The organism is Pseudoalteromonas sp. T1lg75, assembly GCF_002964705.1.
Classification (GTDB): Bacteria; Pseudomonadota; Gammaproteobacteria; order Enterobacterales; family Alteromonadaceae; genus Pseudoalteromonas.
Genome location: NZ_PQCD01000033.1, coordinates 465,785 through 523,455, shown reverse-complemented (window position 1 = coordinate 523,455; position 57,671 = coordinate 465,785). Strand labels below are relative to the sequence as shown.

58 protein-coding genes (2 of these 58 running past the window's edge) are annotated in these 57,671 nt (G+C 50.3%); 27 read left to right on the top strand and 31 right to left on the bottom strand.

Annotated elements, in window-relative coordinates; translation table 11 throughout:
• The 13 genes from C2M36_RS08950 to dapA all read right to left on the bottom strand — a co-directional run.
• Positions 1–104, bottom strand: the 5' end (the start) of a protein-coding gene (locus C2M36_RS08950; protein ID WP_105254607.1) for a LolA family protein. Its footprint begins 487 nt before the window's first position; the window shows 104 of its 591 coding nt (coding positions 1–104); it begins with the start codon at positions 102–104; its stop codon lies off the left edge, out of view.
• Positions 104–529, bottom strand: coding sequence for an acyl-CoA thioesterase (locus C2M36_RS08945; RefSeq protein ID WP_105254606.1), 426 nt, complete (start codon positions 527–529; stop codon positions 104–106). Before C2M36_RS08945 ends, C2M36_RS08950 begins: the two co-directional genes overlap by 1 nt.
• On the bottom strand, positions 522–2,066 hold the full coding sequence (locus C2M36_RS08940; RefSeq protein ID WP_105254605.1) for an HAL/PAL/TAL family ammonia-lyase: 1,545 nt from the start codon (positions 2,064–2,066) through the stop codon (positions 522–524). The genes C2M36_RS08945 and C2M36_RS08940 overlap by 8 nt, the downstream gene beginning before the upstream one ends.
• 3 nt (positions 2,067–2,069) lie before the next feature.
• Positions 2,070–3,017 (bottom strand): LpxL/LpxP family acyltransferase, encoded by a 948-nt coding sequence (locus tag C2M36_RS08935; RefSeq protein ID WP_105254722.1) that lies wholly within the window; start codon positions 3,015–3,017, stop codon positions 2,070–2,072.
• Between the two features lie 10 nt (positions 3,018–3,027).
• The gene (locus C2M36_RS08930) at positions 3,028–3,768 is read right to left on the bottom strand and encodes a glycosyltransferase family 2 protein (protein ID WP_105254604.1); all 741 of its coding nucleotides are present in this window, start codon (positions 3,766–3,768) and stop codon (positions 3,028–3,030) included.
• Between the two features lie 3 nt (positions 3,769–3,771).
• Positions 3,772–4,125: an ApeI family dehydratase gene (locus C2M36_RS08925; RefSeq protein ID WP_105254603.1), complete on the bottom strand. Its 354-nt coding sequence runs from the start codon at positions 4,123–4,125 to the stop codon at positions 3,772–3,774.
• Positions 4,118–5,422 carry an AMP-binding protein gene (locus tag C2M36_RS08920; RefSeq protein ID WP_158678904.1) on the bottom strand — a complete coding sequence of 435 codons (1,305 nt, stop codon included), beginning with the start codon at positions 5,420–5,422 and terminating at the stop codon, positions 4,118–4,120. The genes C2M36_RS08925 and C2M36_RS08920 overlap by 8 nt, the downstream gene beginning before the upstream one ends.
• Positions 5,423–5,447: 25 nt before the next feature.
• Positions 5,448–6,020 (bottom strand): hypothetical protein, encoded by a 573-nt coding sequence (locus C2M36_RS08915; RefSeq protein ID WP_105254601.1) that lies wholly within the window; start codon positions 6,018–6,020, stop codon positions 5,448–5,450.
• Complete coding sequence (locus C2M36_RS08910; protein WP_105189044.1) at positions 6,020–6,265, bottom strand: acyl carrier protein; 246 nt, start codon at positions 6,263–6,265, stop codon at positions 6,020–6,022. Before C2M36_RS08910 ends, C2M36_RS08915 begins: the two co-directional genes overlap by 1 nt.
• A 14-nt stretch (positions 6,266–6,279) precedes the next feature.
• Positions 6,280–6,543, bottom strand: coding sequence for a phosphopantetheine-binding protein (locus tag C2M36_RS08905; RefSeq protein WP_105189045.1), 264 nt, complete (start codon positions 6,541–6,543; stop codon positions 6,280–6,282).
• Positions 6,540–7,325: a lysophospholipid acyltransferase family protein gene (locus C2M36_RS08900; protein WP_105254600.1), complete on the bottom strand. Its 786-nt coding sequence runs from the start codon at positions 7,323–7,325 to the stop codon at positions 6,540–6,542. The genes C2M36_RS08905 and C2M36_RS08900 overlap by 4 nt, the downstream gene beginning before the upstream one ends.
• Entirely contained in the window at positions 7,318–8,028 is a 711-nt protein-coding gene (locus C2M36_RS08895) for a beta-ketoacyl synthase chain length factor (RefSeq protein ID WP_105189047.1), read from the bottom strand. The genes C2M36_RS08900 and C2M36_RS08895 overlap by 8 nt, the downstream gene beginning before the upstream one ends.
• Positions 8,029–8,143: 115 nt before the next feature.
• On the bottom strand, positions 8,144–9,061 hold the full coding sequence (dapA, locus tag C2M36_RS08890) for a 4-hydroxy-tetrahydrodipicolinate synthase (protein WP_105254599.1): 918 nt from the start codon (positions 9,059–9,061) through the stop codon (positions 8,144–8,146).
• A gap of 167 nt (positions 9,062–9,228) precedes the next feature.
• Here dapA and C2M36_RS08885 point away from each other — a divergent pair, with 167 nt between their 5' ends.
• The 3 genes from C2M36_RS08885 (at position 9,229) to C2M36_RS08875 (ending at position 11,800) form a co-directional block, all read left to right on the top strand.
• Positions 9,229–9,882 carry a DUF6058 family natural product biosynthesis protein gene (locus tag C2M36_RS08885; protein WP_105254598.1) on the top strand — a complete coding sequence of 218 codons (654 nt, stop codon included), beginning with the start codon at positions 9,229–9,231 and terminating at the stop codon, positions 9,880–9,882.
• Between the two features lie 84 nt (positions 9,883–9,966).
• Positions 9,967–11,049 carry an ABC transporter substrate-binding protein gene (locus C2M36_RS08880; protein WP_105254597.1) on the top strand — a complete coding sequence of 361 codons (1,083 nt, stop codon included), beginning with the start codon at positions 9,967–9,969 and terminating at the stop codon, positions 11,047–11,049.
• A gap of 79 nt (positions 11,050–11,128) precedes the next feature.
• Complete coding sequence (locus tag C2M36_RS08875; RefSeq protein ID WP_199883030.1) at positions 11,129–11,800, top strand: glycine-rich domain-containing protein; 672 nt, start codon at positions 11,129–11,131, stop codon at positions 11,798–11,800.
• Positions 11,801–11,826: 26 nt separating this feature from the next.
• Here C2M36_RS08875 and C2M36_RS08870 read toward each other — a convergent pair whose 3' ends face one another.
• The 6 genes from C2M36_RS08870 to ybaK form a co-directional block, all read right to left on the bottom strand.
• Positions 11,827–12,228, bottom strand: a complete 402-nt coding sequence (locus C2M36_RS08870) for a cytochrome b562 (protein ID WP_233998372.1) — start codon at positions 12,226–12,228, stop codon at positions 11,827–11,829.
• A gap of 81 nt (positions 12,229–12,309) precedes the next feature.
• Complete coding sequence (locus C2M36_RS08865) at positions 12,310–12,945, bottom strand: flavin reductase family protein (RefSeq protein ID WP_105189052.1); 636 nt, start codon at positions 12,943–12,945, stop codon at positions 12,310–12,312.
• Between the two features lie 21 nt (positions 12,946–12,966).
• Positions 12,967–13,680, bottom strand: coding sequence for an SDR family NAD(P)-dependent oxidoreductase (locus tag C2M36_RS08860; RefSeq protein WP_105254595.1), 714 nt, complete (start codon positions 13,678–13,680; stop codon positions 12,967–12,969).
• Positions 13,658–14,050: a thiol-disulfide oxidoreductase DCC family protein gene (locus tag C2M36_RS08855; protein ID WP_105254594.1), complete on the bottom strand. Its 393-nt coding sequence runs from the start codon at positions 14,048–14,050 to the stop codon at positions 13,658–13,660. Before C2M36_RS08855 ends, C2M36_RS08860 begins: the two co-directional genes overlap by 23 nt.
• A 111-nt stretch (positions 14,051–14,161) precedes the next feature.
• Entirely contained in the window at positions 14,162–16,423 is a 2,262-nt protein-coding gene (locus C2M36_RS08850; RefSeq protein ID WP_105254593.1) for an acyl-CoA dehydrogenase, read from the bottom strand.
• Between the two features lie 312 nt (positions 16,424–16,735).
• Positions 16,736–17,197: a Cys-tRNA(Pro) deacylase gene (gene ybaK, locus C2M36_RS08845; protein ID WP_105254592.1), complete on the bottom strand. Its 462-nt coding sequence runs from the start codon at positions 17,195–17,197 to the stop codon at positions 16,736–16,738.
• Positions 17,198–17,411: 214 nt separating this feature from the next.
• On the opposite strand from ybaK, the gene C2M36_RS08840 reads away from it, so the two are divergent.
• The 7 genes from C2M36_RS08840 (at position 17,412) to C2M36_RS08810 (ending at position 23,879) form a co-directional block, all read left to right on the top strand.
• Positions 17,412–18,224 carry a hypothetical protein gene (locus C2M36_RS08840; RefSeq protein ID WP_105254591.1) on the top strand — a complete coding sequence of 271 codons (813 nt, stop codon included), beginning with the start codon at positions 17,412–17,414 and terminating at the stop codon, positions 18,222–18,224.
• Positions 18,225–19,265 (top strand): extracellular solute-binding protein, encoded by a 1,041-nt coding sequence (locus C2M36_RS08835; RefSeq protein WP_105254590.1) that lies wholly within the window; start codon positions 18,225–18,227, stop codon positions 19,263–19,265.
• The gene (locus C2M36_RS08830; protein ID WP_105254589.1) at positions 19,265–20,755 is read left to right on the top strand and encodes an ABC transporter permease; all 1,491 of its coding nucleotides are present in this window, start codon (positions 19,265–19,267) and stop codon (positions 20,753–20,755) included. Before C2M36_RS08835 ends, C2M36_RS08830 begins: the two co-directional genes overlap by 1 nt.
• A gap of 13 nt (positions 20,756–20,768) precedes the next feature.
• Positions 20,769–21,785 carry an ABC transporter ATP-binding protein gene (locus tag C2M36_RS08825; RefSeq protein ID WP_105254588.1) on the top strand — a complete coding sequence of 339 codons (1,017 nt, stop codon included), beginning with the start codon at positions 20,769–20,771 and terminating at the stop codon, positions 21,783–21,785.
• Positions 21,786–21,973: 188 nt separating this feature from the next.
• A complete protein-coding gene (locus tag C2M36_RS08820; RefSeq protein ID WP_105254587.1) occupies positions 21,974–22,948 on the top strand; it encodes a hypothetical protein in 975 nt (324 codons plus the stop codon).
• A 13-nt stretch (positions 22,949–22,961) separates the two neighbouring features.
• A complete protein-coding gene (locus C2M36_RS08815; protein ID WP_105254586.1) occupies positions 22,962–23,327 on the top strand; it encodes a hypothetical protein in 366 nt (121 codons plus the stop codon).
• 117 nt (positions 23,328–23,444) lie between these two features.
• Complete coding sequence (locus C2M36_RS08810; protein WP_105254585.1) at positions 23,445–23,879, top strand: hypothetical protein; 435 nt, start codon at positions 23,445–23,447, stop codon at positions 23,877–23,879.
• Positions 23,880–23,917: 38 nt separating this feature from the next.
• On the opposite strand, the gene C2M36_RS08805 is transcribed toward C2M36_RS08810, so the two are convergent.
• Positions 23,918–26,164, bottom strand: coding sequence for a tetratricopeptide repeat protein (locus tag C2M36_RS08805; protein ID WP_105254584.1), 2,247 nt, complete (start codon positions 26,162–26,164; stop codon positions 23,918–23,920).
• A 590-nt stretch (positions 26,165–26,754) separates the two neighbouring features.
• On the opposite strand from C2M36_RS08805, the gene C2M36_RS08800 reads away from it, so the two are divergent.
• The 3 genes from C2M36_RS08800 (at position 26,755) to C2M36_RS08790 (ending at position 28,066) form a co-directional block, all read left to right on the top strand.
• Positions 26,755–27,153, top strand: a complete 399-nt coding sequence (locus C2M36_RS08800) for a hypothetical protein (RefSeq protein WP_158678901.1) — start codon at positions 26,755–26,757, stop codon at positions 27,151–27,153.
• A 236-nt stretch (positions 27,154–27,389) separates the two neighbouring features.
• Positions 27,390–27,677, top strand: coding sequence for a hypothetical protein (locus C2M36_RS08795; RefSeq protein WP_105254582.1), 288 nt, complete (start codon positions 27,390–27,392; stop codon positions 27,675–27,677).
• A gap of 164 nt (positions 27,678–27,841) precedes the next feature.
• Complete coding sequence (locus C2M36_RS08790; protein ID WP_158678900.1) at positions 27,842–28,066, top strand: hypothetical protein; 225 nt, start codon at positions 27,842–27,844, stop codon at positions 28,064–28,066.
• 217 nt (positions 28,067–28,283) lie between these two features.
• On the opposite strand, the gene dnaJ is transcribed toward C2M36_RS08790, so the two are convergent.
• A complete protein-coding gene (gene dnaJ, locus C2M36_RS08785; protein ID WP_105254580.1) occupies positions 28,284–29,414 on the bottom strand; it encodes a molecular chaperone DnaJ in 1,131 nt (376 codons plus the stop codon).
• Positions 29,415–29,498: 84 nt separating this feature from the next.
• Positions 29,499–31,415 carry a molecular chaperone DnaK gene (gene dnaK / locus C2M36_RS08780; protein WP_105189067.1) on the bottom strand — a complete coding sequence of 639 codons (1,917 nt, stop codon included), beginning with the start codon at positions 31,413–31,415 and terminating at the stop codon, positions 29,499–29,501.
• A gap of 185 nt (positions 31,416–31,600) precedes the next feature.
• Here dnaK and C2M36_RS08775 point away from each other — a divergent pair, with 185 nt between their 5' ends.
• The 5 genes from C2M36_RS08775 (at position 31,601) to C2M36_RS08755 (ending at position 36,144) form a co-directional block, all read left to right on the top strand.
• Complete coding sequence (locus tag C2M36_RS08775) at positions 31,601–32,092, top strand: acyl-CoA thioesterase (RefSeq protein ID WP_105254579.1); 492 nt, start codon at positions 31,601–31,603, stop codon at positions 32,090–32,092.
• Positions 32,093–32,100: 8 nt separating this feature from the next.
• Entirely contained in the window at positions 32,101–32,391 is a 291-nt protein-coding gene (locus C2M36_RS08770) for an acyl-CoA thioesterase domain-containing protein (protein ID WP_234399129.1), read from the top strand.
• Positions 32,392–32,631: 240 nt separating this feature from the next.
• The gene (locus C2M36_RS08765) at positions 32,632–33,858 is read left to right on the top strand and encodes a paraquat-inducible protein A (RefSeq protein WP_105254577.1); all 1,227 of its coding nucleotides are present in this window, start codon (positions 32,632–32,634) and stop codon (positions 33,856–33,858) included.
• Complete coding sequence (gene pqiB / locus C2M36_RS08760) at positions 33,851–35,509, top strand: intermembrane transport protein PqiB (protein WP_105254576.1); 1,659 nt, start codon at positions 33,851–33,853, stop codon at positions 35,507–35,509. The genes C2M36_RS08765 and pqiB overlap by 8 nt, the downstream gene beginning before the upstream one ends.
• Positions 35,509–36,144 (top strand): PqiC family protein, encoded by a 636-nt coding sequence (locus C2M36_RS08755; RefSeq protein ID WP_105254575.1) that lies wholly within the window; start codon positions 35,509–35,511, stop codon positions 36,142–36,144. The genes pqiB and C2M36_RS08755 overlap by 1 nt, the downstream gene beginning before the upstream one ends.
• A 110-nt stretch (positions 36,145–36,254) precedes the next feature.
• On the opposite strand, the gene C2M36_RS08750 is transcribed toward C2M36_RS08755, so the two are convergent.
• Positions 36,255–39,131 carry an insulinase family protein gene (locus tag C2M36_RS08750; protein WP_105254574.1) on the bottom strand — a complete coding sequence of 959 codons (2,877 nt, stop codon included), beginning with the start codon at positions 39,129–39,131 and terminating at the stop codon, positions 36,255–36,257.
• A gap of 186 nt (positions 39,132–39,317) precedes the next feature.
• On the opposite strand from C2M36_RS08750, the gene C2M36_RS08745 reads away from it, so the two are divergent.
• Positions 39,318–39,731, top strand: coding sequence for an MAPEG family protein (locus C2M36_RS08745; protein ID WP_105254573.1), 414 nt, complete (start codon positions 39,318–39,320; stop codon positions 39,729–39,731).
• On the opposite strand, the gene C2M36_RS08740 is transcribed toward C2M36_RS08745, so the two are convergent.
• A complete protein-coding gene (locus tag C2M36_RS08740) occupies positions 39,728–40,483 on the bottom strand; it encodes a peptidylprolyl isomerase (RefSeq protein ID WP_105254572.1) in 756 nt (251 codons plus the stop codon). The two genes, C2M36_RS08745 and C2M36_RS08740, sit on opposite strands and share 4 nt — an antisense overlap.
• Positions 40,484–40,718: 235 nt before the next feature.
• On the opposite strand from C2M36_RS08740, the gene C2M36_RS08735 reads away from it, so the two are divergent.
• Together C2M36_RS08735 and ushA are read left to right on the top strand one after the other, a co-directional pair.
• Entirely contained in the window at positions 40,719–40,904 is a 186-nt protein-coding gene (locus C2M36_RS08735; RefSeq protein WP_105254571.1) for a hypothetical protein, read from the top strand.
• Between the two features lie 133 nt (positions 40,905–41,037).
• Positions 41,038–42,657 carry a bifunctional UDP-sugar hydrolase/5'-nucleotidase UshA gene (gene ushA, locus C2M36_RS08730; RefSeq protein ID WP_105254570.1) on the top strand — a complete coding sequence of 540 codons (1,620 nt, stop codon included), beginning with the start codon at positions 41,038–41,040 and terminating at the stop codon, positions 42,655–42,657.
• On the opposite strand, the gene C2M36_RS08725 is transcribed toward ushA, so the two are convergent.
• Together C2M36_RS08725 and C2M36_RS08720 are read right to left on the bottom strand one after the other, a co-directional pair.
• A complete protein-coding gene (locus C2M36_RS08725) occupies positions 42,644–43,633 on the bottom strand; it encodes a hypothetical protein (RefSeq protein WP_105254569.1) in 990 nt (329 codons plus the stop codon). The two genes, ushA and C2M36_RS08725, sit on opposite strands and share 14 nt — an antisense overlap.
• Complete coding sequence (locus C2M36_RS08720) at positions 43,630–44,520, bottom strand: hypothetical protein (protein WP_105254568.1); 891 nt, start codon at positions 44,518–44,520, stop codon at positions 43,630–43,632. The genes C2M36_RS08725 and C2M36_RS08720 overlap by 4 nt, the downstream gene beginning before the upstream one ends.
• Positions 44,521–44,728: 208 nt before the next feature.
• On the opposite strand from C2M36_RS08720, the gene C2M36_RS08715 reads away from it, so the two are divergent.
• Entirely contained in the window at positions 44,729–45,571 is an 843-nt protein-coding gene (locus C2M36_RS08715; protein WP_105254567.1) for a S1/P1 nuclease, read from the top strand.
• Between the two features lie 91 nt (positions 45,572–45,662).
• Positions 45,663–48,842 (top strand): TonB-dependent receptor, encoded by a 3,180-nt coding sequence (locus C2M36_RS08710; RefSeq protein ID WP_105254566.1) that lies wholly within the window; start codon positions 45,663–45,665, stop codon positions 48,840–48,842.
• Between the two features lie 52 nt (positions 48,843–48,894).
• Here the strand turns inward: C2M36_RS08710 and C2M36_RS08705 are convergent, their stop codons facing one another.
• A complete protein-coding gene (locus C2M36_RS08705) occupies positions 48,895–49,341 on the bottom strand; it encodes a MarR family winged helix-turn-helix transcriptional regulator (protein WP_105189079.1) in 447 nt (148 codons plus the stop codon).
• Positions 49,342–49,455: 114 nt separating this feature from the next.
• Between C2M36_RS08705 and hmgA the strand changes: the two genes are divergently transcribed.
• From hmgA to C2M36_RS08690, 3 genes are read left to right on the top strand one after another with little or no spacing between them, the layout of a single operon-like run.
• Positions 49,456–50,757 carry a homogentisate 1,2-dioxygenase gene (gene hmgA, locus C2M36_RS08700; protein ID WP_105254565.1) on the top strand — a complete coding sequence of 434 codons (1,302 nt, stop codon included), beginning with the start codon at positions 49,456–49,458 and terminating at the stop codon, positions 50,755–50,757.
• Positions 50,757–51,383, top strand: a complete 627-nt coding sequence (gene maiA / locus C2M36_RS08695; protein WP_105254564.1) for a maleylacetoacetate isomerase — start codon at positions 50,757–50,759, stop codon at positions 51,381–51,383. The genes hmgA and maiA overlap by 1 nt, the downstream gene beginning before the upstream one ends.
• Positions 51,384–51,412: 29 nt before the next feature.
• A complete protein-coding gene (locus C2M36_RS08690) occupies positions 51,413–51,739 on the top strand; it encodes a DUF1496 domain-containing protein (RefSeq protein ID WP_158678899.1) in 327 nt (108 codons plus the stop codon).
• A gap of 36 nt (positions 51,740–51,775) precedes the next feature.
• Here C2M36_RS08690 and C2M36_RS08685 read toward each other — a convergent pair whose 3' ends face one another.
• The 4 genes from C2M36_RS08685 to C2M36_RS08670 all read right to left on the bottom strand — a co-directional run bounded on the left by C2M36_RS08685 (position 51,776) and on the right by C2M36_RS08670 (position 57,493).
• A complete protein-coding gene (locus tag C2M36_RS08685; protein WP_105254562.1) occupies positions 51,776–53,398 on the bottom strand; it encodes a diacylglycerol kinase family protein in 1,623 nt (540 codons plus the stop codon).
• Positions 53,399–53,542: 144 nt separating this feature from the next.
• A complete protein-coding gene (locus tag C2M36_RS08680; RefSeq protein WP_105254561.1) occupies positions 53,543–55,204 on the bottom strand; it encodes a hypothetical protein in 1,662 nt (553 codons plus the stop codon).
• Positions 55,205–55,323: 119 nt separating this feature from the next.
• On the bottom strand, positions 55,324–56,433 hold the full coding sequence (locus tag C2M36_RS08675; RefSeq protein ID WP_105254560.1) for an arginase family protein: 1,110 nt from the start codon (positions 56,431–56,433) through the stop codon (positions 55,324–55,326).
• A 280-nt stretch (positions 56,434–56,713) separates the two neighbouring features.
• Positions 56,714–57,493 carry a DUF2189 domain-containing protein gene (locus C2M36_RS08670; RefSeq protein ID WP_105254559.1) on the bottom strand — a complete coding sequence of 260 codons (780 nt, stop codon included), beginning with the start codon at positions 57,491–57,493 and terminating at the stop codon, positions 56,714–56,716.
• Between the two features lie 164 nt (positions 57,494–57,657).
• On the opposite strand from C2M36_RS08670, the gene udp reads away from it, so the two are divergent.
• Positions 57,658–57,671, top strand: partial view of a uridine phosphorylase gene (gene udp, locus C2M36_RS08665; RefSeq protein ID WP_105254558.1) — the 5' portion only. The gene runs 745 nt beyond the window's last position; only the first 14 of its 759 coding nucleotides appear in the window; it begins with the start codon at positions 57,658–57,660; its stop codon lies off the right edge, out of view.

The following is a 57,671-nucleotide window of genomic DNA, read 5'->3' as shown; positions in this document are numbered from 1 at the left end:
GCCTTTTCCACACTTTCACTTGCAGTCGCACCTGCAGACGCGGCTACATAAGCGCTTACCAGGGCTGCAAGGCTCAAGCAAAGGCCGACTATCAATTTCTTCATCACAATACCTTGGCCAGTTTTTGCATTAAAATCGGCGGCGACACATATTGCATTTCACCACTTTCTTGCTCAACAGCGACCTGCACCGTATAGGCTTTAGTCAAGCGCTTATTGGTGGCAGCGTCGAAGATCACATAGTCGATTTTTAAGCGTTGCTCGTATTCCTTAAGATAGGCCTCGACACGTATACGCTGGGTGAACAGCGCCGAGTCTATGTATTTGATGCGCATATCGACGATGGGCCAGGCATAGCCCGACTCACGCATTTGCAAATAGTCATAATCGAATTGACGCAACAGCTCGCAGCGCGCCACTTCGAGGTAGCGGGCATAGTTTCCATGCCAAACGATATTCATAGGATCGCAATCGTGAAATGGGATCTCTATTTCAACTGAGCTAACCAGCAAGGCATTTTTATTATTCATACAGGTCCCAACGTTGCTGCACTATGTAATCCACCGTGGTGCGCAGGGTCTGCTCCAGTGGTCTGTCCTCTGTTAGGTTATCAAAATAGCTACAAACATCGCTATACATGGTGCGAATATTTGTGCTTAAACCTTGTTCGTCGACTTCACCACGAGCAATACGAATACGCAGCCCCTGTACTGCGGCCAACAGAGTACAGGCCAACACCTGCTCGGTCAGTTGCAGCACCCGCATGCAATCGCGGGCGGCGATAGTACCCATGCTTACCTTGTCCTGGTTATGGCATTCGGTAGAGCGCGAAAACACACTGGCGGGCATGGTCAGTTTCAAGGCTTCGGCGGTAAAGGACGAAGCCCCAATCTGCACCGCTTTAAAGCCATGGTTGATGTACTTACGGTCGTCATGGGCATCGCTGAGGTTACTTGGCAGGCCATTGTTGTACTTGGTGTCCACCAAGGAGGCGATTTGCCTGTCGGCTAGGTCGGCCAAATTCGCCACCGCGGTTTTCATGCTGTCCATGGCCATGGCGATATGGCCGCCATAGAAGTGACCACCATGCAATACATGCTCTCCCTGCCCATCAATAATGGGGTTGTCGTTGGCGGAGTTGAGCTCGTTCTCGATAAACTGACGCAACCAGGGCAAGGAGTCCGCTAACACACCAATGACATGGGGCGCACAACGAATCGAATAACGGTCCTGCAAGCGCTCGGCATTGCGCGGGTGACTATGATGATTTAGGTCATCACGGATCCAGGCCGCCACCTGCTGCTGTCCAGTATGCGGTTTCACCGAGAATAAGATTTCATCGAAGTGATGGCTGTTGCCCTTCAGCGCCAATGAACTTAAGGCGGTAATGCGGGTCGCCAGCTTATGCAGGTAATTGGCGCGGTCAAAGGCCAAACAGGCAATGGCGGTCATCACCGCGGTGCCATTCATGATTGCCAGGCCTTCTTTTGGGCGCAATGTGATGGGTTTCAGGCCCACCTTGGCAAAGGCGTCTTTGGCGGCCATCACCTCCCCCTGAAAATACACATCGCGCTCACCTACTAATGCACCGGCCACATAAGAAAGCGGCGTGAGGTCGCCACTGGCGCCCACCGACCCCTCTTGCGGGATCAAGGGCAGGATTTTCTGATTCAGCATATCGCGCAACAGGTACAGCAATTCCCAGCTTACGCCAGAATAGCCCTGAGTCAGCGAGGTCAATCGGGTTGCCAAAATGGCACGCGACTCGGCATGAGAGAAATGTGCGCCCATACCACAGCCGTGAAAACGGGTGAGATGCAAAGGCAGCTCGTGCACTAACTCAAGGGGAATGCCCACGGTCACCGAGTCGCCGTAGCCTGTGGTAACACCGTAAATCACCCCTTCTTTTTCAAGCAGTTCATCTAAAAAGGCCACCGCCGAGTCAATTTTGCGCGCCAAGGCCTCGTCATTACTAATGTGCGCTACCGCATCTAGGCGGGCAAAGGCAACGATATCTTCAATGCGCAGCGGCGCAGCGCCAAACTCGATGGATTGAATACTAGACACGAACTACTTCTCCTTGTGGCGCACGCTGTCTTCGTCGCGTTGCCAAAAATCGTAAAAATTAAACCATTGATAAGGGTATTGCAGCGCCACGCGCTGCAACTGCTGTGCGTAATCATCTATTACCTGAGCCAGGGCCTGCTGCCGGGTTTTACGCGGCAAGGATAAGGCCTCGCTATAATGACTGAAATGGACGTCAAACCCATCACCACTTCGGGTACAGAACAGCCAGTATATTGGGCACTCCAGCAGCGCCGCAAGAATAAAAGGCCCCTGAGCGAAAGGCGCCTGCTCCCCAAGGAAGGACGCATAGTGCACCCGGCCTACCGCACTAGTGCTGGTGCGATCGCCCACAATCACCACGAACTCACCCTGCTCGACCTTGCTTTTAAGTAAAATCGCCAGATCCGGGCCCATATCACTGACCTGGATAAGGTTGACGCTGACATTGGGATTAATGCGCTGTAAGGTGCGATTAAACTCCACCGCGTGCTCGGTAAACACCAGCACATTGATCACACAGTTTTGATGACGCATGCCCAAGGCCCGGCATACTTCCAGGTTACCCAAGTGCGAGCCGATAAAAATGGCGCCCTGGCGACGGGCCACCAGATCATCAAAAAGATGTTGATTTTGATAACGCAATTGCGCCGGGGTAATGCGTCCAAGCCAGGCATCAATCTTATCAAAGGCGCTGTCGGCAAAGGTACAAAAATGTTTTAACCCGGTGCCAAAACTAGGCTTAGGTTGACTGGAGTCAAACTTGTGGAGACGGTGCCAGTACTCAAGGGACGCACGGCGTGCTTTTCTGCCGCTGACATAAAAATAAAACACCACCACAAACATAAACAGCCAAAGCACCCGGCGACCAAAGAGCTTATACACGCCAAGTAAAAACTGCATGCCAAGATAGCTGCCGCGCTCTTTGGTTTTTGACCAATGTTGCTCGCTCATATCGCGCCGCTTACCTTTGGCCACTGAACTTACGCCACAGCAATTTAGGCAGGCGCACTAACATGCCGAAAAACAACCGGGTGTGCAGCCAGCTTATTTTGACGTTATCGGCCAGGGGCTGAAAATGCGACACCCCGTCTTCGGGGTAAATCACTTGGGTGTCGACAAAGCGTGAGGGGGTGCCGCGCCAATACATGCGCACCATGATTTCGATATCAAAGTCCATGCGTTTACCCAGCTCACAACGTTCAAAGAGCGCCATACAAGGCGCCAAGGGGTAAACGCGAAAGCCGCACATGGAGTCTTTAATCGACAGGCTCAGGGTTTCTATCCACACCCATACATGGGTGATATAGCGACTCAAATATCTGTGCTTGGGCACCGAGTCGTCATACACGGGGCGACCACTGATAATGGCCTCGGGGTTGTTGCGAGCGCATTCCACCAGACGGTCGATGTCGGCGAGGCAGTGTTGGCCATCGGCATCAACCTGCAGGGCATGGCTGTAACCGTTTTCATATGCCCAGCGCAGACCGGTTTGCACCGCCCCACCCTTGCCTTGGTTAACCTGGTGACGCAGCAACGTGAGCTGCGGATATCGGGGTGCCAACTTATCAAAATAGCGTTGCGCTTCGTCGTGACTGCCATCATCGACCATCACTATCTTGTAACCGGCGCCACACAATTGGGCCAGAACCTGATCAATGGCATGGGTATGGTTGTAATTGGGGATGACGATACACAGGTTCATGGATCAACTCGCAAACACCAGGCGGCCACTGGCATGCTGGCCTTTTTCGGAATGATAACTAAAAAGCACCTTATCGTTATTTTTCTTCACCAATTGCAGGGTCACTTCCAGCTCGGGAGTCATCACCACTTGAAATTTCAGCACTTCGATATCGGCTATGTCCCCGGTCATACCCAGATAACGACGAGCGTATTGTACCGCCCAATCAAGCTGCACAACACCGGCTAGGATAGGTGCACCGGGGAAATGGCCACGAAAATAATCCAGCTCCGGCTGTAAATACAAGGTCAGCGAAACCTGATCGTCCGCTTGCTCAATGGCACGGATCTGCGGTTCGGTTATCACTAGATCAGACAAAATATTGCTCCAATTGCGAATAAATCAGCTTGCCCTGACTGTTGTACGGCAGCTGCTCAAAATAACGCCATTTACGAGGCACACACACGGCTTTAAACTCCTGCCCCAGCCAGGCCTTTAACTGCACCGTGACTTCCTTCGAGGGCACTTGCTCCTTGGCGTCAGTGCTGAGCGCCACCAGGGCACCTAAACGCCCCGTTGGCAGTTGCAGCAGCGCACAGGCGCGCACTAGGGGATGCTGGCGTAAGCGCGCTTCCATACCAACCAGATCGACTCGCTTTTCCGCTACCTTCACGGTTCTGTCGGCGCGCCCAAGTAATAAGAACTGTCCGTCACTCAATACCTGCCCCTTGTCATCCAACAGCCGGGTTGGTTCGTCAATCAAGGGAGACTGTAGCACCAAGCGGCCCTGCTCTTCACTTAGGCTTACCGAGTTAAAAGGCTGCCAGGGCGTTGCTGCCGTTGAAAGCACCCTGCGATAGCCTATGCCGCCGGTTTCGGTGCTGCCGTAAACTTGCACGATCCCCTGGTGGAGCTGCTCGGCCAGGATAATGGCGTCTGAGTCCGCCAAGGGTCCGCCGGAGGAAAAAAGGCAGGTTATCTGAGCACGCTTCGGCACCAGAACATTATCATCCACAAGCCGGGATAACTGTGCCGGCGAGGCCACCACCAGCCAACGCTGATGAGCACCAAGTCGTTTGGCCAAATGCTCCGGGTATTGGTAACTGCTGGCTTCAAAAAAGTGCCCATAACGCAGCGGCCACAGCAGTTTAAATAACAGCCCATAAATATGCTGGTGCGAGACCATGGCAATAAATGACAGCGACTGCTGCTCGGTACCGTTAAAAGTCTGCTCTAGGGTCTGCAGCTCAAGGTTAATGGCATCCCAGCGTTTATAAATGGCCTTGGCGGGGCCGCTGGAACCCGAGGTGAAAAACACCAGCCTGCCGGCGCCCTGAGCGCTGCCGGGCCAGTGTAAATCGCCGGCCAATGAGAGATCTGGATCAAAGGCGTCCACACAGCTAAAGCCAGGCGGGCTATCCGCCTCCAACTCACCGGCATAGAAACTGGTGATCTTTTGCAAATCACACAAGGTTTGTGGCTGAGCGTTAGGAGGTAAAACAATATCCAGCGGCAATTGCGCCAACGCCAACAAACGCGCTGCAAACTCTATGCTATCGCTGTGATACAGCAACACCGAGGAGCCGGCTTCAAGGGACGAATAACGGCGATAAAAACCCTCGACTAAAGCAAGAAATTGCGCGCTGCTAAAAGCACAGCCGTCACGGCTAGCCATGTGTTCGCCGAGGAGATGTTTTAATTTATACAAGCTTGCCCTGCCTTTTTAACCACAGGCGATATGTCCACTCGCTGGCGGCCAAGATACCGATAAGCACATAGGCGATAAATCCGTTATACCAGGTCCACAAAGCCACATCACCAAGCCAAACCGTGTAAGACGCGGCGAGCCCGTTGAGCACAAAAAAGGCGCACCAGATCATGGTGACCTTGCGGGTATAACGGACGCCTTGCGCACTGAGTTGCGGCTCTTGCAAACGGGCAAAACGCTCCACCATGCTCTGCTTTTGCAGCAAACTCAGGGCAAAGGTGGTGGCCATGATCAGGTTTACCATCACCGGGTAGAGTTGCAACCACAGGGATGAGCCACGCATCAGCGCCATCAACACCAGCAGTAAGCCGACGGCAGAGATAGGTAATAACCAGTTGCCGATTGCCTTGTGGCGCAGCGCCAGCAGCGCTCGCCCTCCTAACAACAGGGCCAATAGCCAGGCCACCTGTTGCTCATACCCCTGGCTTAACCCCAGGTATACCAATACCGGATAGGCCAAGAGGCACAGGGAGATCAGCGCATTCACTATGCCTTTAAGCATCATTAATTAACGAGTTGTTCTACTTCTTTTACTACGTCGGATACGGTACGCACCTGTTTAAAGGCCTCAGGCTCGATTTTCTTACCGGTGATTTCTCTTAGTTTCACAACCAAATCAACGGCGTCGATACTGTCTAAATCCAGCTCTTCGTATAGGTTGGCATCCATACTGATATCGTCGGCGTCAATTTCAAAGTCGTTCTCTAAAATGCCACGTAATACGTCATAAATTTCAGCAGCAGTTTTCATCTTCTATTCCACTATTAAGCGTTGTTGCGCGATTGTTCAATAAACTCAGCCAATGCATTGATAGATGCAAAATGGGCTTTCGTTTGTTCTGAGTTGGCATCGATTTTTACATCGAATGCCTTTTTAATGGCCAGACCCAATTCCAGCGCATCGATACTATCTAGGCCTAAGCCGTCAATGAACAAGGGCTCACTGTCGTCTATGTCTGCTACTTCGATGTCTTCCAGATCCAAGCTGGTAATAATCAGTTGTTTTAGTTCTAGTTTTAAATCACTCATAAATTCGCTACTTGATTATGAAAATAAGTTTCTAAGTGTTTGGTCAAGCCCCGCGATTGCATGCTCATGGGTTCATGGTCATGGCCCTGCCAGGGCTGCGGTTGCTCAGCGGCAATATGCATTGAAAAATGCGCTTTCTTTGGTGCCACCCTATACCAGGGCGTGCCCTTGGTCAGGGTACTGGGCTTCATGGTGATCAGCACCGAGGTGATCACCGAGGCCGCTGGCAGACCACAGCGCAGGGCGATATTGGCAGCCCCGCGTTTAAACTTTTGCAGTGAGCCCCGATCCGAGCGGGTCCCCTCGGGAAAAATAATCAAATTGTTACCGGCAGCCAAAGAGCGACAACAATCTACCAACAGGCCCTCTGGATCGTCATTGCTGATATAACCCGTGCTCTGGATCACGCCGCGCATAAAAGGGTTTTTAAACAAATGTGCCTTAACCACACAGTCTGCTCTGGGCACAGCGGCAATCAGCACCACCACATCAATTAAGCTTGGATGATTGGCGAGGATCAGTTGCCCACGCAAATTTTTGAAGGCATCGCGGTTATGTACATGAAAACCTATCACCCCTAAGGTATCCATCACGGCAACAAAAAAACGAAAGGTGTAGTGCACCAGTTTTCGTGCCTTACGCTGACGCACCTCGGTTTGACGGTATATCAACCGCTGCAAAGGCAGTATAGTCAGGCTTAAGATCATACCACCGAGACCAAAGAGGGCAAAACAAAAACCGGTGCCAAGTACCCGCCAACAGTAGTTCAGCTTGCTAATCATAGTGCAATCGCCATCCACAAAGCTCGGTGCTGTGTTGCTGAAGCAAAGCCTGGGCCAAATGCAGTGCCGGCAGCTGGGTCAATTTCGCTGCATCATTACTTTGCTCAAGGCGAAAGCTAGTGCCTCCCTTGATGGCCTCGGGGACCTTGCTCATTACCAGTGCTACGCAGTGGTCCAATTGTGGCTCATCGGCAAACTCCTGATACAGCTCGGGCAAAGCGCGGTCGGCATGGATCACCATCACCCGCTCTACCTCCGGGTCTTGCAACTGCATATAGGCCTCGCACAGGGCGCTGTTAATGCTGTCACTACCGCCGGCCAGGGCGACAATGGGTGCCTTGTTATTGGTCAGAATTGATAGCAGTCCGGCTACGGCATTGTGAACGGATAAGCCAAACTGAGTGGGTGATAAGGGTTCTCGCGCTTGTAATTGGGCCAACAAGTCCGACGTTTTATGCAAATCGCCATGGCGGGAGGAGAAAATGATCGGCATCGGCTGCGCCTCGGGATTTACCTGGTGGGCACAACTGAGGATCATCTTGGCAAAATGACTTAAACGGCGGCGCTGAATCGGCTTGACCCAACTGACATCAAGCGCAATAAACTCTGACGCTAACGCATCTAAGATTTCGTTAAGCTCAATATTTTCTGTTGAGGCTGGCTGTGCCACATACACGGCCAACTTTTCGACAGCACACTTCATCACCAAAAGTCCGTTTATCTATAAGGCGCAAATAGTAATGGATTGTAAAAAAAATAGCAAAAAAGCCGGTACAATTAACCGGCTGTTAAGTCACTAAATGTTAACGAGCCTACAATTAGTACAATTTAAACGCATTTTCAGCGATGATAGCCGCTGTTTGCTCGCCAACTAGGTGTTTTTTGTCCAACTTGGACATGAGTTCAACACCCTGCTCTTGTTGTTTTTGTGTTAATGGCACATAAGGCAAACGCAGTACCGGTTTCACCGCACCGGTCATCGCCAGGGCGGTGTTAATGGCAATAGGATTAGGTTCGCAGAACAGCCAATTCATCAGCGGCGTTAGCTCGGCATTGAGTTCCGGCTGGGGTGATTTAAGCAGCTCACAAAACAGCTCGGGGATCAGGTTAGTGGCCACCGAGATCACACCATGGGCGCCGTGCTGATGCACCGCGTCATGGGCTTCATCGTCATTACCGGACCAACAGGCGATGCCTTGGCGCTCATAAGCGGCAATACGCTCGTTACCCTGACACTCCTTCATACCGATAAAGTTGTCGTGCTGGGCCAATGAGCCGATAAATTCAGGAGTTAAGTCCTGGCCTGTACGTCCTGGGACGTTATAGATAAACGCCGGTCCAATATCCAGTACGCCTTTAAAATGCGCCTCTAGCCCCAGCTCGGAGGTGCGGCCATAGTAGGGATTGATCTGCAACGATGCGTGCATGCCGGTAGCAAAGCCGTACTTGGTGGCTTTGATGGCTTCTCGAGTATTATTACTGCCGGTGTTGCCGATGATCAAGATGCGCTCGGCAAAGGCGGCGACGCTATGGGCAATCAGCATTAAATGCTCTTCCCAATTCATCAGTTGCCCTTCACCCGTGGTACCACCGACGACTATACCATCAACACCTGCGGCAATCTGGCGCTCCACCAAAGCATCAAAGGTCTTTAGGCAAATTTCGCCATCGTCGTTGTACGGGGTTTTTATCGCCGTGATCACCCGTGCTTGTCTTAATTGCTCCATAGTTCCCATACTATTGGCTTCTCTTACTAGCTATTTTTACTAATTTAATCATATTCAAACGCCTATGCCGAGGGGGTCGACCCAATTGCCTGATAAATTTTCTCCATTTTAGGGCTTGCAACTTAATCAGCTTTGAATCAAGATAACTGTATAAATATACAGTCACCAATTTATCTATGCATCTTTTGGATTATTTGGAACAGTTTTTCTACCGGGAAGATCAGCTTTGCCAACACCTGGGCATCGACCGTGAACAATTGGAGCACTGGCAACACCTGTGCATTTTTCCACATGCCAGTTATAGCCTGGAAAACAGTATTCAGTGTCACTCGGTGCAGGGGATCTATGACTGTCAGGTATTTTGGCAATACTATCCTATCGCCATGCAGGATTGGGGACGACAAATAAGTAAGGCAAATATTGACTCGGCCAGTGTTGCCTTTAATCTTTTTGCCCAGCGCGCGATGCAGGCCCTGAATTATTTGCAAAGCGAAGGACTTTACCTGGTTGACGACTACCTGGATGATATCGGTGAACGACTGACCCATCTGTGGCAGCAATTTTTAAGCGGCCAGTTCGGAACCCAAACCCGCCAGGGGCAGATTGAGGAAATTATCCAGATGGATGCGCTGCGCTACAGTATAGACACGCTGACCGAAGGGATGACGATCACCACTCTAAGTGCCGAACAAAGACAGCAACTGCACCCCTTGATGAAGCAGTTTTCTAAGGCGGTTATCGAACCGCCCGGCCATGAATACCAACATTCGCTGCGTGCCAAATACCTGGATGCCTTGGTGCTAAAGTATGATTTATCGTTAAAGCGCTAAACTAAAACGGAAATTAGCTGTCCTTCCTTTACTGATGCGCGAGCGCCACATACACTAGGCCTACATTAATTATGTGTTGAGGTGATGACAATTTTCCGCCTTTTATTCGTTTTTTTCAGCTTCGTCTTGCTGCTTATCAGTGAGAGAACTTACGCCGAGTCCGAAACGCAGCCACTCAAGGTGCGCTTTGTGAATCCCGGTCACCAGTTTGATAACTCGACCGGGCTGTTTTGGCGTAACGTGACGTTGGCGATGGAAGCGGTGGCGGAAGATCTGGATATACAATTGTCGGTCACCTATGCCAATCGCAATCATATTTTAATGAAGTCGCAACTTAATGACGCGCTCAGAAGCGACGCCGACTATGTAATAGTGGTCGATGAAAAAAAAGCCATCACCAAGCTTATTAAAGCGGATGCAAAATTAGACAAGCCGATTTTATTTATCTATAACGCCCCGGAAGAGCACATACTCACTACCAAGCCAGATTGGCTGCTCGGTTACATCATTCCCAATCATTTCGAGGCGGGTTATAAGTTGGCGCGCGGCTTGTTTGATCGCGCCACCGCACGCTTTGGCGAAGATACGCAACTGAACATGCTGGCCTTGTATGGCGATCGCAGTACCGACTCGGCGCTCAGTCGCCAACGGGGTTTGGAACTCTTCTTACGCCAGCACCCTGAGGTAAACCTGGTGTATCACGAGGTGGCCAATTGGTCCGAAAAAGAAGGCTATCGTAAAAGCATTCGCGTACTCAGTCATATCAAAAACATTAATATAATCTGGGCAGCCAACGACCCCATTGCCGGTGGCGCCCTCAGAGCTGCAAAAAACGTCAACGCCCCCGTGCTCCCTGTGGTTGGCGGTATAAATTGGGATAAGATGGGCACCGATGAACACTTAGATGTGTCCGTTGGCGGCCATGTGTTATTAGGTGCTGCGGCCCTGATCATGCTGCACGACAGTCATAGACAAGGCAGTAATTTTATCTCCGATAGTAACCTTGCTATTTTCGAACCCGATGTTGAGCAATATCACATCCTTATCAAGGCCATACAAGAGCGCACCCTGGGCGATATCAACTTTAAACGCTTTAGCAAAGAGCATGAAGACACCTGGCCCTTTACCTTGCAAAACCTTGCCCTGTGTTTACAAAAAGGTTGTTAGCCAAAAAACAACTTGCTTCCAAGGGCAACCCGTAGTTAGCTGAATAATAAAAAGAATTACCTATGGGCAGGGACAGCAAATGATAATGACATCCATCACGGCACTGATCGTTTTAGGTCTGAGCGTCTATTTATACCATCGCCGCAAAAAGCAAGCACAGCGTGTCTATATAGAGCAATACCAGTTTGCACCCGCGATTACGGCCAAGGTGAAAAACACCTACCCTCACCTAACTGATCAGGATCTAGACTTAGTGCTTCAGGGTTTACGAGATTACTTTTATATCTGTAATCAGGCCCACAATAAAATGGTAGCCATGCCCTCGCAAGTGGTCGACGTGGCCTGGCATGAATTTATCCTCTTTACCCGCAACTACCAGCAGTTTTGTAAAAAGGCACTCGGGCGCTTTTTGCACCATACCCCAAGCGAGGCCATGAGAACCAAGGTGGTGGCCCAGGATGGTATCAGGCGCGCTTGGCGTCTGGCCTGCGCAAAAAGCAACCTGCCCGCAGCGGCACCCACGCAGTTGCCCCTACTGTTCGCTATTGATAGCCAGCTTAAAATTAAAGATGGCTTTGTCTACGCCTTAGATTGCAAGAATAAAAAGTCGCCCCTGTATGGTGATGGCTATTGTGCCGCCCATATAGGTTGTTCATCGGGATGTGCAGGTGACAGTGGTTCGACGTCGAGCTCGAGCGATAGTCTCGGGGGTGACTCAAGCTGCGGTGGAGGCTGTGGCGGCGGCGACTAACACCGCAACCAATGGGAAACTAGATATTATTGACCAAACAATAATTGCCACAAACCCGGAGGCTCATGCAGTTCGTGGTACTCTTTACGCAGTGAGTCAATGCTTTTGAGGGCCACACTGGCTTCGGCCAACTCATTGTTTTTCGCCAGGGTGCGCGCCAGTGAAATTTGCTCCAGTACCTTGTCTAAGCCCTGCAGCGACTGTTCCGGCTCTTTGTTAAAGCGAGCCTGCTTAGCCTGCTCTACCAAGGTCTGAAGCTCATCCAAGGCCATAAGCATTTGTCCTTGGTCTTCGGCTTTAACCGCCTGCTTGTAACTGTGACCCATTTTTTTCATCACAGCTTCAAGATCTATGCTCTGCTGAGCAGATGCCTGCACGGACACCATACCGATAAAAGCGCTAAGAAATAGGGTGAATACTAAACGCATGGGAGAAACCTCTTAATTCAAACTGCCGACATTGTACCTGAGCACACTGCCGACACAAGAGCACTGTCAATCCCCTTTACACTAGTCATCAATAGGGCTTGGCCATACATGAGGTTGTGCATAACTGAGGCGCCCAAGACGGCTGCCAACATGGTACCCGTCTAACCCAGTTACGGCCACGGTATCTATGCTGTTAAGATCGATATGACCATCACCACACAGGGCTTCATCACTCACCTCCCCCTGCTCAATAGCACCTATCAGTAACAAGGTACCGTTTTGTTCGATGACCTGCTCGGCAACCAATTTCACCGAGTATTTCAACAGACTTTGGCTGACAAAAGGAGCGGGACATTCACCGATAAATTGTGGCTCCAAACCCACCGCATCAAACTCACTTTCATCAACCCCGTACTTGGCCGATGTTTGATGGGCCGCCTGCCAAAAGTGACTATTCACCTGGTTAAGGGTATACCAACCCGTAGACCTTATATTACTCAGGGTATGTCGCTCCACCACATCCGGGCGCATGATCATGGCGACCAAGGGGGGATGCGCTCCTAGGTGCACCACCGAGCTGACAATGGCTAGGTTATGATTACCCTGGCCATCTGTGGTGCCCACCAGATTTGCACTTTTGTACCCCGACAGGCTATTTACGAAGTGCGCTCTATAGCGTGAGGGCATGGCGTCGAGATCGTCTTTACTAAATTGCATACATTAGATTCTCTATAAACTTTAAAACTCAATAGCTTGCCGATTCCAATCATAAAAGCCACAGGACGGGAGAAAGGCGTAATCTGTACTCAGTTCCCGCAAACGCCGGGCGACAAAGTGAGGGGTAAACAACTTGCCCGCAGGCACATTTTTTTGAAACGGCTTAGACAGGTCACTGTCCGTGGTGCCGGGATGAAACAACAAAAATTTGCTGTGCTTGTGTGTACGCCTCATTTCAATAGCGGTGGTTTTGGTAAGCATATTTAAGGCCGCCTTTGAAGCGCGGTAGCTGTACCAGCCACCCAAGCGGTTATCTGTGATGCTGCCTACGCGCGCACTCAAAATGGTGACCACGCTTTGCGCGTTAGGCGTCAAGAGTTTGGTTAGGTTCGACAGCCACCACATAGGCACCACTGTGTTGCATTGCATCACCTCGAAAAAAGCCGACTGCGAAAATGCACTTAGGGATTTTTCCGGCTGCACCTCCTCGCTATGCAACACGCCGTTGCAAATGTAAATGTACTCAAAGGCCAATCCCTGTTGCTGGGCATCAAGACACCAGTTAGCAATCGCCTGCTCACTGTAAGCCAAACAGCTATGGCGCTCGCGCTCAAGCCTGGATCTGCTCACGCTGTGTACCTGGGTGCCCTGTGACTCCAACTCATCGATTAGGGCTCGGGCAATCGCACTCGAAGCGCCAATGATCAAGGCCTTAGTCATGGCGTTCACCCACATGGCATTGCTCTTTACATGATCGAGCCGATAGCCAACCCGCTATTCTGTGGCGATTATTAGCAAAAATGCGATAACAGCAGTCTGCGACAATACGGATCAGCGGCCGGCGCAACACCCTTAACCATGGGTACTTGCCAACTGCCCGCCACACGGCGACATTGGCATCCAAACCAAGTAACACCCGTCCATTTTCATCAATGGCGTGCAAGGTCGCGTTGGCGGCGTGATAGTCGATCATGGGGTAGCGAGACAAGTCTTCGTCACTATTGATATCGACCAAGGCTAGGGCTCCACACTGATCATACCCTTTAAGTTTTCTTATCTCGGCGGTGCACAAAGGACAATTGCCGTCATAAAACAAAGTAAGCATACATTCCCTCCGTCTGGCATTACGAGCAGAGGTCGCCTTAAGATCACCCAATAAAAAAGCCCTTACGCAAAGGTAAGGGCTTGGTGGTAATGCAAATGTGACAAGGAATAATTAGCTGGCGCTGCGCAGGCTCACGTCCTGGCCGTCGGCACGGGTGCCGTCCGGGCGCAGCAGGTTCATATCGAAATCGAATTCATCGACGCGAATAGCCAGCTCACGCTTGCGGTTATAATCAACCAAAGACGCATACTCGTTGGCATCGATCACACTGGCCGCCAGGGCATTATCCAGCGTCTCGGCAAAGCGCACGCCAGAGCGAATCTGCTTCGACTTAATGGCCTTGCGTACCTTGGCCAGGCTCTCAAGGTTTGCCAGCTTGGCTTTATAGGCCTGCTCATTGATATCGTGACCATCGCCCGGCGTCGGCTTCACCAGATGTGTCAGCTGGGCTTTAATGGCCGTATCCAGTTGCGCCTGATGGGCCAGTTCGCGAACCAGATCGTCGCCAATGGTTGGCATTTTGTAGCCGTACTGCCAGGTTAAGAAGCGCATAAACTTACGGGTGCCCGATGCCGGGAAGTTATCCAAGAAGGCATGCAGTGCCTGCTCTGCCTGGTGCAATGCCCAGCGCGTCGCATAGTGGAAGTATGGCGCCGCTTGCGCGCGATCTGCGCTGCTGACCTTTTGCTCGTAATATTTAATCGAGGCCATGGCCGCATACATATAGCTCATTACATCGCCCAGGCGCGCCGACAGCATTTCCGCCTGCTTTAACTTTCCACCCAGAACCAACAAGGAGAAATCCGCATACACGGCTAGCCGTGACGACAACTTGTGAACCGCCTTTTCATACTGGCGTACTTCAGGCAAAGACGATGCGCTCGGCGCGGTAAACGGCAGTAAACCATGTTTGAAAGCACGCAGCGCATTGGCGGTGCTGTAACCCACAGTTTTACGCAAAATACGATTAAAGGTGGCATCCGCATCTTTTTCTTGCGAGTGGATGGACTCCACCATGCTCTGCAAGTAAGGGTGACAGCGCATCACGCCTTGCCCAAAGATCATCAGGTTACGCGTCAGGATATTCGCCCCTTCTACCGTAATGGCGATGGGCTGGGCAACAAAGCCGCTGGCCAGGGTGTTTTGCGGGCCGCGCTGAATGGCTTTACCGGCTTGAATATCCATGGCCGAGTTCAGCACGTCACGGCCGATTTCGGTCATATGGTACTTGGCGATGGCGGTTACTACAGAAGGTTTTAGACCCATGCCCAGACCTTCTGTGGTGAGTACGCGCATGGCTTCTTGTAAGTAGGTTTTACCGGCGATATCGGCCAGCTTTTCCTGAATACCTTCGAACTGACCGATGGCCAGACCAAACTGTTCACGCACCGCGGCGTATTCAGCAGAGCCTTTAAATGCCACCTGAGATACCGACACGCCTAACGCAGGCAATGAAATACCACGGCCGGCACCTAAACAGCTCACCAACATCTGCCAACCGCGGCCGATGTTCTTTTGTCCACCGATGATAAAGTCCATAGGAATGAAGACTTTTTCACCGCGCGTCGTCCCATTGTAAAAACGCACGCCCATGGGGTCGTGGCGATTACCCAGCTCCACACCCGGGTGGGTATTAGGAATAAGCGCACAGGTGATGCCCAGGTCTTCTTTATCACCCAGCAGGTGATCCGGGTCCTGCACCTTAAAGGCCAGACCCAATACGGTGGCAATAGGCGCCAGGGTGATATAACGCTTGTCCCAGGTAACCTCCAGGCCAAGTACTTTCTCGCCCTGGTATTCGCCTTCTTTGACCACGCCGATATCCGGAATACCGCCGGCGTCCGAACCCGCTTCCGGGCTGGTCAAGGCGAAACAAGGAATATCGCGGCCATTAGCTAAACGTGGTAGGTAATGATTCTGTTGCTCTTCGGTACCATAGTGCAGCAAAAGCTCACCCGGGCCCAAGGAGTTTGGCACCATCACGGTCACGGCAACCGCCGATGACTTGGTTGAAATGGTGGCCACTATGGTCGAGTTAGCATAGGGGCTAAACTCAAGACCGCCGAACTTCTTCGGAATAATCAGCGAGAAGAAGCGCTCTTTTTTCAGAAACTCTAGAATATGCGCTGGCAGATGCGTGCCCGATTGAATTTCGGACTCATCGATCATTTCCAACAGCTCGGCCACAGGGCCATCAAGGAAAGCTTGCTCTTCTTGGCTCAAGGTTGCCGCGGGCACATCGCGCAGCGCCGCGAAATCAGGCTTGCCACGGTAGATAGAACCTTCTAACCACACATCACCGGCGTCCAGCGCCTCCTGCTCTGTAATCGAAATACTAGGAAGGATTTTTTTTAATTTTGTACGTAAGCTCATAACCAACTCATCTGACCAGTTAATATACCCCTTATTACGGCATAAAAATCTGAATAGATCAATTGGTCCAACCAGTTTTTTTTAACACAAAATTTATAACTTATTTGCGTAATGGCGCTAAGACGGTTGAATTCCCTGCTATTGAGCGTACAGGTGTACGCAAAAATAAATTTTTACTCGCAAACAAATAATCGAGCAACGGCGAGTTTGCTCTTCATAAAAGTGGTACAAGTGCGTATAGAAAAGAGTGCTTGGGAGAATTACGAGAGTAGCGCCTAAAAAGGTACAGGAGGTGAGAAATTGCTGGCAGGGCTAAAATTCACCGCAGCGAGCCTGAAGAAGAGTAATTAAATCTTGCGGCGCCAGGGCCAGTTCAACGCCGCGCTTGCCGGCACTGACATAGATGGTATCCTGCGCCAAAGCGCTTTGATGCACATACACGGGGAGTCTTTTTTTCTGTGCAAACGGACTCACGCCACCGAGCACATAGCCGGTTACCCGCTCCACATCGGCCCCCGCGGCCATGGCCGCTTTTTTACTGCCCGCCAGTTTGGCCAGGGATTTGGTATTCACCTGTTGATGCACAGGGGTAATGGCGACCACGAACCCCTGCTCTGCGGTTTCCAGCACCAGGGTTTTGAATACGCAGGCGGCGTCCAGTGCCAATTTATCTATGACTTCCTGACCATAATTCTCGACACCGCTATCATGCTCAAAACTGATAAGTTCAAATGCCACCTTGTGCTTGGTTAGAAAGGTTACTGCTGGCGTCATGACCATTCCCTTGTTGTGAGTATTTGACATTAGTCAGCATACTGTTAGCCCTAGGCGTTTGTCCATGCTCCAGCCGGGTAATTAAGCGATGCACTTCGCCTTAAGCTCATCGGCACGAAAGTAACCTAATGCGACACTTTAATGTATTGATTTAAGCAAGTTGTACGGATATGATAATAACTATCATTTACAATTAGCTTTGGATCCCCACGCTATGAATTCATTGTTTAAATCAGTCCAAACCTTGGGCGTCAGCCTGTTATTCGCCTCTGCATTTAGCTTTCAGCCGGCCTTTGCCAACGGTCCTATCGGCGAACACGTGAATCACTTACAAGAAAACCTAAAAGATTACTCCGAAGAAGTACAATGGATGATTGGCAAGGTTGATACCATGGTCAGTGATTACGAGGCCAAGGGCAACAAGGCGGTAAACAGCGATGATCTGGTCGAATACTGGGAATCGGTTAAATTTCACAGCGCCATTGAAACTAACTATGTGCCCGTTTATGCCTCTATCTGGCAAGGGCTTTACGGCATCAAGATGGCCATAGACAATAAAGCGCCAGCGGCCGAAGCACGCAAACAGCAAGAAGCGCTCAATGCGGCCTTATGGCAAGGCTTGGGGGCAGTTAAACTGGCGGCGCAATTCCAGCAAAAAGGCCTGCTCCAGAGCGTTAAGGCCACGGCCACAGAAACCATGACGCAAAGCGCCACCATGGACGAGATCAAGCACAAGCTCGACCGCGTCGTTGCTAAGTATGCTGAACGCCTTGGCGATGAAGCTACGCAGATCGTTCATGACACCTACTTGCACCTGTTTGAAGGCGTTGAAGGCACCTTAATTGAGCAAGATGCCAACCTGGTTGAAGAGCTAGAAAAAGACTTCAATGTAACTCTGCCAAAGGCGATCGCCGATAACAAGAGCGTCGATGACGTGCGTGCTGTGGTCGTTGCCATGCAGGGCAAACTAGATCGCGCTAAAAAGCTCATTGAAAAGGCCGAAAAAGCCCGCAAGGACGTGTTTTAAGTGAAACGTAGAACCTTTATTCAAGGATTGGCTGCCTTTGGAGTGGCCAGTACCTTGCCGCTGTCTCTATCACGGGCATTTGCAGCAACCGCTGCCAACCCGGTGTCGGTGGACTCCCTGCCCGCCCTCGAAGGTAAGTTGACCTTGTATCTTGGTCGTGGCGAAGGCGGTCTGTATGAAAATGTCCTGCAAGCGATTCAAGATAAGAACCCGAATTTAGAACTGGGTATTCGCCGCGGCCCTACGGCTGCCCTGGCCAACACCATAGTCGCAGAAGCGAAAATGGGCGTGCGCCGCGCCGATTTATTTTGGGCGGTGGACTCCGGCGCCATTGGCTTGGTGACCGACGCTGGTCTGGCGCAGCCACTGCCTGCTGACTTATCGGCACAACTGCAACCTCAGTTTCGCTACGAGGGCTGGGCGCCGGTCACAGGTAGGGTACGCACTTTGCCTTACAACACCGAGCGTTTGACCAAGGAACAGATCCCGCAAAGCATCATGGCCATTGCCGACAGCGACCTGAGTATAGGCTGGGCTCCGGCCTATGCCTCGTTCCAGTCTTTTGTCACCGCCATGCGTTTGCTCGAAGGCGATGATAAAACGGCCAACTGGCTGAAAAAAGTCAAAAAGAAAGCCAAGTCCTATGCCGGTGAGCTGGGGGTGGTGATGGCCGTCGAGCGCGGTGAAGTAGACATCGGCTTTGCCAATCATTACTACAGCTTGCGCCTTAAAGCGGGCAAGCCCGATGCCAAATTAGATCTGGCCTTTACCCAAAATGATGCAGGCTGTTTGGTTAATGCCTCAGGCATTCTCGCGCTGAATAAAGACCCGCTGGCGACCAACTTTATGCGTTATCTATTAAGCGCCGAAGTACAGGGTTACCTAGCCCGAGAGGCCTATGAAATCCCGCTTATCGAAGGCATTCAACAGCCGGAGGGATTGCCGTCATTAGCCAGTATTTCGCCGCCTAAGATAGACTTAACGCAACTGGCGGACCTGCGCCCGACCTTGGATTTAATGCGTAATGCCGGTGTGCTCTGATGCGTCTACCCGCTTCCTATCCCATGGCGCTGCTTGCAGCGCTTGTGGCCTTAACACCCTTGTATGTGCTGCTCACCTTAGCCAGTGATGCCAGCACGCTATTCGATAGCCATAACCTCACCATACTCGGCAACACCCTGTCGCTGATGGCGCTAACGGTAACGGGCTCGATTATTATTGGCGTGCCCCTGGCCTTTATTAGTGCCTATGTGCATTTACCGCTGAAGAGGCTGTGGTTAGTGGTGTTTGCCGCCCCCCTGGCCATCCCCAGTTATATCGGTGCCTTTACCTTGTATGCGGCCTTTGGGCCGGGAGGTGAAATGAATACCCTGTTTGGCATTGAAACGCCGCCCATGTATGGCCTCAGCGGCGCCGCGATTGTGATGACCCTGTATACCTTCCCCTTTGTCATGCTGACCACACGCTCATCGCTGCTGAGCCTGGACGCAAGCATGGTCAATGCGGCGAGAACTTTGGGCATGACCATGACCATGAGCGTGTTTAAGGTCATATTGCCCCGGGTGGTCAACGGCATAGCCGCCGGCGCCTTGTTGGTGGCCCTGTATACCTTGTCTGATTTCGGTACCCCAGCGATGATGCGCCTCGATACCTTCACCCGGGTGATCTATGTTGAGTACAATGCCTTTGGTTTAAGCCGCGCCGCCATGCTGTCGCTCCAGTTAATGTGTATTGTCGGCTTTTTGCTGTTTTTAGAATCGCAAATTAAAACCGCCACCGAGCGCCATGGCCGCCCACTGATGCTCTTTCCTAAGCCGTGGCAACTCGGTGCCATGTTCGTTATCTTCGTGCCAGTGCTATTACTAGCGATTGGCCTGCCCCTGGGGGTTTTCTCGCTGTGGCTGGTCCGCGAAGGCCTGGCCGAGTTCGATTTCACCATCGCCTGGCATTCGGCCTATGCCTCGGGCATCGCTGCCCTGATGGCGGTGATTGTCGCTATTCCCGTGGCTCATGCGGCACTCAGTGGTAAAGCAGGCCGAGTTATGGAGCGTATCACCTATTTCGGCTTTGGCATTCCCGGCATCGTCATGGGCACCGCGCTGGTGTACGCTGGCCTGCAACTACCCATGCTCTATCAAACTCTGGCCCTGCTGGTTATCGCCTATGTGCTGCGGTTTTTACCCTTAGCGGTCGGCTCGGTACGCACCAGCACCGAGCATATGGATGCCAGCTTAGTAAAATCGGCACGCGTTCTTGGGGCCAGCCCAAGAGAAGCCTTTACCCGCATTACCTTGCCACTGACCGCCCGCGGCATAGTCGCTGGCGCAGCCCTGGTGTTTTTAGAATCAATGCGTGAGTTAGAAGCGACCTTGTTGCTTGGACCGACTGGATTCGAGACGCTCTCCACCTACCTGTGGCGCGTTTACGAAGCGGGCTACTTTGGCCGCGCCGCCATCCCCGGGCTCTTGCTTGTGGTGATCTCCGCCTGTGGTTTAGCTATTATGCTTTCCGGCGAAAAGCGCAGTAATTAAGGATCAAAAATACATGTTATCTGTTAGTAAGTTGGCTATCGATTATGGCAGTAATCGGGTCGTAAGCGACTTAGATCTCTCCCTGGATAAAAGTGAGATCCTGATGCTGGTTGGTCCTACCGGCTGCGGAAAAAGCACCATTTTACAGGCCTTCGCCGGGCTTATTCCGATCAGCGCCGGAGAAATCAATCTTGGCACCTGGCGGGCAACACCAAAATTGCACGTACCACCTGAGAAACGTCGCGTCGGCATGGTGTTTCAGGACTTTGCCCTGTTCCCCCACCTAACCGTACAGCAAAATATCTGCTTTCGCTTAAAGGACACCTCCTTGGCCGAGCACTGGATTGAGCTGCTTGGCCTAGGCGCCTTTCGTGATAAAAAGCCCGCCACCTTGTCTGGCGGACAAAAGCAACGGGTAGCTCTGGCCCGGACCCTGGCCCACCAGCCCGACTTTGTGCTGCTCGATGAACCGCTATCAAACCTGGATGCGGCGCTTAAGGACACCTTACGTTGGGATATTCGCAACGCCCTAAAAGCAGCAGGTGTCCCGGCGATTTGGGTGACCCACGATCAGGAAGAGGCCCTGTCGGTAGGCGATCGAGTCGGGGTGCTTAAGGAAGGCCGCATTCAGCAAATCGATACCCCAGAGCTCTGTTTTAGCTTGCCCAGCAATCGCTTTGTGGCGCGCTTTTTAGGCGAAGCCAGCTTTATTGCCGGTGATTATCAACATGGCCAAGCCAGCACCGCCATCGGAATAGCGCCGGCGCAAGGCATAGATTGTGAGGCGGGCGCCGTGGATGTGCTGCTGCGCCCCGATGACGTACTCTTGGCACAAAATAGCGTGAACAGTAACGGTACCGTGACCTGGGTACGCTTTGAAGGCGGCAGCCGCCTGTGTGCGGTTGAGCTGACCTGCAATACCCTAGTCACCAGCCGAGTCAGCCACGAGGTGATGGTACGTCCCGGCGATAAGGTGCATATCTCGCTCAGTACCTCTCACCCGCTGGCGGTGTATCGGCAACATCAATAAAAAACCTTACTAGGAGCCCGTGGTGCTGGGCTCCCGCTCCCCACTCTAACCTCACCAATTCTTTCCCGGGGAAATTGAGGTAACTCATTGCCTTTACTAAATAAAGCCTAGTTTTTAGAATTCAAAAAGTGCTAAGGTAAGCATTATCTTTTCTCGCTCTCCAGCCTTAGCCACCCAAGGAAGACGGCATGATAGTCCCCAAGTATTGGTCAGAATCGCAAGCAAAAACCCGCGCCAACGACCGACAATACACCATCAAACGCTTTGGTTGGTCGGATATTAGTGAAGAAGATGCAAAGCAACATGCGCAGCAACGTCTTGGGGAAGCACTCAAGACCCTGAGCGAGCAAGGCGATGTGCGACGCATTGATCATAAAATTTCCTATAACGGTGCCGAAGGGATCCCTATCCGCGAAGAAGTCGTCGCCAACCATCAAGACGTGGTTATTTCTAGAAATTCCTATGGCGCCCTGTGTTTAAATACCCCGGATGTGATGTTTGCCGACATAGATCTCGATAGTGCACCCTCGACCAGACTCGTTACCTGGGCGTTTATCGGCCTGGCACTGATTGGCGCCGCGACCGCCTTGGTCGCCGGCTCCTGGTGGGTGTTATTTGCCGCGGTGCTGGTGTCGCTGCTATTGGCTTCCACCTTGGCAGGGTTTATCAACAACCGGCTTATTAACCGCAGAGGGGGCTTGGAACAAGAGGCCATCACGCGCTTTAAACAGGTCTCTGCCGATAACCCCGCTCTGCATATGCGTATTTACCAGACCTCGATGGGCTTTCGTATACTTTTTATGGAGCAAACCTACGAGCCCACCAGTGAGAGCGCGGCAGCGCTGTTAAAAAGTCTTGGCTCGGACAGGGTCTATATGCAAATGTGTCGCAATCAGCGCTGTTTTAGGGCCAGGGTCAGCCCCAAACCCTGGCGAGTGGGCATAGAAAGGCTTCGTCCGCGCCCTGGGGTCTGGCCTATTAAGGCGGAGCGCCTTAAAGAGCGCCAGGACTGGATACGCACCTATGAACGCAAGGCCAAGGGCTATGCCTCGTGCAAATTTATGATGAAACTCGGCTCCGATATTACCGACCCAAAGACAATTCATGTGATGAGGCTGCACGACGACTTGTGTAAGGCTAATCGCGAATATAGCCTTGCCTAACGGCCCAAAGAAGATGAAAAAATCCAATAAAATAATCATCTTGGCGCTATTTTCTTACATCCTTGCGGCCTTTATAGACAGCTATTTTCTGTATGCCCAAGGCAAGGAAAGCATTACCTTTTTACCTCATACCCTATTTATTTCCTTTTGCTGTTTTGCCTGGTGTAGGTACCACGGCGCAGAGAACTCAATAACCCATCTTGGTTATTTTCCCTTGTTTTGCGCCCTAATCGGTTTTATCGGCATTCCCGCCTACGGCTACAGTAAATTCGGTTTTAAACGAGGCAGTAAGATATTCGCCGGATTTTTAGCCTGCCTATTTGCCACTCTCCTGTTGCTCGGTGCTGTCGATTTTGGGGTTAGAGCCGCTTACACATAAGTGGCTTATACCTTGTTTATCTTAAATATTTTTAACTTGTAATATTTACCGCTAGAATGGCGCCGAACCCAAGGCCTATGCCTTGGGGCCAAGAGATTTAACCGAGAAGGGAATGTTATGTTTTCATGGATTTTGAAGAAAAAACCCAAAATGGCAAAAGAGCTAAACCACACTATTTTAGGCACGCTAAAATACGACAGCGAGAGTAATAAATGGGTGGGCAACGTTAATAACAAGGCCATCACCCTGGAGCATGAACAGGGCGCCTTAGAACCAAACCCGCAGCTAATTTCTTACGCTGTACAAATAGTCAGGGACTCGGCCTGGGTAGAAACTAATTTAGAAAAACAAAAATCCACATTTGCCCAGCAGCAGGGCTCGCTCTCACCGACGCAAATAAAGGATCTTGCCTCCCTCTATATTCAAAGCATGCACTTTTATCTGATAAAGGACAAAGGCTATACCTATTTTATGTTGGGCCCGGATGATTGCGAAGACGTCTGGCAATTGGAGTTGCTCAACGAGAAAACCTTTGAACTTACGGTTAACTAGCTGTAATAAGTACAACCTATGCATTAAGCCTAGGTTGTTCAATCCGAGCCTTTTATCCGTTTAAGACGTTGCAATGCCAGCTCATCACCTAACTCTGCCGCTTTCTTTAAGTGATACAACGACTTGCTATTTTCTTTGTTGTGATAATAAGTACCGGATATTTCCCGGTGAGCTCTAGCATTATCTGGATACAAGGTGAGAAATTTCTGCCAATAACTAATTATGGTGGGCCACTGCCTGGTTTGGCCTAACACCATATCAAGGGTAATGTAGTACTCGATTGTATGCGGATCGGCATTAATCGCTTCAATTAATTTGACCACCGCCGAATCAAAACGCCCGTCTTCAATCATTTCCAGCGCATGCTGATAAGCGGTATAGCCTTTTGAACTGATACTGTGCGAAGTCGATGCGGGCTTTCCTGCCGCATTGAAACCATAGTACTGCCGATATTCCTTCTTAGCGATTGCATTTTTGACTGATTTATAATGACCTTGGTAGTACTTCTCATAAGGCCTTATCGCCAAGGCTGTTTTTTGATCTTGCTCGGCTTCGCGCAGCCGTTTGAGCTTGAGGTGGGTTTTGGAGCGCCAGTAATAGCTGGTGTGGCTGTTTGCATTGAGCGCTAACGCCTGATTGAAATAAACCAGAGCTTGGCCATAATTTTTCAGTCGATACTCGCTTTTTGCTAGCTCATGCAAAACGTAAGGGTTATCACCAAACCTTAAAGCGCCCTTATAAAATTCGCTCGCTTGGAAATAGTTATCGGCAAGAGCGGCAATTTTACCCGCTTCTTCAAGAATTTCGCCCTCCAACAGGGCCAGTTGAGGGTTGCTAGCGAGATTGGCGGCAGCCCCCTCTATCACTGCACGCATTGTCAAATAGCTCCCCCCCCACCTCGGCGTTAAACTGCCCATATAATGAGAACGAATTAAGTAAGAGGATGGATATTTTTCAATCACCTGAGTAAAAATCTGCTTGGCTTCCTTTTTACCGCTTCTTACCTGTAAAATATTTATAGCCAATATACTTGCCGCCAACTCATATTTTTCAATTTTCCTGAGCTTGGTAACGGTTTCATAGCTGCGCGCCATAAGTCGCTGCATCTCTAGCATATTTTCTAAGGGCGTTTCCGCAGAGTTCTTGGTTCCTCTAACAGACCAACCTTTGCCATAGAAAAAGAATGCTTCGGCAAGCTGAGCCCTAGGATTAGATGGCTCACTCAATAACCACTTGTTAATAGCGTAAATGACCTTGTCATCACTATTGGCAAACGATAAATAGGCCTGAAATAATAAGTGCTCATTTTGAATATCCAGTGCGGCCAGTGAATGATACTTATCCAGCTCGTTATTTAACTCTTCAAACTTATTATTTTTTAAAAGTTCGGTAAGCCCAGGAGAAATTAATGGGATTGGCGTTACCACGACGGTGCCACTTTTGGCTATTGAATTTTCCAGCAGCGCTTTATTAGCTGCGGTTATTAACCTATGCGTTTTTACCGACAACGGATTGTCAACATCAGCACCTAGCAAATAAGGTGTCGCCAAAAAAGCGATGATGGTAGCGGCAACATAGCGAAAATAAGCCCTCTGAATTACTTTCTCTTTCCATTTGCAGGACTGCACTAAATGCGCCACAAAGACGACAAAGGCAAGTGCCATAAAGGCCATTGTCATAGAATAATAAAATGGTTGTTCTTCAAGGTAGATAGGCTCTAGCATATTACCACTGACCGTGATAATACTTTGAGTCATGACGCCGTGAACAAGTAAGGCGGCTAGAACAAAGCTAAGCGAAGCCAACACCAGGACCCTTAGTAAACTTATCAGCGTTGAGGAGTTTTGTTGCTTTTTTAAGCGAGTGGCCGTGGTGTGGTAGATTTCTCCACTTGCTTCAAGCCCGCCTATCCTGTCAATGATACTCGGCAATTCATCTAGACTTGAAGCACTATCAGCAAAAACAAATGATGTACTTTTTTCTTCCACGAGGCGTTCAGCCCCCTCAGGCAAGTCAAGCATATCTAGCCGCTGCTTAATTTCATCGGTGTAATCAAAGAGAGTGACGACAAAGGCTCTCTGCGAAAACTTTTTATGCTTGGCTTGCAGCAATTCATATACCATGACAGCGAATTCATCGGCCACATAACTGGCTAACCAGGGTATTTGACAGGCCTCATCGGATTGAATATTTGCTGCAGTTAACCCTCTGCTTTGGAAAAAAGCGGGGGCTGCACGATGTAGTTGTAACCGCGTATTCGTAGAAACCTTGCTTTTTGCGCTCATTCCCCGACATAAAACAAGCCTTTTGATTCGTTTTCCATAATTTTTCCGACCAATTACGGACAACAAGGAGTAAATAAAAAGTGCAAGTAGAACAAACGTGACCAAGCCGCCATTAAGCATTTCAAAATCCCTTTATAACCGAGTGCAGGTTGTACTTTTAAAACTCTAAGCTCAATATAGCTCATCTAATAATAAGTGCTTAGTTAAAACGTCGGCCCTGCTTATTGTGATGCTCTTGAGCGCCCTATCTAAGAACTCTTAAGCCTTTAAATTATTCAGATTGCCCCTGCTTCTGCTAAGAAAACACTCACTTAAACTAATTAAAATGCGCACATATTCAGATGCTTAGTAATGAAGTTATAGGTCTGAAGAGCGCCGTATGATTTACGCACTATACTGATCCCTCTAACAGGTTTGGTTTCAAAAAGCCGGTACCACTAGAGACATTGCAGCGTTTAGTAGCGTGATACGCCATCGCAGAGGAAAACGCGGCGATTAAGGAAATTTGCGACCAAGCAAACGCTCATCAAGGGTGTGCAATCTGATGCACACCAGGTTGATCAGAGGAAACTATGAAGGTGCCTCTTTGTTTGGGATTATTTTTAACTTACCTCGTTTACCAAGCAGGGCAAACGCCCTTTTATGTGGGTGCGTGGCAGTTCAATGAAGCCAAAACACTGGCAAGCCTGCTCTCGCAACAAGAGATCCCTGCCCAGGAAAGACTGATGCTGAAGGATAATATCAACTCGGGTATTGTCCATGTCCTGCGTCAGGATGCCTTCACCACCTACCCGGCAGATCGCATGCCGGAGCAGCTGACCTTCACCCCCTATAAGCTGGAACTTCTCGGTGAAACGACCATTAGAACCACCTATTTCAATCGCGCCCAAAGAGCGGATATCATCCAGATCCTCACCTTTGAGGACAACTGCTACTATGTGCGTGCAAGTAAATGGCAATTTAAGAAGTATTTTTGCCGAGTAGAATAAGGGTAGAAAAACTACACACAAGCTAGGTTTGGCGCGTCAGGCACTCCCTTTTGGTATGCAAACCATGGCTTGGTAAGGCTTATATAACGCTTATCGCTTAACTATAACGACGCCGTCTAAAAACTCAGATTAAAACCTTTAGCGTGAGCTTGTTGCACCCTAGGTATGCTGCTAACTTATTGCTGTAATAGAAAAAAGCAATCCCTATCAGGTCAACAAGTCGAGCAGGTTTGAATTTGAATAACGAGCAACGTAACAAAATAATAAGCACAAGCTGGGAGCTACATAGCCTTGTAGAAAGTGGTTATTTATCCCACACCGCGGCACAAGGGGATCCCCTGTGGCTTGAAAAACAACGTATATTGCTCGCTGACATGGCAATTCACCTGCTGCAAACGTCACTCCAGCCCGGCGACCTCGAATTAGAAAAATTAAAAAATAACCTGCATGCAATTTTAACCATCTCGGATCAATTTTTACCTCAGAGCGGGCTCAAAGAGGTCACTAAAGATATCTATAAATAACCCCCTCTACGTGACGCAAACTTCGAGGTTAATCAACCGGTAGTCAGCTAGCTCCTTTCGCCTCTCTTCACACCGAGCACCTAAACTGACGCAGATATGCCCGGGTAGGCTCATCGTTTTTACACTAGAGTTAAAGTATCAGACTTTAGTGAGCGGAGGCGAGTATGCTTTTAAAGAGACTCAGGGTGTTCACTCTGGTTTTGGTCTGCCTGCTGCTGACCTGGTTTGTGCAGGCCGAGTACAGTTACTGGCAGCAACAGCGCCAGTGTGTGCTGCGCTGCGAACAATTAACACAGGTGAAAACAGCCATCGATGATATCCGTTACAGCGACAGCGCCGAACTATGCCGCTGTAATATTGAGGAGGGGCAAGCCATTTTGCTAAATTGAGCCGGTGTCAGCAGGCATAAAAAAAGCGCCTTAAGGCGCTTTTTCACTATTTTCTGATACCAAATCTGTTAAGTATGTGATCAGATATAGCGCTGGATAAATGATGTGATCACAAGGCGGAATTTTCCTTATGTAGTTATTCTACATAGAAAAATTCCAACACAGTGAGCACGATATTTAGCCCGCTAGAATGATTAGCTATTTAAGTGAATTGGTATTACTTAGTCAGGTCATCAAAGAACTTTTTAACGCCATCGAAGAAACCCTTCTCCTTAGGACGATACTTTGAGCTGTCTTTGCCCATGCTCTTTTCCAACTGCTCCAGCAGCTCGCGTTGTTCGCTGTTCAAGTTAACCGGGGTTTCAATCACCACTTTACAGATCAGATCACCCACTGAGCCCGAACGCACCGATTTCACACCCTTGCCACGCATACGGAACATTTTGCCCGTTTGCGACTCGGCCGGTACTTTTAGTTTGGCACGGCCATCCAAGGTCGGTACCTCAATCTCGCCGCCAAGGGCTGCGGTGGTGAAGCCAATTGGCACTTCGCAATACAGGTTATTGCCATCGCGCACAAAAATCGGGTGTTCACGCACACTCACTTGCACATAAAGATCACCCGCTGGCGCGCCATGGGCACCCGCTTCGCCTTCGCCCGCCAGGCGAATACGGTCACCGGTATCAACACCCGCCGGAATTTTCACCGATAGGGTCTTGGTTTTTTCTACTCGACCTTGGCCATGACAGCTGTTACAAGGGTCGGAGATAACCTGACCTGTGCCCTGACAGGTTGGACAGGTTTGTTGTACCGCAAAGAAGCCCTGACGCATTTGCACCTGACCAGCACCATGACAGGTGTGACAGGTTTTCGGCGTTGAGCCTGCTTTTGCACCGGAACCATCACATGGCTCACAACTCACCCAGGTCGGTACTTTAATTTCGACTTCTTTACCACGCACCGCCTCTTCCAGGCTTAGGTCCATGTTGTAACGTAAATCAGCACCGCGTTGCTGACGAGACTGACGACGGCCACCGCCGAAGATGTCGCCGAATACGTCGCCAAAAATATCACCGAAGTCACCGCCACCACCAAAGCCGCCGTGACCACCGCCACCGCCTTGTTCAAATGCAGCATGACCAAACTGATCATAGGTTTGTCGTTTCTGCGCATCGCCAAGAATTTCGTAGGCTTCTTTCACCTCTTTGAACTTGCTTTCAAGTTCCTTGTCGCCGGCAGTACGATCCGGGTGATATTTCATCGCCAGGCGCTTATAAGCCTTTTTAATGTCGCGGTCACTGGCGTCTTTGGCTACACCCAGTACCTCGTAATAATCGCGTTTTGACATATCTACCACTATTTTTAAAATTCTACATACACTAAGGGCGCGTCAAGCGAATTCCGCCAGCGCGCCCCGTGTGCAACAAGTGAATTACTTGTCGTCTTTCACTTCTTCAAACTCAGCATCAACAACGTCGTCGTCTTGCTTAGCTTGTTGCTGGCTGCCTGCATCGGCGCCGCCTTGCTGCTGGGCTTTCGCTTGCGCGATTTCCATTAGCTTTTGTGACTTTTCAATCAGGGCTTGAGTTTTCGCATCGATTTCCTCTTTGCTTTCACCCTTAATTGCTGTTTCTAGCTCAGCAACGGCCGCTTCGATTGCTTCTTTATCTTCTGCAGGTAATGCGTCACCGGCTTCTTCGATTTGCTTACGCGTACCGTGAACCATGGCATCGGCCTGGTTACGAGCAGTTACAAGCTCTTCGAACTTTTTATCCGCTTCGGCATTCGCTTCGGCGTCACGTACCATTTTTTCTACTTCTTCGTCGCTTAGACCTGAAGAAGCCTGGATAGTTATCTTCTGCTCTTTACCTGTGTCCTTGTCTTTCGCAGACACGTGTAGGATACCATCGGCGTCAACATCGAATGTAACTTCGATTTGTGGTTCACCACGGCGCGCCGCACGAATACCTTCAAGGTTGAACTGACCCAGTGACTTGTTGTCGGCTGAACGCTTACGCTCACCCTGTAACACGTGGATAGTTACTGCATTTTGGTTATCTTCAGCAGTCGAGAATGTTTGCGACTTCTTCGTTGGAATAGTCGTGTTTTTCTCGATTAGCGTGGTCATAACCTGACCCATGGTCTCGATACCTAGAGACAATGGGATAACGTCCAGTAGTAGTACGTCTTTAACGTCACCGGCTAGTACGCCACCTTGTACCGCAGCACCTACAGCAACAGCTTCGTCAGGGTTCACGTCTTTACGTGGCTCTTTACCGAAGAACTCGGCAACCGTCTTCTGTACCAGTGGCATACGTGTTTGACCACCCACTAGGATGATGTCGTTTACGTCGCCTACAGATAGGTCGGCATCGGCCAATGCTTTCTTAAGTGGCTCGATAGACTTAGTAACTAGGTCTTCTACCAGTGACTCAAGTTTCGCACGAGTCAGTTTCACGTTCATGTGCTTAGGACCTGATGCGTCTGCTGTAACGTATGGCAGGTTCACTTCAGTTTGCTGTGCACTTGAAAGCTCAATTTTTGCTTTTTCGGCTGCTTCTTTAACACGCTGCATGGCTAGCGGGTCGGTACGCAGGTCGATACCTTGCTCTTTTTTGAACTCGTCAACTAGGTAGTTAATAACACGGTTATCGAAGTCTTCACCACCTAGGTGTGTATCACCATTGGTCGCTAGTACTTCAAAGGTGTGCTCGCCTTCAACTTCGTCAATCTCGATGATTGAGATATCGAAGGTACCACCACCTAGGTCATATACTGCAACCACGTTGTCGCCTTGTTTACGGTCCATACCGTAAGCAAGTGCCGCAGCCGTTGGTTCGTTGATGATACGCTTAACATCAAGACCTGCAATACGACCGGCGTCTTTAGTTGCTTGACGCTGTGAGTCGTTGAAGTAGGCAGGAACCGTGATTACCGCACCCGTTACTTCTTCACCAAGGTAATCCTCGGCGGTCTTTTTCATCTTTTTCAGTACTTCGGCTGAAATCTGAGGTGCAGCGCGTTTTTCGCCTTTCACTTCTACCCATGCGTCGCCATTGTCTGCTTTAACAATTTTGAACGGCATGATGCCGATATCGCGTTGTACTTCTTCGTCTTCAAAGCGACGACCGATAAGACGTTTGATCGCAAATACTGTGTTTGTAGGGTTTGTTACCGCCTGACGTTTCGCCGGCTGACCTACTAGCGTTTCACCGTCTTCGGTAAACGCAATGATTGAAGGGGTAGTGCGATCGCCCTCGGCGTTTTCAATTACGCGTGGCTTGTCGCCATCTAGTACTGCCACACAAGAGTTAGTAGTACCTAAGTCGATTCCAATAATCTTACCCATGAATCTTCTCCAACTTCAAAAATCTGTTTAACTGTATGATGCTTACTAAATAGGGGTCAGTTTTGCTAATTCAAGCGTGAACCATAAAAAAAATTCGTTTTTTTGAAATTTTTTTCACTTTGGCCACTCTACAAACAAGGTTTAGGCGTTAAACTGGTCGGACAAGAACGAAAAGGAATCACATTATGACTTTTGATCAGCTTATGGCCTTGGTCGGTGAAAAAGACACGCAAACCCTGCAATTCCCGGAGTCATGGACTCAAGGTCGCACCGCCTTTGGCGGGCTCTCCTGTGCCTTTGCTTTGCAATCCATGTTGCTGCATTGCCATGACGAGCGCACCCTACGCTCCTTTAGCGCCCAATTTGTCGGCCCCATCGCCCCAGATGAGCCCTTTACCTTGTCTTTTAACTTGCTGCGAGAAGGTAAAAATTCAAGCCAATATGCGGCCACCATTACACAACATAACCAGGTCTGTTTAACCGTGCAGGGCTTGTTTGCTAAAGACCGAGCGTCCATCGTTGAAGTACCATACGCCCAATTGCAGGGGAAACAGGCACCTAACGCCGAGCAATGCTTGCCCTTTGTGCAGGGGGTGATGCCCAATTTCTTCCAGTATGTGGATTTAAATTTAGTTGCAGGTGGCATGCCCTACAGTCCAGCCAAGCCACTGACTTAAGTGGCTGGATGCGCTTTAAAGAACAAACGCACAATTATGACTGGACTCATCTTATCGCCCTAATAGACAGCTGGCCGCCGTCGCAGCTTCAGGTTTTCCCAAGCCCGGCACCGGCCAGCAGCATGAGCTGGCATGTGGAATGCCTGCATCTGCCCAGGCTTAGCGCCGGCCAGTGGGTGGGCGTGGATATCACCACCACGGCTGCCCACAACGGCTACGCCTATGAAGACGCCACCTTATACACAGAGAGCGGCGATGTGATAGCCCAGAGTAAGCAAACCGTCGCCTTGTTTGCGTAGCGCAAAACCCATCATTATCCCGTCGGTGCCCTGGGCACCGACCGTCCATTCGAATCATCGCTAACTAGGCACCACCTCTCGCCTCGGTCTTTTCTGCCTTTCAGGGGATCCCGAAAAAAGCATTTTTATCATTGCCAGTCACCACTTAGCTGCATTTGTGTAACAATAAGTTACTAGGATTAAGCGGCTAAAACGGCTATTCTTAACGGATACGTGGTAATTTATCATTTTCGGGAAATCATGCGTCTAGCCTGCTCACATTGTGATTTCATTGTTGAAGTTCCTGACTTAGCAGCAGGGCAAGTCGCAAAATGCCCCCATTGCCGCAGCCAGATTAATCTGCGCACCGAAAATAACGACTCTCAGGTTGTCGCCCTCAGCCTAAGCGCCATCTTGCTGTTACTCAGCTCAGTGTTTTATCCCTTTATTTCTTTTTCCAGCAATGGCCTGACGCAAACCATCACCCTGCCCGATGCCGGGCGTATGCTGTTTAACTACGACAGTACCCTGCTTGGAGTGTTTATCGACTTCAGCATTATTATCCTGCCATTGATGATGTTGCTGTTATTGGTACCCCTGCATATGGGCTTGCTGCGCAGCCTGCCCAAACAGTGGGGACGGCGATTACTGAAATTCACCCTGGCGCTGGAATTATGGGTGATGTCCGAGATTTTCCTGGTGGGCGTGTTGATCAGCATGGTGAAAATCATGAGCATGGCGGATGTCTCCTTCGGGCAAAGCTTTTGGGCGTATGTGGGGTTTGTGATCTGTTATATCGCCGCCTTGAGCCGGGTTAACAACGAACGCCTGTGGCAACAAATCAGTCCCTATCAGGAAATCCCGGTAAACAGTGGCATTCGCGCCATCGATGCGCAATTAAGGGCCTGTCATGTGTGTCACCAGTTGACCACCGAAAAACAGTGTCCCCGCTGTCACAGCGCCACCCACTTTCGCAATATGAAAGGGCTGCAACAAGCCGCGGCCTGGTTGCTAACCTCGGTATTACTCTATATTCCAGCCAATGCCTTGCCCATTATGTACACCACCAGTTTAGGTGCTAAGGAGCCGTCCACCCTGATCGGCGGCGTCATTTTGCTGTGGGAAATGGGTTCCTACCCGATAGCCGCCATTATCTTTTTAGCCAGTGTTGTGGTGCCCTTGGCCAAGGCCTTGGTGTTGGCCACCTTGTGCGTGCTGGTGTATCGCCATGTTGGCAGCCGCTCGAGCACCTATACTCGTTTGTACCAGGTCACCGAGTTTATTGGTAAATGGTCGATGATCGATGTCTTTGTGGTCGCCCTCTTGGTGGCCTTAGTACAACTGGGAAATTTAATGTCTGTGGAGCCGGGGTTCGGCGCCATGTGTTTTGGAGCTATGGTGATCTGTCAAATGCTCGCCGCTCATTCATTCGACCCAAGACTAATTTGGGATCCCCCTGAACAGGTAAAGGGAGTGGTAAATGACTAAACCTGCATTCATACAAGCCGCGGCGAGAATTTCACCGATTTGGTTGATCCCCTTGCTGGCGCTGTTTGTCGGTGCATGGATGTTGCTTGAGTATCAATTGGATAAAGGGCAAACCATCTATATTAAAATGGTCCATGCCGAAGGCATTGTCGCCGGTAAAACGGAGATCAAGGTACGTAGCGTAAAAATAGGCACGATCGATGCTATTCGTCTCGCACAGAGTCAAGACCACGTGATCGTACGTGCCCAAATCGATAAACATTACGACTCCTTACTGAGCGAAGATGCCAAAATGTGGGTGGTTAAACCCCGTATCGATGAAACCGGCGTCACCGGGTTTAGCACCCTGCTCTCGGGTGTGTACATAGAATTTGCCCCCGGTGAAAGCGACAAGCTGGTTAACCGTTTTGAACTGTTAGAAGAACCGGCCCTTATCGGTAATGATGTGCAAGGAGCCCGCTATAAACTTTCCAGCCGCAACGCCGAGGTGCTTGATGTCGGCACCGGCGTCTACTTTAAAGGTTATCGTATCGGCCAAATCGAAACCGCCCACTTTGACTGGGACCAACAGGTAATGCGCTACGGCCTGTTTATTAACGCACCTTATGAAAACCTGGTCACCTTGAATACGATCTTTTGGGTGCAGGCCGGTCTGGAAGTAAACCTAGACGTCGATGGGATCAGTGTTAAAACGGGCTCTCTATCCAAGCTGTTAAAAGGCGGCATTTCGTTAGGCATCCCAGAGGATAACTCTCCTGGACCGGTAGTAAAAGAAGGTCATAGTTTTAGCCTTAGTGAAAGTTATAGCGCCGCACTCGAGCAACGCTTTTACGATTTTGACCACTACCTGATCCAATTTGAACAGTCGATCCGCGGTCTGCGCGAGGGTGCGCCGGTGGAATACCGCGGTATGCGCATCGGCACAGTGGAACAGGTGCCCGCCGAAGTGCTCATCGACGGCGCGCCTGCCCACTTCGGTGACACCACTAACGCCGTACCCGTGCTAGTGCGCATCGAGTATGGCCGTCTTTATCGTGACACTCAACAAGCAAGAGAATATTGGCAATCCCGGGTCGAGGGTTGGCTGGCCGAGGGCTTAAGAGCCTCGCTAAAACCCGGTAACCTGCTCACCGGTGCCGTTTATGTCGATTTGGATATGTACCCGGACGCTGAGCCGGCGGTGCTCACCAAACGCGGTGAATACACGGTTTTCCCAAGCACCTCCAGCGGCATCTCGGCCTTAGCGAACCAGCTAAACGACGTGCTTAACAAGGTGAAAAACCTCAAGGTCGAGCAAAGCCTGTCTCAATTTGAGCAAACCATGGCGAATTATGAGGCTTTGGCCGCGGATATGCGTACCTTTATTAATGAACCAGCGACCCGCGCCCTGCCCGGCGATATCAGCAAGGACATGGCCGACATCAGCCAAAGCATGCGCCAGTTCGAGCAAAGCATGGAGCAATTCGAGATCACCATGGCCAGCTTCCAAAATGGTTCTGGTATGTACCAAGAGTTGCAAAGCACATTACAGCAGGTGCAGCGTCTGATGGACGAGCTGCAACCCCTGTCACGAGGCCTAAACGAACAGCCGAATATGCTGATTTTCGACAAGGAGCTGCCCGTAGACCCCACCCCAAGGAGTAAAGATTAATGTCGCGATTACTTTCATTATTGGCTGCTTGCGCCTTGCTAGGTGCCTGCTCAAGTAGCAGTACCAGTTTGCATCACTATCAGTTGCAGGGCTCCGAGCAAAATACGGACTCGAGCGGGCCCACGTTATTTAGCCGCGATCACCTGCAAAGTGAGCACTTATTGCGCCTGAGCCCTATTGCCGTGCGCGGCACCTTGAATAATCGCGCCATGGTAATTAAACGCTCCGCGCATCAGGTATACAGTGCCAACTATCACTTTTGGGCCGACGCACCTGCGCAATTGCTGGCAACCATGGCGCAATCACAGCTGATGCAAGAGCTGGATAAGGTCATGGTGGTCAAGGGAGCGGATGTATACGCTGAGCAGTTGCAGGCCTCATTTTTCCAGCTCGATGTCAGCATAGAGCAATTTAATGGTGGTTTGGATAACAATGCGGAAATAGCAGGCACCTGGCGACTGTCTAAGGTTGATGCCAAGGGCAAGCTGCATGTGTTGAAGATTTCGCGCTTTTATCACAGCCAAGCCCTGGCCGAAGATGGCTACGAGGCCTTGGCTAAGGCCTTAAGCCAAGCCTGGCAACAAGCCTTGAGCGAGATGAGCGCCGATATCAATACCCTGATAGCTAGTGCCTAAGCGCAGTCTGTTAATTGACGCCACGCCGTTAATTGCGTTCCCTAGTTGGCATTAACGAGTGGTCAAATCAGGAAAAGAAAAAGGCTCCCTTGGGAGCCTTTTTTAACTGCTTATTGCCAGCTGACGGTGCGGTGGAAGTCGGCCACCGACTCTACCTTAGTTTGCTTGGGCAAATCGGCGAACGGCTTGTCGGCAAACTTGGTCCCGCGCAACTGCACGTTTAAGCGTGCCGCGTCTGGGTTCATCATGGTCTGCTGATAGAAGTCCTGCATATCTTTAAGCGTTAGTGCCTCAACGGCGGCCAACAACTTGGCGCGACTGTCGAAATCAAAACGCTCACGATACCAATCCGGCATCAAACGACCGAGCTCGTCGGTCAGATTCTTCGGCTTCTCTTTGAGCGACACCAAAGCGGCGTTCTTTAACTGGGCAAAGGTGGCTTCGTCCAGCTCGGCTAGCACCTTGGCGTACTGCGCCTTAAACTCATCAAAGCGCGCCTGCATGGCCTTGGCATCCTTCACCGGCGTTTGGATATACAAACCGATACCCGCATAGTCTTCCAATGGACGAGCGGTGGCGCCAACGGCATAGGCGAGCTGCTCTTCGGTACGCAGCTTATCAAACGCCACGGTACGGAAATGGCCCTGTAACACGGCGGCGGCAGCTTTTTGCGCGTAGCCCGGCTGCGGGTGATACGCCATATCGATAATGGCCACATCGGCAACCTCTATGTCTTTTTGCACTACATAGGTCTCACCGGCTTTCGGCTGCCAAGTTTTCGAACGCGTGTAGGCGCTGTCTTTTTGCTGCTCAGGCAAGGCCTTAGCAATGCTTTGAGCAATAGCGGCGACACTCTTATCGTCATAGTTACCAAAGGCAAATACGCGAACATTGTTACGGCTTAATACCTCGTCCATCAGGGCATTGAGATCCGCAACGCTGAGGCTATTTGCGGTCGCAATCAGCTGCTCGGTGTCATGACTACCAGAGCGCACCAAGTCCGAGTACAGACCGAAGGCTTGGTAGAAGGGGAATTGCTTCTTAGCATTTTGCAGACTGCGGGTATAACGGTCCACCGCCTGGGCAAAGGCTTGCGGCTCAACGTCTAGCTTCAGGTTACCCAAGGCTTCGCTCAGTAGTACCGGCTGCTTGTCGGTAAAACCGCCGACACTCAAGCTAAAGCCATTGCCCGGGTCCATATTGACCGCCATACCGGCGATCGCCGCCTCGGTTGACAAGGCCGCTTGGGATAGGCTGTATAGGTCGGCCCATAGGCTGAGTAAGACCCCGGCCTTGATATCCTGTTGGGCTTGCGGGCTATTCACATACACCTCAACCACGCCCTTGGGCTGCTCGGCAAAGTACTGGCTCGGCTGTAACCACACCTTGATGCCATTTTTATCATAGCTAACCGTGGGTTTTTGCTGGCTATTATCCGCGGCAGTTTTGATGTCGAAGTTTTCCGGTAGTAAGCGGTTTACGCTAGGCAGAGCCAGCGCAAACTGACTTGGCTGCTGCCAACTCGCCTGCTCTTCGGCACTGATGTCCTCAATGCGGTATTCGCCATCATAGAAGTGCAACTTGCTGTCGGTTTGCTCTTCCTTAGACACATACCACACGCGCAATGTGTCGGCATTTAGCTGACCTAGTACGTCATTGATGGCACGCTCGTTAAATTCGGCGTAATAGTAAGGTGCGTTAATGGCATTGTTAAGCGGGTAATCCTGCATGCTTTGAGTAAGTGCCGACACATAGCTGAACTCGTCGCTCTTTTCCAAGAACTGGAACTGATTATTAAGTGAGGTGCGGATTTCGCTAAAGTACTTGGCATCAACACCATTGGCCTTGATCAACTCAATATAACGCATAATGGTGGCGAGAATTTCTTCGCGGTTTTGCATGCCCGCATCGGTTAATTCAACGCTAATACTCAACTCACCGTAGTTGCCGTATTTATTATAGGCATCGGAGGCACTCAATTGTGAAACCCAGCCTTTATCGCGCAAGATTTGCGCCGGGCTGCCCGGCATTTCATTGCTTAGCAGGTATGACACGAAGCGGTTAGGCTTGTAGGCAAAGTCGTCACGGTTGTTCTCAATAATAAAATCAAGCCTTAGCTGTTTTACGTCTTCGTTTGGCTTGTAGTGGACTCGCTTGCCGCCAACCTTGTCGTAGTTCAGCTCGTGGGTCACGCTTGGCTTTTCAATGCCCTTATTCTTAATATCGGCAAAATATTGTTTTGCCAGCTGGCGCATTTCACTTAGGGGACGATTAGAGATCATCGCCACCTTCATAATGTTTGACGAATAGTAGGTGTTATAGAAGTCAACAGTCTCTTGGTGCAGCGAGCTGCCTTCTTTATCGCCCAGGGTTTCCAGGTTACCAATGAGGAAACGGTTGGCCGGGTGCTCACCCATCATTTGGCGAGCAAGTTTAAACTGACCAAAGAAGTCCATTTCGCGGCGCATCGACCACTCGGCGTTAACCGCATTTTTCTCTTTATCCGTGTATTGCGGGTACAGCTTGGGCGATTTAAAGAAGTCACTAAAACGATCCAGGGCTTCACCGTAGGCGTCGTTATTCACCTTGAACATATAGTTGGTGATATCCAGCCAGGTGTACGCATTATGCGCGCCGCCATTTTTGGTCATAAAATCGCTGTAGCCCTGGGTGTCGGGATAGCGCTCGGTACCAAGAAACAGCATATGCTCCAAATAGTGCGCCATGCCCTGTTGGGTCATGGGGTCATGCAACAGGCCTACACCAACACTTAACGCCGCCGCCGATTTTTCGGCGCTTGGATCGGACACCAGGATCACCTCGATTTCATTATCGAGTTTTAGGGTCTCGTAGGCACGCTTATCGTTAGGGCTAACTACCAGGGTTTCTGGCACTATTTGTTGGGCGCCGGTATTCGGCGTTGAGGTGGCGCTGCAACCGGCCAACACGGCCAGTGCTAAGGCACTGAGGACAATTCTTTTCTTCATTATGCTGAATCTTATTAATGGATATTACCGCTCATAATCAAAAATCACCGGTCAAAATGCAATAGAAAAACACCCAAGTTTGTAACAGATTATGAAAAGGTTGTTTGCTTCTTGGCCATGAAATTGTAATAACTATGCTACACCACATGGTATTTTTGCTAATTTCAGACCAAAAGGAGTCTTATTTTGACCAGCCAGCTTATTCTTGCCCTGTTTGCCCAGGTGCTTCTGACCCTGATTGTGATGGTAATTATGGGGCGCCGTCGCTTTGCGGCAGCGAAAAAGAAACAAATACAGATGCGCCAGTTTGCCACCATGGATCTCGGCAATGCCCCCGAGCAGGTGCAGGTGGCCGGGCGTAACTTTATCAATCAGTTTGAAATCCCGGTGTTGTTTTATGTGGCCGTGCTCTGTGCCCTCACCACCAACATCTCGGGATATGCATTTGTTGCCCTGGCCTGGCTGTTTGTGGCAACGCGGGTAATTCACAGCGTCATCCACTTAGGCACAAACCACCTGCGCAGCCGCTATTTTACGTTTTTAGCTGGCTGCCTGGTGGTATTGGCCATGTGGTTGACGCTGGTTTGGCAACTAATTTAGCGCGCAGTACGGCGACGGAGCGCTACTAACAAGGCCAGTGGCGCAAACCACCATGCGGCGCCAGAGTCGGAGTCTGAGCTCTGCTCCACCTCGTCAATCAGGGTATTTTCAACCGGGTTCAGATCGATTGCCGAATTTGGATCGTTATCGATAACGATAATGTCATTGATCATCACCAGGTTGGCACGCACCGCATCGTCGCCTTGGCTGCACTGCTCTGTACTGTAATCCACCATGGGGATTTCGCCGCAGGTCTGCAACGCATTAATGGCGTTGACCACCTTCATGCCCTCGCCCATCACCTGACCAAATACGGTGAAGCCACCATTTTGCAGATCCAGGTTGGCACTGTTATCGCTGATGTTGAAAAACCACTGGCTGGTCGCGCTGTTTTCATAACCGCCACGCTTGGCCATGGCGATGGTACCGGCGACATTGGAATACACCGGCTCATTGATAATGGGGGCTTGTGTTTCAATGGCTTCGGCCTGACCATCAAAGCGGTATGCACCGCCTTGAATAATAAAATCCTCAACCGAGCGATGAATATAGGTCGACTGATAGTCGCCACGATCTACATAACCAAGAAAGTTAGCTACCGTCTCAGGTGTCTGTTGGTCGAAAAGGTTAACCTGAAAGCTACCTTGTGAAGTTTGAAACTCCACAATGGTGGCATGTGCTTGTGGAGCAAGGGTTGCAGCGGCGATAGCCAAGCCGCCGGCCAAGCTGGTTGCAGTAATGGAATATTTCATAAAGTTCCTTGTTTATTTTTTTCGCCTACCTTAGCGTCCTCCGCCTATTTTCTCCACGACTACCTGAGTACAAAAACAAATTGATACTTAAATGTAAACAGGGATTACATTTGTCTCGGTTGTTTATAATAAAAAGTTATAAAATTTTAAATTATAAAACAAATTGAACTTATCAAACCCGCTCCAATTGCCTACTATGGTGCGCACGATTACAGCAACTTGTAGGGCAGTGACCATGAACAACAATAACAATGTCATTTGCGACTTTGGTGTGCATAAGGGCGAATCTTATAAGCAGGTGCCCGCTTGTTTCCTCAATTGGATGATAGGCGTCAATCACCAACAGGCAGATATTGCCAAGGCCGAACTAGCACGCCGCGAGCAAGCGGTACAAAACAGCGTAAATACCACAAGCCACTAAAGCAAAAGGCAATAACCCCTTTACCACTGAGGTAAAAAGTTAGAGTAAATAGCCTAATTAGGCTTTGGTGCTAATGAAATCTTCATAAAACTGCATTAAGATCGGCGCACAACTTCTCCAAGGGGATCGTATCGTGCGCCTTTTGTTTTTATTTTCCGCCGTTTTGCTCGGCGCCTGCACACAATCAAGCAACATGGATGTCGCGCCAAAAGCGCCCGCCAACACCCAATACCTCACCGTTTTACATACCAATGACCATCATGGCCGTTTTTGGCCCAATGCCCAGGGTGAATATGGCATGGCCGCCCGAGCCACGCTGTTAACTGAATTACGCAGCCAAGCCAAAGCCCGTAATGATGCGGTGATCCTGCTCTCCGGTGGCGATATCAATACCGGCATTCCCGAGTCCGATCTGCAACAGGCAGAGCCCGACTTTAAGAGCATGAGCCTGCTCGGCTATGATGCCATGGCCATAGGCAACCACGAGTTTGATAACCCCCTGTGGGTGCTTGAGAAACAGCAAAAATGGGCAAATTTCCCACTTTTAAGTGCCAACATTTTAAACAAAGACGATGGCAGCCATGCCTATCAGCCCTATGTCATACTCAATAAACAGGGGCTTAAGATAGCGGTCTTTGGCCTCACCACCACGGATACGGCCAAAATAGCCAACCCGGATTTTATTGGCGGATTCGATTTTATCGACCCGGCCAAGGCAGCCCAGGCCATTTTGGCCGATATGCAGCGCCAGCAAGCGGATGTGATTATTGCCGTCACCCATATGGGCCATTACACCAATGCCGAGCATGGCATTAATGCCCCGGGCGATGTCACCTTAGCACGACAACTTACCCCGGGCGCCATAGACATGATCATAGGCGGCCACTCGCAAGAGCCTGTGTGCATGCAAAGCACCACTACCGCCGTGACAGATTACCGCCCGGGCATGCCCTGCCAGCCGGACAGACAAAATGGCACCTGGATTATGCAAGCCCATGAGTGGGGCAAGTACGTGGGAGAAGCGCGCTTTGCTATCCAAGGTGAGCAAGTTACCCTGCTGAGCTATCAACTGCACCCGGTCAACCTAAAAGATAAGCAAAACCAGTGGGTTGGCGACTATATTGAGCCTGATCAGAAGATGGTGAACTTTCTGACTCCCTACCAGGCCAAGGGCCAAAAGAAATTGAGCGTCACCCTGGGACAGACGCAAATACGCTTCGAGGGCGACCGTAACAAGGTACGCTTTATGCCTACCAACCTGGCACAACTGATCACCGAAGCTCAGAAACAACATGTAAAGGCCGACTTTGCGGTGATCAGCGGCGGCGGAATTCGCGACTCCATTGCCGCGGGCGAGATTAACTACAAGGACATTCTGCGCGTACATCCGTTTAAGAATCGCATTGGTTACATCGACTTTAACGGCAAAGAAGCATTGGCCTATATTCGCAAGGTGGCGGCCTACCCGGCTGACTCAGGCGCTTATGCTCATTTTAATAACGTCACTGCCATTTGCGACGCCGGTACATTAACGTCAGTGCGTATTAACGGTGAGGAAATTAAGGCAGAAAAGACCTACCGTATGAGCATTAACAGTTATAATGCCGCCGGCGGTGATGGTTATCCAAGATTGAATAACGACCCCCGCTTTGTCGACAGTGGCGATGCGGATGCCAGTATTCTAAGCGCCTATGTGCAGCAGCACAGTCCGCTTGATGCCATTAAGGTCCCAGCAGCCTTTACTTGCCAATAACTTCGAAGGCCGAGACATCGGCAATGCTCAGCCCATAGTGATGAACCCGTGAACGCGAACCTTCACCGTGGGCTTTGGGCGGAAAGTAAGCGTCTTTTTGCTCTACGTCCTCTGCAAAGACCTCGTCTAACGCAGCGCGGATTTCGCTCAGTGTTTTTTCCAAGCTATTACTGAAGTTGGGTCGTTTACGAATGGTGTGCCCCAACTCGATTAGGCGTGAGAAATATTTATGCGCCAAATCCAATAACTCAGCCGGCACATCTTTATTTTGATTTAGGGTTACCGTAGGGTGCTCAATGGCAAAATCCAACAGTGCCAGATAAAAACACAGTGGCTTATTGGCCAAGGTGACCCGCTCGCCATGCTCGCCGTAACGAATGCTTTTATCTGCTAAATCCAGCAACAGACTCTTTTTCTCTACCCTTGGCTCCGGCTCTTGCGCCAAGACCTGTAATTTCTCTTCCATGGCCTTAAACCAGGGCCATATAAACAAGGCCGCAAACAGGCTCAGCAGTAGTGGTAAGGCACTCACTCCCCCATGCAGCGGCATGGGCACCAAGGAATAGCCTATGGTCAACTCACCCGCGCCGGGGCGCTTTAACAACAAGCGCTTATCGGCCTGTGGGCCGGTTACGACCGTGGTACCTAGTTGTTGCAAACGCAACGGGTAATTGTGGGCCTGCAAATGAGTATTGAGCTCCTCTATGTAGGCCTTGGTGCGCTCAATATCCGCAGGCACCTCCAACAAGGGATAAGCCAAGCCAATGTGCGCGCTGTCTAGGGCGATACGTGTTTTCAACTGGGACAGGGCCTGCGCCTGACTCTGCTGCCAACTACCTAGCGCACCCAGGTAATAGGCGAGCATACTTATCAATAAGGTGCCGAGCGTAAATAAGGTAATGGCCTTTTGTGCGTTAAAGCTGCGCGGGGTAACGCGCCTGCGCAGCAGCGAGAGTACTAAGCGTCGGGTACTCATAGCCCCGCTCCTATGTATTGGCCACCGCCTTGTTGGCATTGCCAGTAAGGTTTTGCGCCATTGAAATAGCTGGATGCGCGCGCTTGTGCCAGGGTCATCAGTGTGGTTTGAATGGCACAGGCGAGATCCGGATTATCCGCCGCCCGTTTTAGATACCAATGACTGCCACTGATATTGCTGCCGATGGCGGTTATATAGTTCTCGGAAAAGCGCTGGTGATCCGATTGCTGCCAATAGGAAGAAATTATATCCAACTCACCCTGTGCGAGCTTATCACGCAGTGCGCTGTGGGAATTAGCAAAGGTGATATCCAGGCTATCGAGGTTAATATCTAAATCCTTAAATACCTGTTTAGGAATGATGTGTCCCGAGCGACTGGTGGGATAGTCGATAAGTCCGATACGCTTATCGAGAAAATACGCCTTTTCCAGCTTTGGCTTTTCATGGCTGGCAATAAAGTAAGCTGTGTAACTGGGGTAACCAATGAGCGGCGTATAGCCATAGGTATTACGGGCATCAAAGGCATGGATCAAATTGTCCTTAGCCAAAATCAGATGCGCCAAGCCTTTACCAAGAAAATTGACCTCGTATTGAGACGAGCCGCCCCAATAAGCAAAGACCTCGCCGTATTGTTTTGACACCACTTCATTGGCGCATAACTGCTGTGCCAGCTCACTCGCTAAAAGTTGGCTAGGGGCAAACAGAGTTAATGTGGTTTTATTACCTTCGCTCAGGGTGTTACAGCTATAAGAAGTAGTGAGCACGGATTCTAACGGAGGCAAACGCGCGGCCAAGCGATACTGACCAACAAGATAACTAATTAAGCCAACAATGGTAATAGTTGTTAATATCAGCGCGCTGTCACGCCAGCGTTTGATTGATTGCAACGGACTTTATAGCTTATTGAAATTGCGTTGCCGTCATTTCACCAGTTATTATTACTTATTGCAATAGGTAATTTTATTAGTAGCCCATAACCTTTTGTTTTAATAGATTTATTAACAAGTAATTATGAATCCCGTTAAGTCCTTTTTTTTCACTCTAAAAACTCGGAAAATTTAACTCACAGAGCAACTATGCAACTTGATAACAACAATGGATTTACAGCTGATTCGTAGCTCATTTAAGGCCACCTTAATGGCCATGCTGATGATAGGTACCACCTTTGGGATCACCTTTGGCAACCAAGCATGGGCCTGGGGTGCAAATGGTCATCGTATTATTGGGGCCATCGCCGAGCAACACTTAACCCCCGAGGCCAAAGCGCAAGTGCTGGCTATTTTGCAAGGACAAAGTTTGGCACGCGCCAGTACCTGGGCCGACGAAATGCGCTCCGCACCGGGTCCATTTTGGCAACGTCAATCGTCACGTTGGCACTATATCAATATCGACTCAGAGCAGGCTTTTTTAAACACCGAGCACCATGCCCACAGCGATAAAGCAGATATTAAAGATGCCTACAGCGCCATTCTTTCGGCCATGTCGGCACTGAATACGCCCGACACCAGCGCCGCCAACAAGCAATTTTATTTACGTTTTTTAATTCACCTAATTGGTGATATTCATCAGCCCTTGCATGTGGGCCGCAGCGCCGATCGCGGCGGCAACCGCATCAATGTCGAATTTTTCTCGCAAGTGACCAACCTACATCGCCTTTGGGATACACAATTAATCGCGCACCAGCAATTGTCATATTCCGAATACAAAGATTTTATATGCTGTACCCAAACTCAAGTCGCCCAAAATAAAAACGTTGACGTCAAGGGCTGGCTCCTGGAGTCGCATCATCTGGCCAGCAAAATCTATCGCCACAGCGATGAGCGCTTAGGCTACGAATATGTATATCAATACCAAACAATGATGGAACAACAACTACGTCGAGGCGGCTTACGCCTGGCGGCGCTGTTGAATCAGTTATACCAAGAAACCGCGGCCTAGCCGCACAAAAATAAGTATCGGCCCACAGGTTATGAGGCCGAGAACAATGAAATGTTTAACTAGATAAACTATTAACACGGGAAACAACAACATGAAAATGCAACTTAGGAAAACGGCCATCTCAGCTGCTATTGCGGCAACAATGGGTGTATCCACTGGTGCTTTTGCAAACGAGACGTCATCATCCATTAAAGGCCAGATCACTGGCCCTGCCGGCAACCCTGCTGCCGGTACCGTGGTGACCATTATCCACCTACCAACCGGTTCATCAAAAACCGCCGTTGTTAACGACGCTGGCTACTTCAGTGCCAAGGGTCTACGCGTAGGTGGTCCATACAACGTCATCATCGACTCTGATAAGTTTGAAGATCAGTTGATCGAAAACGTCCAGCTGTCACTGGGTAAAGAATACCCGGTAACCGTGCAGCTACAAGCAAAAACCGATATGGAACAGATCGTGGTAACCGGTCGTCCTATTAGTTCATTTTCTGGCGGTACCGGTCCTGCAGCCACCTTCACCCAGGAAGACCTAGAAACAGCACCGGCCATCAACCGTGACCTGACCGACATTGTTCGCGCCGACCCGCGTATTTACGTAGACGACAGTCGTGACGCCATTCACTGTGGTGGTGCTAACCCGCGCTTTAACAGCCTAACGCTTGACGGCGTGCGCATGAACGACAACTTCGGCCTTAACTCAAACGGCTACCCAACGGTACGTCAACCGTTCTCATTCGACGCAATTGAGCAGGTTGCCGTTGAGATGGCCCCTTTCGATGTACAATACGGTAGCTTTACATCTTGTAATATCAATGCCGTATCCAAGTCTGGTAGCAACGAAATTCACGGCGGCGTATTCTTCGACTACACCAATGATTCAATGAAGGGTGACAGCATAGAAGAGATCGATGATGACATTGATAACGGCGATTACAACGAGAAGCGCTATGGCTTTAATGTTGGCCTGCCCCTGATCAAAGACAGCCTGTTCCTCTTCACTTCGTATGAAAAACTCGAGGGTGTACAACAGTTTAGCTATGGCCCTGTTGATAGCGGCTCTATCTCACAAGCGGATATCGACCGTATTCGTGACATCACCAAGAACGTATATAACTATGACCTAGGCAGTATGCCAGGCAGTATGCCGGTTGAAGACGAAAAAATACTTATTAAACTAGACTGGAATATCAATGACGATCACCGTGCCAGCCTAGTTTACAACTACAATGATGGTTTTGCGCTGTCGCAATCCGATGCCGACAATGACGAACTGGCTTTTTCTAGCCACTTCTATGAGCGCGGCGCTGAATTCACTTCTATCGTGGGTTCACTCTACTCGGACTGGAACGATAGCTTCTCAACCGAAGTGCGCATAGGTAAATCAGACTTGGACGCGCGTCAAAAGTCTCTAGACAGCGCCAGTGGATTCGGTGAATTCCAAATTAAGGCAGCAAATGGCGATACCGTTTACATTGGTCCCGATGATTCACGTCACTCTAACGACTTGGACTGGGATAACTTCACAGTTAAGCTAGCCGGTACCTACTACCTAGATCAACACACAATCACTGCAGGTTACGAATATGAAGACTTAAATGTATTCAACTTATTCGTACAGCACACAGAAGGCGAATTCCGCTTTGGTTCAATCGATGAATACGAGCAAGGCTTTGCAGATCGTGTTTATTATTACAACGCCGCGGGCACCAATAACCCTGACGATTTAGCAGCAGAGTTTTCATATCAAGTACATTCATTCTATGTGCAAGATGAATACAGCTTCAGCAATATTGATGCTACCTTGTTGTTCGGTTTACGCTACGACAAATATAACAGTGACGACTATCCAAATTACAATGCCAACTTCGAGAAGCGTTATGGCTTCTCTAACCAGCAAAACCTAGACGGTGTTGACCTGCTCCAGCCACGCGTTGGCTTTAACTGGTTTGTGGATGAGGCCCTTGAAGTACGCGCAGGATTTGGCCTTTACTCGGGTGGTAACCCGAACGTTTGGGCGTCTAGTGCCTATCAAAACGATGGGGTGACCCAAATCCAGCTTACCGAGTACGATGTGGATCTATTCAACACACCAATGACCAACTTTGATGGCGGCACACCGGGCTTTGATATTCCACAATCACAGTTCGATGAAATTGCAGACACGCAACCGGGACTTGGTGACTCAGCTACACATTCAATCGACCCTGATTTCGAGCTTCCATCAGAATGGAAATACTCAATCGGCGCCACCTACACGTTCGAAAACGAGTATGTCGTAAATCTAGACATCTTACATACGCAGAAAAATGACTCGGCAACTATTAGAGACCATGCATTACAGCAAGCAAGACATCCTGAAACTGGTGAGCTTATGTATTCCTTTGACGGTCGTCCTTTTTATGAGTCAAAGCCTGACCCTCTAAACCCACAAGGGCCAGGCCGTAACCAAGAATATATGCTAACAAATGTCGATGGTGATGCTGGTGAATCGACCATTATTTCTGCGGCTCTTAGTAAAAGTTACGACAATGGTATCGACTTCACCATCGCCTACGCCTACACGGACTCAAAAGACGTTAACCCTATGAATAGCTCGGTAGCTGCGTCTAACTACAGCTACTTTACTACAACCAACCCGGGCAACCCTGGTGCACATACGTCTGATTATGAAGTACCGCACCGCTTTACCTTCAAGCTTGGCTATACACACGACTTCTTCGATGGTTACTCAACGCGCTTTAGCCTACTGGGTCAAGCGAGTGAAGGCCTACCTTATAGCTATGTATATGATACGGCGGATAGCCAGTTTGGCGATTTCAACAACTATGGCTACGGCTCGCGTCAGTTGCTTTATGTACCGCTTGAGAACGATCCTAACGTTGTTTATGCAATGGACAAAAACGAGCTGGCTGCATTCAATCAGTTCATTGAAGACGAAAACCTAAAACGCGGTTCTATCACGGGTCGTAACAGTGAAAATGCCGAGTGGTTTGTTAAGTTCGACCTAAAAGTAAGCCAAGAGCTTCCTGGCTTTATGGAAGGTCATAAGGGCGAAGCCTTCTTCGTTATCGATAACCTGACTAACCTGCTTAACGACGACTGGGGCACCTATAAGAAGGGCTCATTCGGTGGTAACCGCATGGTTGATATGGAAATCGACGAAAACGGTCGTTACGTGTATACGGGTTTCAACGAAGGCAAACAAAACACGGGTGTGGAACGCGATGCGTCACTTTGGGAAATGCGTATCGGTGTTCGTTACACCTTCTAATAGCCTTTAACGCGAATTTGCGCCTGGCGCAAAGTTAAGCCAAGGCCCATCCCTACTGATGGGCCTTTTTTATATCTGCAGCACGCAGCTCCAAGCGGCACAAAAGATCCACCAACAGTGCCTTCTCTTGCTCTGTAAATCCCGCCAGCAGTTCCTGCTGCCAGTCCAAAGCTTTTGGGATCAGGGCATCAAATTGCAACCTGCCCTGCTCGCTCAAACGCACCTGTTTAGCGCGTTTATCCTTGTCACACGCACTGACCGAGAGCCAATCCAGCTGTTCTAATTCATTGATCGCCCGCGAGGCCGTCGATTTATCCAACATGGCCTTAACGCACAACTGCTTCGATGTCAGCCCATCCTCCACCTGAGCCAAGTGGCAAACAATACGCCATTGCGGGTTGGTCAATTGCCCCCCATAGACCTGGGCAAAGGCCTCGCTCACCTTGGCGCCACTTAAAGTCATCAAATAAGGAATAAAGGTTTCCAGCTTAAAAGCCATAGTCTAGTTACCATTGGTTAGCGTAAATAATTTCTTACACCCGAATTATAAATGGGATTTGAAATTAGTCTCACATGAGAGTATCTTCAAACACAATACAACAGGAGTGACACCATGAGCAATAACAGCCTTAAATATATGACTGGCTTTGGCAATGAATTTGAAACCGAAGCCCTCGAAAACGCCTTACCAATAGGCCAATTCAGCCCACAAAAAGTAAACTATGGTCTGTACGCGGAGCAATTTTCCAGCACCGCCTTCACCGCGCCTCGCGGCGAGAACCGCCGTACCTGGCTATACCGCATTCGCCCTTCAGTAATTCAAGGCGATTACGAGCTAATGGACAATGGCCTGCTACGCTCAGCCCCTATTACCGAAGTGCCTACGCCACCAACCATGTTGCGTTGGAACCCGGTTGCTATCCCAGAGCAAGCGACCGATTTTATCGATGGTCTAGTAACCATGGCCGCCAACGGCAGTGTAAATGGCCAAGCCGGTATCGGTATTCATATTTATGTGGCCAACCAGTCAATGGAAGGTCGTTATTTCTACAATGCCGACGGTGAAATGCTGTTTGTGCCTCAACAAGGGCGCCTACGCCTAAAAACCGAATGCGGTATTTTAGAGATTGGCGCCGGTGAAATTGCGGTGATCCCGCGCGGCATGAAGTTCTCGGTAGAATTACCGGATGGCCCGGTACGTGGTTATATCTGTGAAAACTATGGCAATCCGTATATTTTGCCAGAGCGCGGCCCGGTTGGCGCCAATGGTTACGCCAACGACCGTGACTTCCAATACCCAGTGGCGGCATTTGAAGACATCGAAGGCGACTTCGAGATCGTGGCTAAATTCAGCGGTCAGCTGTATCGCGCCGATATCAAGCACTCACCTCTAGACGTTGTCGCCTGGACGGGTAACAGTGCCCCGTACAAGTATGACCTGGCACGATTCAATGTCATGAATACGGTAAGCTATGATCACCCGGATCCGTCTATTTTCACCGTTTTGACTTCACCTTCGGGCACCCCGGGCGTGGCCAACGTTGATTTTGTGATCTTCCCTGAGCGCTGGATGGTTGCCGAGCACACCTTCCGCCCACCTTATTATCATCGCAACATCATGAGCGAGTTCATGGGTCTGATAAAGGGTGTGTACGACGCCAAAGAAGCGGGCTTTGTGCCGGGCGGTTCAAGCCTGCACAACTGCATGTCACCTCATGGCCCAGAAGCAGAAGTATTTGAAAAGGCTAGCAATGCTGAGCTTGAGCCGGTACGCTACGAAGACACACTTGCCTTTATGTTTGAGTCGCGTTACATCATAGCGCCGACCAAGTACGCACTCGAGGGTCAGGAGCGTCAAAGCGATTACCTAGATTGCTGGAAAGGCATTAAAAAGCACTTCAACGGAGCTAAGTAATGAAATTATATAGCTATTTTCGCTCTTCGGCGGCTTATCGGGTGCGTATCGCCCTAAACCTTAAAAACGTCGATCACGAATTAGTACCGGTTAACCTACTCAAGTCGGAACAACAAGGCGAAGACTATTTGGGTAAAAACCCCCAGGGCCTATTGCCGGCGGTAGAGACGGAGCAAGGGGTGCTGGCGCAATCACTGGCCATTCTTGAGTGGCTTGATGAAACCACGGAGCAGGCGCCATTGCTCAGTGGCGATGCCTGGCAGCGCGCACAAATTCGCAACCTGGCCTATGCCATTGCCGTGGATATTCACCCGCTTAACAACCTGCGCGTATTGAAATACCTGAGCAATGAGCTGGATGTGAGCGACGAGCAAAAAACCAAGTGGTACCAAGACTGGATCATTACCGGCTTCGACAAGGTCGAACAGCTGCTTGGCAACACAGAGTTTTGTTGTGGCGACCAGCCAAGCCTGGCCGACGTATGCCTAGTCCCGCAGGTATTTAACGCCCTGCGCTTTAAGGTACCCATGGATAAGTATCCGAAGATCATGGCAATTTACCAGCATTGTAATACCCTTAAAGCATTCGCAGACGCCGCTCCAGAGCAGCAAATCGACGCACAATAAGGGCCACAATGCGGCTTTTGATAACAAAAGTGATACTCACACTGTGCTTGTCCGCCTCGGCAAATGCCGTGGCAAATGCCGAGGCGAATGCCGGGGCGTGGCAGGCACAGGGCAATGAGGTGCATAACAAAGGTGGGACTCGCGCCCATGTTTTGGTCGATGCACCGACGGTGCCAGCATGTTGGTATCAGGGGCAGCGCTACAGCGAAGGAGCGCTGCTTATTATGGAAGAGGTGTTGAAGATCTGTGCCCGCAAACACCCTCAAGAAGAAAACGGATCACTCATGTGGCGAAGTGTCGATGCTAAGGGCGAGCCCATCTACCCGCGATTACAGAATAAAATCCGCGTTAACTAATAGCATCGGGCCCAAAAACTCACCCTTCATCTTTAACTAAGGCTTACTCGGCACCATCACCTTTAATGACGCCGGTTGTACCTTGATGTCCAAGGCATCTGCCTGACGCATTTCACCATCGATGACATAATCAATGCCCTCGGCACAACTGACCGTTACCCGTCTGGCATGGGTATGATGAGCGTGTTTATCCAGCTGGGTTTGAGTCACACTGTTAAATGCCAGCTCGGCGATGCTGAGCACATTCACATTGGAGTTTTTGGTTGGCTCCAGCCAATTTACATCCAGTAAACCATCGTCGTGCTCAGGTTGGCCTTGGCCCTGCGCCAGCAAGGTAAAGACCGGCGCTGCATTGGCAATGATCATGCTGTTAGTGTGGACATCCTGGGGCTCCATCTCGTCTAGCGTGAGGGTATAATCCTTGGCCTTATGCTCACTAAGCGCCTGCCAAAAGCCATGCAAATACGCAAACTGGCCACTGCTGTTTTTCGCCTCACGATCCGCCGACTCAATCATCTTGTGTTCAAACCCTATACCCACCAACAGCAGCACCAGCTCATCATTACAGGTCGCCGTGTCCATGGCCTTCACATCGCCACTGATCAGTACATCCAGCGCCTTTTGCACGCCAAAGGCCTTGCTTTCAATGCCCATTAGCACATGGGCTAGGGCATTGGCGGTGCCTAGAGGAATTACTCCTAGCGCCACATCGGTGTTGACCGTAACCGAAGCCACCTCGGCAACGGTGCCATCACCACCACAGGCGATGATCATATCCGGGTGCTCATCCATAGCCTCACGCGCCAGGTCCGTGCCATTTTGCGTTGGTGAGGTGGTTTTTATCGACATGTCAAAGTAGCTGTTGAGGCTGGTCATAATGTCATGCTTTTTATCGGCCCAGAGCTTGCGTCCGGATACCGGATTGGCAATAAGGCACACGCGGTTGCGCACCACCAGCTCGCCGCGCTTGTGCATTTTCTTCAACGCCTTACGCTGAAAGCGGTTTAAATTGGCTGTTTCACGGGTTTCCTGAATGCGCTCGAGCACCTCATCAACATCCGCATCCGGCTCCTTCGCCAGCAAATAGGCGGCCATCACCAACACGGAGCGACCGCGCCCCAGGGCACAATGCACCACCACATTACGTTTGCGCTTACGGTGATGGTGGATCCAGTTAATGGCCTGGCGCAACTGCGCCCTGTTAGGCGCCGCATGATCCAATACCGGAATATTTAAATAACTGATCTGCTCACCCATGACGGTCCAATCCAGGCCGTCAAACTCACAGGTGGCATCTAAAATAGCGGTGACGTTTTCGTGTTTTAGGGAATCGACATCGGGTGGGAAGAGTCGACAAGCGAGGAATAAGCCGGGCTCAACTTCTTGGATAGGCGGCACCTTATCATTGCGCCGCTGCCAGGCATTATAGAGTTGCGCTCCCAACAGAAAGGGAATAAACGCCCAGCGGATATACCAGGGAATGGTGCCGTTTTGTCGCTTGCGAAAAATTCGCCCGGCGTTGGCTATGTAGGCCAAGGACACCAAAAATAGGGATAACGCGCTCCAATAGAAGAAGACTGCGATATACGGAAGCTTTATCATCCAAGCCGTAACGCATAAGATCACGGCCAACACCAAGTATGCAATTGCGGCAAACATCAACCACTCCTGGTAAGTGTTTATATTGTAAAAGTATCACGCTACCAACTAGACGCAAGCCCGGTGTAGACAAATAGCGGATAAATCACCTAATTCCCTTATTCCGCCGCCCTTTATTGGTTGTTTATTAAACAAAACCTATGGCTAGTTACGCGGGGCAAATTCGATGATCAGGCCTTCAATGGCACAGGCCTTGTCACGAATCGCGGTGTTAAGCAAACGCGTGTGTTCATCACCACGCAGGCTAAAGTCCCAATAGTGTCCGCGGGTGTATTGCGTAGCCAAGGCCATATTGCTATTGGATAAGCACATGGCCTGAGCCAGGCTGCGCAACTTGCCATCATAGAGAATATCGCCAAAGCGCATCTGTGGCAGCGCTTGTGCACTGGGGCCCTTGACCTCGATGGCCTGAGTCTCAGCGGCTAATCGCCATTGCTGCTCATCCAAGGTCATGCGCACGCCGCTTGGATAATAGCTGTAGCGAAAGCTGTGTTTATCCATGGGCTGTATCTTAACGACCCCGGCCTCACCAAGCACGGTTGCCACACTGCCCTGCTCGGACTTGATCACCACCAGGGCGGTGTTTGCATCTATGCCATAGCCAACCTGCTGCCCCGTCGCATACAAAAGGCTATGCAGGCGTACGCTGCGGTTTTGCTCGCTAAATTGCGTATCCAGCACCCCATTATTAAAACTCCCAAGGCCGCCTTTGGGTTGGTAACTAATCGCCGCAAAGCCAGAGGGCAACGACCCTGCTTGTGTCCTAACCTCCACCTCTTCTGCAAGCCCAGCAAACGCATCGCCACCGGTGATCATCATCACCTGGCCTTTGCTATTGCGTCCACCACTTTGCAGCGCACTGCCGGCGCCACTGGCTAAGATTACCGGGCGACTACGTAATGCCTGGGTCCAGGGATAGGCTTCGCCCTGCTCATCAACTAGCACCGCTCTGGCAAGGGCCGTATCGCCGTCATTAAAATACACCGCACTTGCGGCCTCTATGTGTTTTATCAGAGCCTCGCTGCCTTGGGCACACATCGCCTGCTCCTGGGCTACACGCTCAGGATAAACCCGGGCCCTATCGAATGTCAGTGCTTGGCGGCGTAACTGGGTAAGCTTGTCGCACTGCCCCTGGCTAAGCGCCTTGGCCAGCGCTGGCGTGAGAGGTAGCCACTGGCTGTCGATGCCATCGCCAGCGAGTAACTGCTGATAATAATGGGCCGCCGCATAAGGGTCGCGACTGGCACTGGTCAGTATCAGCACCCGAGGTGGCTGCGCCTCTTGCCCCGCCGCAACCTCCATGGCACTTTTCATAAAGGCAAGCAGCTCGGATGTGGCTTCATCCTTATTCAGGTCGGTGTCGATATGGACTTTGAGCGAGGGCTCGGCCAACTCCAGGGTGTCGAGCACATAATAAGAGAGAGCGCTATCTAATAGCTGAGCTTGAGGGGCTTGCTCATACCACAGCGTCAGTAATTGCTCCTGAGTCAGTGCCTGGTCGCTCGCCATGGCCTTTAGCGCCTTCATCACGTTGTGCTTGTGCGCTTGATATTGCGATGGCCATTGCCTGTCCAAACGAGCCAAGGCGCTTGCGTCGACTCTGTACAGGGGATGAGCTTTACCCCCTTGTAAGGGCTGCTGACAATGTTCCGGCGCCATAGATGAGCACACCTTTTCGCCGCCACCGATAAAAACCTGGGTTTGCGCCCAAGCCTGGCCAGACATCAGGGGCATCAGCAAGGCACTGGCGCTCAGTAACAAGGCGTGGGGAGTCAGACTGCAAAAACGAAAGACGGAATAGCTCATAGAAACACTCGTAAAAATTGTGCTGCACTTGTTTATATTGGCCTATATTGCCACAAAGCGACCACAAAAAAGAGCGCTAATGCGCTCTTTTTAATGCTAATTTCTCAGGAAAATCAGACTTATTTATTCATTTGCTCAAGCAAGAAGGCGGAGATTTTCGCGCCTTCACGCAGCGTTGTTTCCGAGCTCGACTTACCCTCTAGCGAGCTGTCGGTGAAAGGAGCAATTTCCATCATATCGGCACCGGTAATGGGGAACTCGGCCGCAAGTGCAGCAAGTATATCCAGCGCCTGTTGCGGATTAAGGCCATCTTTTTCCGGTGTACCGGTAGCCGAAGCAAATTCGGAGTCCAGGGCATCGATATCAAAGCTTACATACAGTTCATCGACACCATCGGCACGTAACTGGGCCAGCACTTCGGCCACCACGGCATCGGTACCACGCTCATTGATTTCCTGCGCCCAATGCTGCTTAACCCCGAAGGTACCTTCCCAATGCGCCTTAGGTTTGCCGCTAGAGCGGATCCCGAATTGGATTAGATGAGATGGGCTTGGCAGATATTCAAGAATATGGGTACACCAAGAGCCAAAGCACAAATCGATACCCAGACGCTCCACCAGCAGGTCGGTATGCGCATCAAAGTGAATGATGGCGACCTTCTTACCCTGCTCGCGCTTGGCCTTTAGGTAAGCCTTGGTTAACGGGTAGCTGATCGAGTGGTCACCGCCAATTCCAAAAATGCCCTTTTCGGGGAAATTGGCGTAAAAGTCGGTGCACACGTCCTCGGTAATGGACAATGGGCTGACATGGTACTCACTTTCGGTATCGGCGTAGAGCGCCTTTTGACAGTTGCTAATGGTACCTTCGTTTAAATACTTATCATGCAACAGGTGCGGAATAACGCGCACGTCGCCTAAGTCAAAGGCTTGCGCTTGAGGCTGCTGCTCAATCAGGGTGTTACGTAAAAATAACGGGCCCCAGTTGGCGCCACGCAAAATGCCGCCACCACAGTCTGAGCTAATGCCCAGCATCACCGCCTTATGCTCGGTTGTTTGCAAACCATCGAGAGACGCTTGCCAAAGGGCTTCGACATTATCGGTTTGGCCGTAAAGCTTCTGTTGCAACGCCGCTTTTCTTTCCTGCGCCGTGTTTACCGTAAATACACCATTACCCGGTGGACACAAGCACTGTGCTACCTTAGTTCGAAAGTCTTGCCACTTAGCGGTCATGCTATCTCCTCAATATTTATGCAGTTTTTCGATTTATTGCCGGCGCTGATGAAAATGACTCCGGAGCACGCAAGGGAAATCCTCAAGTGCGCTTAGAAGAACAGGGTGAAATACTTAACCCTTTGATTTTCATTTGTTTTTAAAAGCAATCACGGTGATAAATCGGCACCAATACAGGATCAATATACAAGCAGAGCACAGAAGTCAAACCCGCCTACCCGGGGCCAACTGGGGAGAGTGACTGGCTATGCATAAATGCTGCATAAGCCAGCCGATGGGCCTATTCGTAGCGGCGCGGACGCTTGGTTTTAATGGTGGCAATATAGCCGTGCCAACTAGCATAACTGAGCAGCGGCATGATCACGATAAAGCCGGCGGCGCCGGTTAGAAAGCCAAGCAAGATTAAACACAGAATGCAGATACACCACACCACCATGGCGGCGATATTATTGCGTACCGCATGCATAGAGCTCACCACTGCGGTCATCAGATCCACCCTGCGCTCCATCATGATTTGCGGGGTAAAAGCGGAAATGGCGAACACGGTCACCAGCAAGACCCCGCCGATAATACTGCCCAGGGTTAAAAAGGCGCTCAGCTCCTCGAAGCTGGGGTTAACGGTATTGGGATACAGGGCATGAACCAAGGCTGCCAAGCGCATCCAGACAATCATGATTACCATGAGCAGCACCGCAAAGCCCCACTCCCCGGCGGGATTGCGGAACATGGACTTAAGGCTATGCAATAACGTGGGCGTGTGGCCTTTTTCCAATTCCCAGGCGACATCATATAGGCCGGCGGCAAAGGCCGGTCCCACCAGGGCAAAGGCCACCGTTGCCGGTAGGATAACCAAATGGGTTTGACTGGAATACACAAAGAATAAAATGGTGGCGGGGATAAGGGTGAACACCAAGCCATAGAGCAGGCTTAAAATCGGCGCTCGCGCCATGTCTTTAAAGGCCAAGGCTAGCCAATGCAGTGGCGCCAGGGCACTAATTCGATTACATTCAAAACAACGAGCAAACTCGCCATGATTGGTGACATTTGACGATACGGCCATACGCTAACTCCTCTGATGATACTATTTAACATCTAGTTGAGATTTAACGCACTGGCAAGCCAGGACGCGGCTAATTTAGGACATATGTCCTTATTAAAAACAGCCGAGCACGCCAGCATATGAGCACTTGCTCGCTTAACACGCATAGGGATCAGAGAGTTACTATGAAGACAATGTT

Coding starts and splice junctions, on each gene's coding strand:
- C2M36_RS08945 (WP_105254606.1), bottom strand. CDS start 529: ATGAATAATAAAAATGCCTTGCTGGTTAGCTCAGTTGAAATAGAGATC.
- C2M36_RS08935 (WP_105254722.1), bottom strand. CDS start 3,017: ATGAGCGAGCAACATTGGTCAAAAACCAAAGAGCGCGGCAGCTATCTT.
- C2M36_RS08930 (WP_105254604.1), bottom strand. CDS start 3,768: ATGAACCTGTGTATCGTCATCCCCAATTACAACCATACCCATGCCATT.
- C2M36_RS08920 (WP_158678904.1), bottom strand. CDS start 5,422: ATGGCTAGCCGTGACGGCTGTGCTTTTAGCAGCGCGCAATTTCTTGCT.
- C2M36_RS08915 (WP_105254601.1), bottom strand. CDS start 6,020: ATGATGCTTAAAGGCATAGTGAATGCGCTGATCTCCCTGTGCCTCTTG.
- C2M36_RS08910 (WP_105189044.1), bottom strand. CDS start 6,265: ATGAAAACTGCTGCTGAAATTTATGACGTATTACGTGGCATTTTAGAG.
- C2M36_RS08905 (WP_105189045.1), bottom strand. CDS start 6,543: ATGAGTGATTTAAAACTAGAACTAAAACAACTGATTATTACCAGCTTG.
- C2M36_RS08900 (WP_105254600.1), bottom strand. CDS start 7,325: ATGATTAGCAAGCTGAACTACTGTTGGCGGGTACTTGGCACCGGTTTT.
- C2M36_RS08895 (WP_105189047.1), bottom strand. CDS start 8,028: ATGAAGTGTGCTGTCGAAAAGTTGGCCGTGTATGTGGCACAGCCAGCC.
- dapA (WP_105254599.1), bottom strand. CDS start 9,061: ATGGGAACTATGGAGCAATTAAGACAAGCACGGGTGATCACGGCGATA.
- C2M36_RS08885 (WP_105254598.1), top strand. CDS start 9,229: ATGCATCTTTTGGATTATTTGGAACAGTTTTTCTACCGGGAAGATCAG.
- C2M36_RS08880 (WP_105254597.1), top strand. CDS start 9,967: ATGACAATTTTCCGCCTTTTATTCGTTTTTTTCAGCTTCGTCTTGCTG.
- C2M36_RS08875 (WP_199883030.1), top strand. CDS start 11,129: ATGATAATGACATCCATCACGGCACTGATCGTTTTAGGTCTGAGCGTC.
- C2M36_RS08870 (WP_233998372.1), bottom strand. CDS start 12,228: ATGCGTTTAGTATTCACCCTATTTCTTAGCGCTTTTATCGGTATGGTG.
- C2M36_RS08865 (WP_105189052.1), bottom strand. CDS start 12,945: ATGCAATTTAGTAAAGACGATCTCGACGCCATGCCCTCACGCTATAGA.
- C2M36_RS08860 (WP_105254595.1), bottom strand. CDS start 13,680: ATGTGGGTGAACGCCATGACTAAGGCCTTGATCATTGGCGCTTCGAGT.
- C2M36_RS08855 (WP_105254594.1), bottom strand. CDS start 14,050: ATGCTTACTTTGTTTTATGACGGCAATTGTCCTTTGTGCACCGCCGAG.
- C2M36_RS08850 (WP_105254593.1), bottom strand. CDS start 16,423: ATGAGCTTACGTACAAAATTAAAAAAAATCCTTCCTAGTATTTCGATT.
- ybaK (WP_105254592.1), bottom strand. CDS start 17,197: ATGACGCCAGCAGTAACCTTTCTAACCAAGCACAAGGTGGCATTTGAA.
- C2M36_RS08840 (WP_105254591.1), top strand. CDS start 17,412: ATGAATTCATTGTTTAAATCAGTCCAAACCTTGGGCGTCAGCCTGTTA.
- C2M36_RS08830 (WP_105254589.1), top strand. CDS start 19,265: ATGCGTCTACCCGCTTCCTATCCCATGGCGCTGCTTGCAGCGCTTGTG.
- C2M36_RS08825 (WP_105254588.1), top strand. CDS start 20,769: ATGTTATCTGTTAGTAAGTTGGCTATCGATTATGGCAGTAATCGGGTC.
- C2M36_RS08820 (WP_105254587.1), top strand. CDS start 21,974: ATGATAGTCCCCAAGTATTGGTCAGAATCGCAAGCAAAAACCCGCGCC.
- C2M36_RS08815 (WP_105254586.1), top strand. CDS start 22,962: ATGAAAAAATCCAATAAAATAATCATCTTGGCGCTATTTTCTTACATC.
- C2M36_RS08810 (WP_105254585.1), top strand. CDS start 23,445: ATGTTTTCATGGATTTTGAAGAAAAAACCCAAAATGGCAAAAGAGCTA.
- C2M36_RS08805 (WP_105254584.1), bottom strand. CDS start 26,164: ATGAGCGCAAAAAGCAAGGTTTCTACGAATACGCGGTTACAACTACAT.
- C2M36_RS08790 (WP_158678900.1), top strand. CDS start 27,842: ATGCTTTTAAAGAGACTCAGGGTGTTCACTCTGGTTTTGGTCTGCCTG.
- dnaJ (WP_105254580.1), bottom strand. CDS start 29,414: ATGTCAAAACGCGATTATTACGAGGTACTGGGTGTAGCCAAAGACGCC.
- dnaK (WP_105189067.1), bottom strand. CDS start 31,415: ATGGGTAAGATTATTGGAATCGACTTAGGTACTACTAACTCTTGTGTG.
- C2M36_RS08775 (WP_105254579.1), top strand. CDS start 31,601: ATGACTTTTGATCAGCTTATGGCCTTGGTCGGTGAAAAAGACACGCAA.
- C2M36_RS08770 (WP_234399129.1), top strand. CDS start 32,101: ATGCGCTTTAAAGAACAAACGCACAATTATGACTGGACTCATCTTATC.
- C2M36_RS08765 (WP_105254577.1), top strand. CDS start 32,632: ATGCGTCTAGCCTGCTCACATTGTGATTTCATTGTTGAAGTTCCTGAC.
- pqiB (WP_105254576.1), top strand. CDS start 33,851: ATGACTAAACCTGCATTCATACAAGCCGCGGCGAGAATTTCACCGATT.
- C2M36_RS08755 (WP_105254575.1), top strand. CDS start 35,509: ATGTCGCGATTACTTTCATTATTGGCTGCTTGCGCCTTGCTAGGTGCC.
- C2M36_RS08750 (WP_105254574.1), bottom strand. CDS start 39,131: ATGAAGAAAAGAATTGTCCTCAGTGCCTTAGCACTGGCCGTGTTGGCC.
- C2M36_RS08740 (WP_105254572.1), bottom strand. CDS start 40,483: ATGAAATATTCCATTACTGCAACCAGCTTGGCCGGCGGCTTGGCTATC.
- C2M36_RS08735 (WP_105254571.1), top strand. CDS start 40,719: ATGAACAACAATAACAATGTCATTTGCGACTTTGGTGTGCATAAGGGC.
- C2M36_RS08725 (WP_105254569.1), bottom strand. CDS start 43,633: ATGAGTACCCGACGCTTAGTACTCTCGCTGCTGCGCAGGCGCGTTACC.
- C2M36_RS08715 (WP_105254567.1), top strand. CDS start 44,729: ATGGATTTACAGCTGATTCGTAGCTCATTTAAGGCCACCTTAATGGCC.
- C2M36_RS08710 (WP_105254566.1), top strand. CDS start 45,663: ATGAAAATGCAACTTAGGAAAACGGCCATCTCAGCTGCTATTGCGGCA.
- C2M36_RS08705 (WP_105189079.1), bottom strand. CDS start 49,341: ATGGCTTTTAAGCTGGAAACCTTTATTCCTTATTTGATGACTTTAAGT.
- hmgA (WP_105254565.1), top strand. CDS start 49,456: ATGAGCAATAACAGCCTTAAATATATGACTGGCTTTGGCAATGAATTT.
- maiA (WP_105254564.1), top strand. CDS start 50,757: ATGAAATTATATAGCTATTTTCGCTCTTCGGCGGCTTATCGGGTGCGT.
- C2M36_RS08685 (WP_105254562.1), bottom strand. CDS start 53,398: ATGTTTGCCGCAATTGCATACTTGGTGTTGGCCGTGATCTTATGCGTT.
- C2M36_RS08680 (WP_105254561.1), bottom strand. CDS start 55,204: ATGAGCTATTCCGTCTTTCGTTTTTGCAGTCTGACTCCCCACGCCTTG.
- C2M36_RS08675 (WP_105254560.1), bottom strand. CDS start 56,433: ATGACCGCTAAGTGGCAAGACTTTCGAACTAAGGTAGCACAGTGCTTG.
- C2M36_RS08670 (WP_105254559.1), bottom strand. CDS start 57,493: ATGGCCGTATCGTCAAATGTCACCAATCATGGCGAGTTTGCTCGTTGT.